The sequence below is a fragment of the Chroococcidiopsis cubana SAG 39.79 genome (assembly GCF_003991895.1).
Classification (GTDB): Bacteria; Cyanobacteriota; Cyanobacteriia; order Cyanobacteriales; family Chroococcidiopsidaceae; genus Chroococcidiopsis; species Chroococcidiopsis thermalis.
Genome location: NZ_RSCK01000049.1, coordinates 1 through 49,785, shown reverse-complemented (window position 1 = coordinate 49,785; position 49,785 = coordinate 1). Strand labels below are relative to the sequence as shown.

Here is a 49,785-nt window from a genome sequence, read left to right as displayed (position 1 = left end):
GTCTTTAGATATCCATCCTCATGGCTTGCCAGCTCTACCTCCTACTATTTTTTGAGCCGTCGAACTCACGTTGAACAAAGTTGTCTTACCGCAGTTAGGGTTGCCGACTATGCCGATTGTTGGTTTGCTCATGGTCAGATGCTCCCGGCAATCTCAACTCGCAAGGCATCAGCTTCATCTTTGCGCAGACTCAGGTGAAAGCCTCGCACTTCAATTTCAGTCGGGTCACCCAACGGTGCGTGGCGCGTGACGACGAATTCAGTTCCTGGAGTGAGTCCCATTGCTAATAATTTTCGTTTGTAAGCGCGGGCTGCGGGTTCGTAGCCAACGACTTGCAGCGTCGAGCCAACGATCGCATCTCGAAGCTTGAGCGAGGATGTACTAGATTGGCTCATCTGGAAATCTCCATCTCTTATAGGGGCGATCGCGACCTGAATGTGACGTGCCATCTCTGCATTCACTCCGATCCGCTGCTCTTGAAGTGCCACAATCGCCGAGCCGCTACCAGTGCGGCTGATAACTTCTAACTGAGTACCAGGCATCAATCCCATTCCGATCAGGTGGCTGTTTGCTTCACCACAATTCAAACCAACAATGCTGACGCGATCGCCAATATTTGTCATTGCCAGAGAAAGAGTTAACCGATCTGGCATGGAATCGACCTCATCAGCTTTTCCGCGATCGCTAGACTCGCAAAAGAAGATAAACTTCTTCCAGTTCGGTCGCTGCCAATTTCGATGCCGAGGATTAATCCGATCGTCTTCGCCATCCATCAGACAATCTCCCGATGAAAACTATTCTGATTGAAAAGTATCATTAAAAAACTGATATATTTGAGAGTTTTTATCAACAATTAAGAATTAAGTTATTGTTATTTGTTCTCAAAAGATGAGCTTTAAAAAAGGAGTAGGGAGGCAAGAGAGCTGCTCTTGAGCTGTAGGGCGTAGACGCGAAGCGGCTTCTCGAAGAATAGCCCTTCTCGGAAAATGGAGGCGCAAGGTTGCTGAGGGAGAAAAACGACTTACGACTTACGAATACCCGACTTACGACTTACCAATTACCAATTACCACCCCTCATTGACAACTGTTCGCCGATCGCGAGTTTCTACTAACTTAATTGCACGGCTGACGCTTTCAGGTAGAATCACGACTAAACTACCATCAGTTGCAGCATCCAAGGCAGTGTTAATTGCTGTAGTTTCGTCGAGGATGGTTTCGTAGTGAAAATCGGGTTTTTCCTCTTCAATGCCTTGACGAATGAGTTCGGCAGCTTCACCACGGGGGCGATCGCGGGTGTCATCATCTTCTTTAACAATAATGCGATCAAAGATTCCTGCGGCTAGTCTACCCAGGTTAAGTAAATCTTCATCGCGGCGATCGCCTGGACCCCCCACTACACCGATCCGTTCTCCCGTATGATGCCGGACAAAATCACCCATTGCTTGATAACTCGCCCCATTATGAGCGTAGTCAATTAAAGCTTGATATTTGCCCAAGTCGAATAAATTCATTCGTCCTGGAGTTTGACTGGTCGATGGTTTAAAGGCAATCAAGGCAGCGCGAATATCCTCGATTTTTACACCTTGCACGAAGGCGGCTAGACTGGCAGCTAAAGCATTGGCGATCGCAAAGTTAGCTTTTCCGCCTAATGTCAGCGGTACGTTTACTGCTTGTTCGATCTGTTCCGACCAATCTTGTTTTCTAAATGTTAAATAACCGTTTTCGTAGACTGCGGCAAGTCCCCCTTGTTGGACATGCGACTGGACGATTTCGCGATCTGGCTGCATGGAGAAATAAGCGATCTGCGCCTTAACCCGCTTTGCCATCGCCGCCACTAAAGGATCGTCAGCATTCAGGACAGCATAACCTTCAGGCATGACTGTTTCTGCAACTACGCTTTTGACATATGCCAAGTCTTCCACTGTATCGATCCCGTCAATTCCTAAATGATCGGCGGCGACATTCAAGACAACACCCACATCGCAAGTCGGAAAGCCCAAACCAGAACGCAAAATCCCGCCCCGCGCCGCTTCCAAAATTGCAACTTCTGTCATCGGGTCTTGCAGAATCAACCTCGCACTGTGGGGACCCGTATTATCCCCTGCTTCCACAAGGCGATCGTCTATATACGTCCCATCGGTAGTCGTGTAGCCAACAATGCGTTTGGTTTGGCGAAACATCTGGGCAGTTAAACGGGTGGTCGTCGTTTTGCCATTAGTTCCTGTAATTGCCACAATCGGAATGCGGCTGGGAGTACCAGGAGGAAACAGCATATTTAAAACTGCTTCCCCCACCGGACGCGATAAACCTTGGCTGGGGTGAGTGTGCATCCGAAAACCAGGCGCGGCATTCACTTCAACAACTACACCGCCAACTTCTGCTAAGGGACGGGAAATATCGGGGGTAACAATATCGATGCCAGCAATATCCAGTCCGATGATTTTAGCCACTCTTACCGCTAAATAGATGTTATCAGAGTGAATTTCATCGGTGCGATCGATCGCCATTCCACCCGTACTCAGATTAGCTGTTGCCCGTAAATAGCAGATTTCTCCTTCTCTCAGCACCGTATCCAGGCTATACCTTTGCTGGCGCAGAAGTTCAAAACTGCTACGGTCTAATTCGATCCGCGTCATCACGTTATCGTGTCCCTGTCCTCGGCGCGGATTGCGATTTACCATTTCAATTAGTTCGTTAATCGTAGAACGTCCATCCCCCAGTACATGGGCGGGGACTCGTTCGGCAACAGCAGCAACTTTCCCATCTATAACTAATACGCGGTGGTCGCGTCCCGTGTAGTAACGCTCGACAATGACAGCCCGAGATTTTGAGACTACGCTTGCCGCATCGTAAGCTGCTTCTGCATCTCTCCAGGTATTTATATCCAGCGCCACACCTCTGCCATGATTGCCATCGAGGGGCTTAATTGCCACGGGAAAGCCGCCTACAGCATCGATCGCATTTTCTAACTCGTCAAAATAGCTAATCGTCATGCCACGCGGAACGGGAACCCCTGCATCTTGAAGAATGCGTTTCGTTCCTTCCTTGTCTCCCGCTAGCTCGATACCTAAAATACTAGTGCGATCGCTTTGCGTTGCCTGAATTCGATGCTGGTAGGCTCCATAACCTAACTGAATTAAAAACCTCGCCCCCAATCGCAGCCAAGGAATACCTCTTGCCTCCGCAGCTTTGACAATTGCTTCCGTGCTTGGACCCAGCGCCGCCTCTGCCCCAAGTCTCTGCAAATCTTGCAAATCTTGCCGTAAATCGTCGGGATGATAGCGTCCTTTATCTGCGATACTTTCGCACAATCGCAGGCAGCCCTCGCCGCATAGCGCCCCGCTTCTGGCGCTTGATATTCAAAGATGACGTAATAAACTCCACGAGTTGCAGTCTTTCTAGTACGGCTGAAACTCACGGGCATCCCAGCTAAAGTTTGCAATTCTAACGCCACATGTTCGACGACTTCCTCCATCCACAAACAGCCGTCCTGCAACCGATCTAAAAACTTTTCTCCCAAATCGCACTCGCGATCGCCCAAACTCGGTAACGCCTCAGTCAGCCCCTTTACAAAGCCAGAAATTCTATTCGGTTTGCGATCGCTCAAATCTTGCAAATCGAGACGCAAGACAATCAGCTTGTGGTCTTGGATACTCCAATAGTTAGGACCTTGTAACGTCTGAATCTTGAGTATTTTCATCGCAGTTTTTTGATTGACAACTAGCGATCTGGTCATTACACTATCATTTCTGACTCCACGTTTATCTTCCCATGACTTGCAAGAGAATTGTCAATCATTACTCCTAGCAATTTGCAGTTAATATCAAAGCTACTTAGCGTTCTTCTTCGCGTCTTTGCGTCTACTCTCCGAGAAGCCATTTCGTGTCTTTGCACGACACAAATCTTCTCTATAGCTGTAACTTGGTACAGTTATAAAAATGTATTCCTCATCATTTCCCTGAGAATTAAAGTACTAATTCCCACAAAAATCAGTAACCCTTGATACTAACTTACCTTTATAAAAAGCTACAAAAACTGCGATCGCCAAACCATCCAACTAAGTACGACAACAATCTAAAAGTGATTCTAACTCTGCAACCATTCTAAACGGATTCTTAGCTTGAAAAACAGATGCGATCGCAACTTCGTATGGATTTCTACCCATCTGCCTCACTGCTTTAATTGCTTCTCGGTTAGAAAAACCGCGACCACCTACCAACCAAGCCGCTAAAACATGACCCGTGCGCCCAATACCCCCACTGCAATGCACGACGACTTTCTCGCCCTGTCGGTCGGCTTCCAGTAAAAATGGTAAAATCTTCCCTGTCAGTGTTTCAGGCTCAGCCAGGGTAAAATCTTCAATTGGTGTCCAACAGACTTGTTGAGTGCCAAACTCTTGCGCATAAGTGCCAAGTAAATCTGAGTAGGGAGCGAGTTGCTTTTGGGGAAGCAGACAGCAAACTCGTTTGACATCTTGCCCTTGCATATATTCCAGCCAACCTCGTACTTGTGCTTCTGAATAGCCAGGTCGAGCCGAGCCGAATACAATTGTTTCTTGCTTGGAAGCTGGGGCAAATTTGTACATAGCCACTAGATTAATTTTGCTGTTGCAAAGCTTGAGTGAATACTACTGTTGCATCGTACTGGTCTGGTATATTCAAACAGCGCACCAATAGATCTAAATTTAAGTCAGGTAAAAACTCGCTGCTAAATATTTGCTCGTATCCATCAGAGCGTAGACGGTAAATAAATAATTGTCTACTGCGATAAAACCAGACTTCCGGCACTCCCCAGCGACGATATTTTTCTAATTTGTCTATCCCACCACTAGTAATAACTACCTCAATGGCAATATCTGGAATTTCTTTTTTAGTAACTAGATTATACGACTCATCAGGTTCTCCCCTCACACCTAATTCGCGGCTTCCCAGAGTATAGCTGCCGCAACGGTAAAAGCGAATGCCAATATATCTCAGGTAAGCTTCCAGCAAAAGTCCAACTGTTGATTTATACTCTTCATGCTCCGGCGAAGGTGTCATTATTTCTACAGTCCCATCCAGGTAAGTCAAGCGTACTTTTGTCTCTTCTAATAATGCTGCGATCGCCTCAAATTTCTCCCAGGAAATATCGTACAGCGTCACGCAATTGTCTTGAAGCTGTTGAGTTTGAAACATCTTTTTTCCTCCAAATATCGAGCATGAATCACAAGAGGAACTTTATCGCGGTGGAACAGAAGGACTCGCAGCAGCTTGAGACACCACCTCAGACGATGGCATTCTACTATGGGAAACCCACTTATTCGCGATTGGCATTCGCCAGCCAGTACCAAAAGCGCGATCGGTAATTTTTAAGCCAGGAGGCGCTTGACGACGTTTAAATTCCGCTTTGACGACGAGTTGCACGACGCGATCGACTACAGCCGCATCATGTCCAGCAGCAACAATTTGCGCCGCTGATTGATGCTCTTGAATCAACTTTTGTAAAATATCGTCCAAAGTATCGTAGTCAGGTAGAGAATCTTGGTCTAATTGACCTGGTTTCAACTCTGCACTGGGTGGTTTGTTAATGACATTTTCGGGAATTGTGGGGAGTCGGGAGTCGGGAGTCGGGAGTCGGAAATTGGTATTTACTCCCTCACTCCTCACTCCTCGCTCCTCGCCCCTCTCATTCAGCCACCGACAAATAGAATAAACGCGGGTTTTGGGAACATCTGCGATCGCGGCTAGTCCTCCATTCATGTCGCCGTAAAGGGTACAGTAACCCACAGCCATTTCTGACTTATTACCAGTAGAAAGCAGGAGATAGCCAAATTTGTTGGCAACCGCCATGAGTAAATTGCCACGAATCCGCGATTGAATGTTTTCCTCAGCAATGCCGAAGGGCGTATCGGCAAACAACGGTTCTAGAGTTTTGTCATAGCCTTGCATTAACTCTCCAATCGGGATAGTCTGAGTTAATATGCCCAAATTCTTGCCTAATTCCAAGGCATCTTGAACTGAGTGTTCCGAACTGTAGGGAGAAGGCATGAGTACGCCAAGGACATTCTCTTTACCTAGCGCTGCGGTGGCGATCGCTGCTACCAGTGATGAATCAATTCCCCCGCTCAAACCGAGTACGACTTTAGAAAAGCCACACTTGCGCGTGTAGTCTCGCACGCCTAAAACAAGTGCCTGCCAAATTTCCTCATCTAGATTTGCAGGCGTTGGAGCAATTTTACTTGGTTGTAAATCTCCTGCTTGCTCGTCGTATTCTACAATTAATAAATCTGTCTCAAACGCCCGCGCGCGGCAAACCATTTCTCCCGCACGATTAAAGCCAACGCTACAACCATCAAAAATCAGGTCGTCATTCGCTCCAACTTGGTTGGTATACAATACCGGAATTTGGTGACGCATAGAGCCATGTTGCAACATTGCTTCTCGTACCTGCTGCTTGTTGGCGCTATAGGGAGAAGCGGATAAATTCACAACCAGATCGACTCCCTGTTGAATTAACTCTTCAATTGGATTAATCGCATAGCTGCGCCTACCCCAGAATTCTTCGTCATTCCATAAGTCTTCGCAGATGGTGACTCCAATTTTGAGTGGTGCGTGATGTGTTGGCGCACAGTTGTGCGCCTCTACAAATCCTTCCAAAACCAGAGAATTAGCCTCCAATCCAGGTTCAAAATAACGGTATTCGTCGAATACGTCGTAGGTGGGTAGGAGGCGCTTGTGAAAGATTTGTTGAATTTTGCCTTTCTGTAGTAGAGCAATACTGTTAAATAATGGCTTACCACCAAAAGCAAGCGATCGCTCGTTGGGTTGAACGCAACCTACCAACACTGCCATTTGAGACGGTAATTCTTCAGCTAGCCGTTGCAAAGTTGCTCCCATTTGAGAGACAAAACTGGGGTCTAGTAGTAAGTCCCGTGGTGGGTAGCCGCATAAAGATAATTCTGGTGTCAGCAACAACCGCACGCTCTGTTTTTCAGCTTGTTGTGCTGCTGCTAAAATTTGCTGAGCATTTCCATTTAAGTCGCCAATTGTAGGATTAAGTTGAGCGATCGCAATTTTCATAATAATCAGTTATCAGTTATCAATTATCAGTTCATTCCAACTTACGACTTACGACTTACCAGTGAGGAGTCTATATCTTGCAATTTGGCGCAGCCGCTTAATGCCATTGCTAAACTGAGTTCGTCGCGTAAAATTTCAATGACGTGCTGTACTCCTGTCTCACCTGCTACGGCTAAACCCCACAATACGGGACGACCGATCAGAACAGCTTTTGCTCCCAATGCTAGCGCCTTTAAAATGTCAGTACCACGTCTAATCCCACCATCCATTAAAACCTCGACACGATCGCCTACAGCAGCGACAATTTGAGATACAACGTCAATAGTTGCGATCGCTCCATCGAGTTGTCTGCCACCATGATTTGAGATAATAATTGCCTCAGCGCCAACTTCTACGGCACGTATTGCATCATCTGGACGTAAAATTCCTTTGACAACAAGTGGCAACGGTACGAGCGATCGCAACCATGCTAAATCTGTCCAAGTTACGCCAGGATCGAGTTGTTCGGCAAAATAGGCAAACAAACCCGACTCGCCTTGACGGTGGGGGATATCTAAGTCTTTGGCTTGTAAATTACATAAATTGGCTAATTCCATGCCTTGAGGGAGGACGAATTGATTGCACGTATCCCTCTCTCGTCTCCCTAGAAATGGCGCATCTACGGTGACGCAAAGCGCCTTTGCACCACACTTATAGGCGTACTCCACCAACGCACGAGTTAAATTGCGATCGCGATGAATATATAACTGAAACCAAGTCTGAGGATTGGCGATCGCGACTTCTGACATACTCTTAGTAGACAGCGTACTCAACACCATCCCAATACCTGAATGAGCCGTCGCCTTTGCTGTAGCAACTTCCCCTACGGGATCTGCTAGACACTGAAAAGCCATTGGTGCAATCAGGATTGGCGCACTCAAAGATTGCCCTAAAATTGTCGTACTCAAATCTCGTTGACTCACATCCACCAACATGCGTGGATGCAATCGGTAGCGATTGAAAGCAATACGATTCTCCTTCAACGTCACCTCATCCCAAGCACCGCTAGCGTAGTAATCCCAAGCCATTTGAGATAAGCGATTTTGTGCCAGCGTTTCGTATTCAAATAGATTGATTGGGGTGGATGGAATCATAATTACTTCGATTCCCAATGCTTCAATTCTTCTTCGATAAAATAGCCGACTAAATCTCGATAGATCTTTTCAATTGCATCAGGATTTAGCTCGGCTTCTTCCGCCCAAATTCGTCGCTGTTGTAACATGGCATTAAACCGATCTATAGCCTTTACACCATCAGCATCTTTTTTAAATTGAGCCGCTGCTTTCACATAAGTAAATCGCTGACCCAGCAATTCTATAACTTGGCGATCGATCGCATCAATTTCTTGTCGAATCTCATGAATATTTAAACACTCTTCCGGTACTTTCATAAATCAGCTATCAGTTATCAGTGACTAGTGGCTAGTGGCTAGTCGCTAGCCACTCACCCATTACCCATTACCCATTACCCATTTAAATAAACACCAAAGGCTTATCTTTAAAAGGCGCAAATGCTGTCGCGTCAAATCTGTATAGACTAGCTGGACGACCTGCACCTCGCGATACTTTAATTCCCGTGTCGCATAAAAAACCTAATTTTAATAACTTGGCTCGAAAATTAGAATAATCAGAAAAGTTCTCGCCTAAAACTGTGGTATAAAGCTGATATAAATCGCTTAAAGTAAACATTTCCGGCAACACTTCAAATGCGACTGGACTATATTCCAACTTATTTCGCAAACGCCGATGTCCGTATGCCAAAATCTCATTGTGATCGAAAGCTAATTGTGGCACTTCCTTAACGGGATACCAAGCAATCCCACTCACTCCATCGGCAATGAGTTCTGCATCCTCAAATCTGACTAAGGCAAAATAACTCACGGAAAGATATCGAATTCCAAAACTATTAGCTTCCTCGCGCGGATCGCGGTGAGGTCCACCAAACGTATATAACTGTTCTAAATAGAGATTTTTGGCTCTAATTTTTTCTGCCAAAATTCGATAAGCAGCATTTTCTAATGACTCTCCTTGACGCACCAATGTACCAGGTAAACCCCAGTAATTTACAAAAGGTTCCTGATGGCGCATAACTAATAGTACTAAAAGCCGATTTTGAGAAGTATCAACGGAGAAAATAACGCTATCAACTCCAACTTTAAAATCAGCTAAAGGTTGCGAACTTATCGGATCGATAACTTTTCTTTGGGTGCGTCCTGGCATTTGTACAAATGCTGTTGGTGAATGTATGCCTTGACTTGTGGGGTAACGGCTTCTGGATCGCAGCGATCGCGATACGCTGTAGAAGAGACATCTAAACCAGTCAAATCGGCGATCGCAATCTTTGCCCCTAACTCGCGTAAGCGTGCCAAATCCGATTCCTCTATCCCATATCCTGGGCGCGGTATGACTAGTAATTGTACCTGCTGTAATAAATCTTTAATTCGATACCAGCGTGGTAATTGTTCGATTAAATCCGCACCAATAACTAATGTTAGTTCTACCTGTCCCCATTGTTGCGCCTTTTCCACTGTTTCCAGCGTTCGATGGCTGCTCAACTCCTGATAAAACCCAATATTCTGCCGTTGAGGATCGATCTCGGCAATTAACAGTTGCAACATTTGAGCGCGATGTTGTAACGGTGTTTGCTGCGACTTAAACGGGTTATCTGCTGCCCAAACCGCTACGCGATCGTAACGTTCTGCCAGCCAACACAAAATTGCTTGATGTCCTGCTGTCGGTGGATCGGCACTCGTACCAAATAAAGCAATCCTCATTATCTTCCTTCGCTAGCTACAATCCTGCGCGGTTGGTGTTTTGTTGTCTCTGTCAACTCCTGTAAAGCAGCAGAAATTTGCACCTCTACTGTTGTAGGATTATCGAGTTGCCTGCACTGGGTAGGTAGGCTTTCGACTGTCGCCGCCGTTCGTTGGCGAATCTGAGCGATCGCTTCTGGTGGCTGTATGATTTTCCCTCCCTGCATCACCATTTGCAGTAAAGGTTGTTCGCCCGATCGCGGATTTTCCGTTATTAATCCCAGGCGATCGCATTGTACAGACGTTCCATGTAGAGACGTTCCATGTAACGTCTCTACATGGCGAAAAATCTGCTTGCGTCCAGGATAAGTCATTTTGCCGCTTGATTCTTTCATGACTGGAATGCCGTCAATTTCCACCAGCTTGTAGACACCATTCACAGGCGCACCCGTAACCAATCGCGTTCCCAATCCATAACCGTCAATGCAAGCACCACTTGCTTTCAGTCTGGCAATCTCCCACTCGTCTACGTCACCACTGGCGAAGATTGGTACACCAGGGAGGAGCGATCGCACCTGTTGCGATAGAGTTAGCAAATCCCCCGAATCGATTCTCACCCCAGCCAGTTGCATTTTGCCTGACTGAATTGATTCTGCTAAGGATTGAGCGGCGGCGATCGTATCGTAAGTATCAATCAATAGCGGTGCGCCCGGAAAATAGCGATGGAAAGCTGTAAATGCCTCAGCTTCGCTACCTGCTGTAGCTGCAAGTGCCATCACTAACGAATGTGCCATCGTCCCGCTGGGTTTTTGCCCCAGTCGTACCGCTGCTAGTACGTTCGATGTAGCATCTAGTCCTGCTGCTAAAGCTGCGCGGGCTGCCCACAGAGAGGCTTGAGGACTAAATGCCCGGCGCGTCCCAAATTCTAATAGCGTTGCCTCCGCACCCGCAACATCCCGCATTCGAGCAGCGCGTGTAGCTACCAAGGTTTGGTAATTAATAGTATTGAGGAGGTATGTTTCTACTAACTGCGCTTGCCACAAAGGGGCTTCGACTCGTAACAACGGTTCGTGAGGAAATATTGCCGTTCCCTCTGGTACAGCCCATACATCACCCGTAAACTCAGCCTCAGCCAGCAACGACCAAAATTGTTTGGGTGCGTGCTGAAACAGTCCCGTAGCCTGCAAAGCTGCAATCTGTTCGGGGCTAAACCTCAGTTTTTCCAGATATTCCAATGCTTGCGCCAAACCCATCGCGATTAAGTAACCAAATCCTTGGGGTAAGCGACGCACTGTCAATTCAAAACTCGCCTGAGATTGTTCCAACCCTTCACCAACATAGCAAGCTGCCATTGTTAGCTGATAAAGATCGGTCAGCAGGCTGTAATCAACCTCTGTCAGCGTCAAGGCTCGATCTTCTCGTTCTTGGAGTATGGTGTTTTCCGCAACGTTCCAGCGTGAACTCGTCATCTCATCGTTCTCTCATGGCAGCGTTGTTTTAATTATAGTAATTTCTACCAAAAATATGTCAAGTCTTTTTGGGCAGTTATTTAGTTGTTAGTCGTTAGGTAATCAGTCGTTACGTAATTGGTAATTGGTAGTTGGTAGTTGGTAGCTGGTTGATGGTTGACGGTTAACTGACAACTGACTAAATATATACCTTTCTTAATGGTGATTTCAGAAGAAATCCAACTGTAGAAAAAGTAATTGTAGAGAGTTTTATTCATATAAAACAAGAATACTGATAAGTTAGCGATCGATGGCGATCGCACGATCGCAAAAGACTTGTTACAATATCTAGCCAAGGACTAATGACAGTCATAATAAACTATTTGAGTCGGCTGTATAACGAATTACAAACATCAACAAATAAGTATTGCGATCGATTGCAATAGATTGAGTAACGCTCATAATTAGCCGATAACAAACATAAAATAAGAATTCATACAGCTATCTCATTCATCCTCACTTCTGGAGATGAACTATATGAATATTTCCAAAATGCTAGACAGCGCTGCTCAATATATTATTGAAGCCATGACACGGATTTTTGGTCCTAGCGATGATGCATATCCAGCTATCGGTACGCAGCCTTTTACAGGAGAACCCTATAAACATCGTCGTCACGCTGATTGGTAGACAGCCGATTGAAAGACAACCAATTGAAAGACAGTAGTATTGAAAGACAATAGTAGGGGCGTACTGATGTGCGTCCCTATTTGTATACTTGACCCGCACGACCGCTCCTCTTCCTGGCGCTCAATCTCCTTGTGGATATTCCTGCCATAGATCGGTTAGCTCTCGCAAGCTTTGATGGTTGCCATTACCTAAAATTAGATGATCGAGTATGGGAATACCTAATAATTGCGCTCCCGCTAATAACTGGCGAGTCAATTCAATATCTTGCGAACTCGGTTCGACATTGCCTGAAGGGTGATTGTGAGCCACAATGACTCGCGTTGCCCCTTGACGAATTACCTCGCGGAAAATTTCGCGGGGAGAAGCAAGAGTTTCTGTTGCCGTACCAATTGTTATCACCTTCGTCCCAATCAGACGATTTTTTACATCTAAAAGTAAGACGGCAAAACGCTCCTGCGGTTGCCACATTAAATCTTGACTCAACACCGCCGCCGCTACTGCGGGACTTTCTATTAGTTGACGGTCTAAAGGACGAGACTGAAACACCCGCTTACCCAACTCAACTGCTGCCAAAATGGTTGTTGCTTTAGCAGGACCAATACCATCAATTTGCATCAGTTCTTGAATGCTGACTTCTCGCAACACTGCTAAAGGTTCGCGTTGATTTTTACTCAATTCTTGTAAGATATATTGCCCTAATCCAACCGCGGAAAGTTTTCCTGCTCCTTGCCCCGTACCGAGCAAAATAGCAATTAACTCGGCTGTGGCTAAAATTTGCGCTCCATGAGTTATGAGCCTCTCACGGGGGCGTTCTGTAGTTGGTAAATCGGCAATTCTGAGGCAATAGGTCATAAAGAAAACGATCGCTCGGGCGATCGCAAAGGATAAAATTTCATATTGATAGCTTTTTGTCAACTACCAATCGCTATACTTTTTATTTATCCCCAATTAGTTAAAAAAATCACGATTGAAATCAGTAGATCTCCTGCGTGAATACTTGAATTGTCATCCACACGCGAAGCGAAACATCTGGGAGGTTCTTCACTACACTGCGTTGCGTACCCTTCGGAAAGGCTTCGCCAACAGAATGACATCCATGATTTTTTGATTCATGCAGGAGGTCTAGTTATCAGTTAACCGTCAACCAATTACCAACTACCAACTACCAACTACCAATTACCACTAAACAATCCGAGCGGCTTTGAGCATGTGATAGGAAATTAGAAGTTGAGTTAAGGCGAGTGGATAACTTTGCAGTATTTCTCCGGTTGTTCCCACTAACTTACCCAGATCGGGATTGCTATCCGTACTGCAAAATGGGATTAAGGAAGGAATTTCGCTACACAACATTCGTTCTAAGTGAATTACGTCTTCCTTGGTGGCATGACCGTCAATTTCGAGGACATCGACTGGCTTACCCATATCGCGATCGAGTTCTAGGCGAATTGGTGAGGTATAGTTAGCTCGATTAGACTGAATGATTTCGGTAAAACCTGGATGGGGAATGGTCGGACGCAGAACTAGTCTGACGTTCAAATTCTGTTGACTGTTGCTCTCTTCTGCATCTTCGCGCGGTGGATAAAAACTGACTACAATATCAGACCACTGGCGCTGGGGACGGATAAAAGCTTCAGAATCGGGTTCGCGCTTTTTTAATTCTCCCATGACTTGTTCTGGAGTATAACCGCGCTTCATGGTGTCGCGCTTAACTTTCCAAGTTGCCCGCAGCGATTCGGGTGGCGCAAGGTAAACTTTGACATCATAGCTATCTCTCGCACCCCGGGTAGAATAACCGAGCAAGCCTTCGACGATCACAAATTTATCCGGCTTAATATACTGTGGTGGCTCAAACGTACCTGTGTTGTGACTGTAGACTGGTTTGAGAATTGGCTGTCCCGTTCGCAAGAGAGACAGGTGTTGTTGCATAATATCCAGATAGTTGCAGTCGGGATGTAATGCCGTAATTCCTAGCTCTTTACGTTGGACGCGATCGTAGCGATGGTAATCATCGGTACAAATTACCGTGACATTTTCTTCACCTAGTACCTGAGCAATTCCTTTAGTTAAAGTTGTTTTGCCAGCGGCACTATCACCAACAATACCTAGCACGATTGGACGATTGCTCATGGTGACTCCTACGAAGCTAAAAAGGCTAGCCAAGGTAATTCTTGGATTGGCTTTATTCTAGGCAAGAATGCAGAGCAACTCAACAGTCATTAGGGAGTAGGGAGTAGAGAGCAGGGAGCGCACGAGCAGGGAGTAGGAAGCAATCTATATTAATTCCGAATTCCGTCCGAATTCTGAATTCTTTGAGTGGGTTGATTTGGTGGAATTCGTTCCGTAGAGATTAAGGCATCTATGACAGATTTCACTACGGGAACGGCTGTGGTGGAACCGCGAATTAGTTGACCTTTAGGTACTTTGGTCGGTTCGTCTATGACTGCTAAAATAACGTAGCGCGGAGCATCTACGGGTAAAATACTCACAAAACTAGTAATTTTGGCTGTACTATCGTAGCCACCTCTGGCACTGGCTTTTTGAGCCGTACCCGTTTTACCCGCAATTCGATAACCGGGAATCCGAACACTTTTCCCCGATCCTTGTGTAACCACAGTTTCCATCATTTCTAGTACTGTTTTCGCAACTGAAGGAGAAAACACTTGCTGCGGTGTTGGTAAGGTCGGTTGCCATTGAGGATGACCATTGGCATCGAAGCGCCCTCTAACGACATGAGGAGTGACGAGTTTACCACCATTGGCTAAAGCAGCGTGCAACTGGACGAGCTTAATCGGCGTGAGAGCAAAACCTTGACCGAATGAAGCGGTAGCTGGCTCAATTGGGTAAGTAACAAACTGCTTTTTACTTTTAATTTGACTGGGAGCAACGGCAGCTAAATCTGTAGCGAGAGATTGCCCTACACCCAATTTTTTCAACCAATCATAGTAGGTAGCTGGCGGAATGCGTTGTGCAATTTGTACCATTCCGACATTACTAGAATGTTGAAGAATGCCAGCGACAGAAAGCTCTTTGTAAGGTTCTGGATCGGCATTTTTAATGATCCTTCCGCCTATTTTTATCGTGTCTGGATCGGGAAAGATTTCATTAGGATGAATTGCTTTTAGCTCCAGCGCGATCGCCACGTTCAATGGCTTAAATGTCGATCCTGGTTCGTATAAATCTGAGATTGCCCAATTCCGAAATAACTCAAAATCAAATTTGTAAAATTCATTTGGATCGTAAGATGGTTCGTCCACCATTGCCAAAATGCTGCCGTCTCGCGCATCCATGACAATAACGCTACCCCGCTTCGCCTGCACTGCCTTTAACTGCTTACTGAGAGCTGCTTGAGCTGCACGCTGCAAGCGCAGATCTACAGTCAATTCCAAGCGTGTATCATCAACCTCGGCAAAGTTATCGGGAACGGAATAACTCATAATTTCGTTATTTCCGTTCCTGGACAACGATGGAATTGGTTTGACCAAGCTTTCTAGTTGCTGATTGTGACTCGCTTCTACCCCTGCCTTGCCTTCACGATCCGTATTCACATACCCCACTATGTCTGCTGCTAGAGTGTGTTGCGGATAGAAGCGCGAAAATTGTGGAACTAGCTCAAGACCTCTAACTTTCTTACCATCAATCGTCAAGCTATCGATCTGCTGGAACATTTCTTCTGGGACAACTGAAGTCAAGCGAATTGAATTACTAGGTTGATTGAACCGCTTGACAAGCTGAGCAGGAGAACTCTGGAGTAGGGGTGCTAGCCGGTCGGCAATTTTTTCTTTGGATACATTAAATTGACCGGGACGAGCATATAAGTGATAGACCAACCGATCCATCGCCAGTACATTTTGATTGCAATCTACAACTGGGCGACGGATGACAAACCCAGGCATACTTGTCAACTGCTGTTTGCGTGCTTGTGCAAACAATTTTGGTGCGTGTATGACTTGCAGCCGATACAATTTTATTCCCATTGCTACGCAAGTTCCCATCAGAACACTCCATACAAGTAGCAGCCGCAATAAGGGCAAGCGGTTGCTCTTTTGTTGCTGATTTGAAACTGGCTTTTCTACCGTCCGAGGTTGCTTCAGCCGTTGGCGATGCTGAGGGCGGTTTGCTTGGCTGCGATCGCGGTTTTTAGCAGTACGACGCTGACGACGGGCATCAGAAGAGGGAAAGATAGACATTTTCAGTAATGCGTGGTGAGGGAGCAGGGAGCGCACGAGTCGGGAGTCGGTAGGGGCGAGTTTGGAAACCCGCCCGTAGGGAGTCGGGATAAGAGAGCTGAGGGAGCGAATAACATAAACTCTACACCCTACACTCCACACCCCACACCCTGTTCGCTGATAACTGATAACTGTCTAATAACCGAGTGGCAAAGAAGTCAAACGAGGAGGTTGAGTTGCGGGTGAAATTGGCTTTGGCGCTCTGTTAGTCTGGCTGGCTGGCTCTAGGGCGATCGCCTCAGCAGGGCTAGGATACACGAGTCCCGTTTCTGGTTGCTGTGCTTGCGTTGCTAAATCGTTTTTTAGCACTTCATTTTTTTGCATCAATTGCCGTTCTTGTTTTTTTAAGTCTTCTAGTTGGCTGCGCGCTTCTTGCCACGAGCTTTGGGAGTACGCCGACCAGCCATAAGCTACCAGTAATGCAGTCACTAATAGAGCAGTCACAGCCGCACAGCGATTTTGTAAGTGGCGTAAACTAGTCAGCCATACAGGAGCCGAGCGCGAACTACTCAAAGATCTGACGCTCTTAGCATTAGCAGGCACTGGTTTTTGCCGCTGGCGACTGGAAACACGAGTTTTAGGAGCCTTAGCCATAATACTTAGCCATCATACTTTGGGCAGATGAACACCCCAATTCTAATGGCAACTTTCTCTAACAGATACTCTCGTCAACTTTGTTAAAGAAATTTATTCACTGAAGAAGTCGCCAGAGAACATTCTGTCTCCTGTCTTCTGTCTCCTGTCATAAAAGTACTGTATTAATTTCTCACACTCAAAGTTACGTCCAGAGAGGGAAGATATTTGACATCAGGAACGACTTAAATAAAACTTTAATTTTGAGGGTATGGCATCCATGCTTGAAGTATAAGCTTTATAAATGAAGCTCTGTGCTGCAAGTAAATAAATTCAACCAATCGTCAAAACCCTCAGTCCAAGCTGTATATCAGCCGTCAACTTAAGCCGCTATAGTTCCGGTAGTGTAAAAAAAGTCAACAAATGCGGTATCGTGATCAAGAGCGGCTCGTTCATTTTTACCGCATTTGGTGAAAGAGGAGTTATGAACAAAAAATTCATCGGTTTAGCTTTAGTTTTCAGCTTATTGGGCGGCTTTTTAGGAGCCTGTGGTGATGCTGGTGGTGGTGGCGGTACTGGTACTAGCCCCTCTCCGGCTGAATCCCCTTCTCCTGCTGCTACCCCCTAATTGCAGCGATCGAGTCAAAAGCTCGCTCTCTATTAATTTTCAAGATCTCCTGCACAGCAACAATTCTCAGCCTTATCTCCCTGTGAAAGCTGCTGTTGTGGGGGAATTTTTTTTGGTAGTTGGCTAGTGGCTAGATTCTTTATCTAGCCACTAGCCACTAGCCACTAGTCACTTAATTCTTATACTCGTACCGCGATCGCCCAGGGAAGCAAAATCTAAACTCTCTCCTGCTTCTAAGGCAGCGCGAATGGCACTTGTGTTTGGTTCGATTGAAGTGGTTGTGAACCGTTCGGGGAGTTGCTGCGGTGAGAGATCTGGTTTAAGGATTAAGGGGGCTTTACCGCCATTTTTGGATAAAGACAGTCGATAACGAGTAGTTTCAATCGTCTTGAGTTGCTGCGACTCAAAAAACCATTTCAATCGCTCTTTTAAGAGTTGCGATCGCCTTTCGTCCGCTCTAGCTAGCTCCATTAGACGTTGCGCTTCTGCTTTTCTTGCCTCAGCACGCGCTTGCATTTCCGAGATCAAAGCCGCGTATCCATCCAACTTGCGATCGCGTTCTGTTCCTAGCTGTTGTAACCATTCGTTGAGGAGTTCTTGTTGTTGGGTGTCGTCTCCAGCTTCATCTAGGATTTCATTTAATCGCTCTAAATCTTCACCAATACTAAAGAGCGATCGCGATCTAGATTGGGGCAAGTTATTTTCAGATGAATTTTTTTCGGCTGAATGAGATGGAGTCACCTTTCAAGTGTCCTAATTCAATTGGTCATGGGTAATTGGTAACGCTCGTGCAAGTCAAAAGTCAAAAGTCAAAAACTCTACACAAATGACTAATGACTGACTACCAATTACCTCTCATCATAAGCAAATAATTATCAGCTTTCTTGCAGAATCGGTTGGGCTTCTGGTTTCGGTAAGGAACGGAGGTGATTGAGAAATTGTTGTAGTTCCTGCTGGCTGAGCTGCTGACGGCTGGATTTGCCAAATTTATCTTGTAAGTATAGTCGTCCTTGGGTACTCGACCAACCGACACGCTTTAATTCTGCTGTGGTTTGTTCCAGCAATACCGAGTCTACTTTGCTAGGATTGACGACATATCGATTCATCGGCTGTCTGGAATTGAGCCTTTGTGGTGTCCTTTCTGGATCGTCATCTGATGGGAGACAAAAGCAAGAACGGACGGCGTATTTTGTGGCTCCTGTAATTGCTTTATATACAGCTTTATCGCCAGTAGGACGACTATCTTTCCACGAATAGTCTTCGGCGTAACCTGGCGCGCTGACACTTAAAGACTCACCTGTTTCTGTATCTACAATCGTTAGGCGGACGACTACTGAAGCTCGTCCCGGCTCGATGTGAGATTCGATACAATCGGCGATCGCAATTAATCCTTGTTCGCTACAGGCTTTGTGTACTGGTAGAAGAACATCGCCAGCAGTGGTGTAGCTATATTTCTGAAAGTCGTTCCAACCAGTTTTTTCTAGAGGTTGCAAATTCTTTTGTACGGCTAAAATCTTTTTATATAGCTGACTTTTGGTATGAGTCGCTGTTTCGCTGGTTGCTGTGGCGCTAGTTAATGTTTCGCTCATAACGCTATCCTTGGTGGTGTTACCTCAAGCTGGATTCAGAGGCGATCGACTCCGTTCGAGCTGTAAGTGAAAATATACCTCGCCTACTATTATAGTACATATGTACTTAAATCTGATTTCTATACCTCCTCTATTACCAACCTAGCCTGGTAATCTGGGAATAGAGCAAATTTCAAGCAGGCTATGGAAGTTTTTCAGGCTAAAATCGAGCATCGTGAACCGATAGCTATACTATTTGACCAATATCGCGTTTTTTATGGACAAGCATCGGACTTGGCAACTGCAAAGATTTTTCTGCAAGAACGATTGCAAAAACACGATTCTGTCATCTTTGTTGCAAGCGATGGACAAATTGTCGGATTTACTCAGCTTTACCCCAGTTTTTCTTCAGTATCGATGCAACGAATTTGGATTTTGAACGATCTATTCGTCGTCGCAACGCATCGTAGACAAGGAATTGCCAAATTATTGCTGACAGCAGCAAAGCAGTATGCTCAAGAAACTGGAGCAATCAGAATGACTCTCGCCACACAAATTTCTAATCTCTCAGCACAAGCTTTGTATGAATCACTCGGATATACCAGAGATGAAGAGTTTTATCACTATTCGTTGAGAGTTAGTGAGTAATGCGTGGTGCGTGACAAGAATTTCATTTAATTCTTCTGACTCCTGTACGGGCGGGTTCACCCACAATCTTCGTCGGAGTCAGAGATCTTTGGTGAACCCGCCCCTACGACTCCTTCTGATAACCGATAACCGATCGTCTTTGCAACCAAACTGCCCGCAGTCCAGCAGCTTTCGCACCATGATAATCTTCTTGTAAGCTGTCGCCTACGTGCCAAGCCAAATTTGCCGAACATTGATGTTTGTCTAAAGCAGCAGCAAAAATTTGTGGATCGGGTTTAGCCGCACCAACTTCGGTAGAAATTGTTACGGAAGTGAAAAACTTGGATAAATCCAAAGCTTGTAAAACCGAATGCAAGCGTGAATCGAAATTAGACAACACCCCTAACTCAATGCCTAATTTCTGCCAAGATTGCAATGCTTGTAGCACGTCGGGATAAAGTACCCACGGTTTTGCTGTGGAAAAATGTACGTACAGTTGGCTGAAATAGCCAGAAAAATCAGTAAAACTATCTAAACATTCAGCTTTTTGAAAAGTATTTCGCGCGATCGCTTCCCACCATTCAAATTCGCATTGAGGAAGTTCCTCTGGCTGCTTGCCAGGAAATACAGGTGGTGGTGCAGTTTTGAAACTTTGATAAAAAGCACTGTTGACACGATCTGCTGGTACGGTAACGCCAAATGGTTGTGCGATCTGAGCGTACACTTCACCAACACTGCCTTTAACTCCAAACATTGTCCCGACAGCATCGAGAAAAATAACTTTAGGTTGCTTGACATCACTCAGTTCGCTATCCATCGTGCTTCTTACGATTTGTGTCATTTTGTAAAATTTATGAAATAATCTATCAATAGAGGGAGTTACAAATTGTAAAAATAACTAGCAGCAAAATATAAATGAATCTGAGTAGCTTAGCGCAGCCATTGCTCAAAGAAAAGCAAGAAGAGTTAGATATTCAAGATTTACAAGGTTTATGGCGAATTAATTGGAAAATCGATCGCATTACACTGTACTCAGGAATTTACACGCGAGTAGACCAAGTGTTTATTATTTGGGCTGTCATTGTTGGCGTTATGTTTGCCACAGCGCAGTTTTTACCGATTAATTGGACAATCCAAGCGATTTGGTGGTCGAGCTTGACTATAGTTGGTGCGATCGCCATGATGAGTCTAACTTGGTTTTGGGCAGGAGTGGAACGTCTGCGTTGGGTCGTCTGTGGTTGGGCAATTTTGGTACTAACGGGTGTGGTTTTCACCGATTTGGGGATATTTCTCGGTTGGGGTGAGATTTTAATCCACTTATGCCCGATGTGGTTGAGTTTGAGTGCAATTGGTTATTTGTTTACGGGCATTGGTTTGCGATCGCGTGCTTTATGCTTGGCTGGATGTCTTCACTTTTTGAGCGTTGGTTTCTTATCTTACGTCGGCGGTTGGCAGTTTCTCACAACTGGTGCGGTCATGAGTTGTAGTTTACTACTGCTAGCTCAATTACAGTGGGATATGCGATCGCCAATTGAATATGCACTACTGACTTCCGCACAGCAGCAGTTTAACCGCCAGCAACACCAGCAAAGAATTCGGCATACCCCTACGGGGAAACAAACTACGGAAGTCGGAATTCGGAAATAAAATCTTAAAAAATTGTTTCAAGCTATACAGAATTTCTGGCATCGTCCATAATTAAAAGTACAAACTATTAGCGAACAAACCGCTAATGTTGTTCAACCAGAGCAGAAATTTTGCTGTTTAGTCTGCTAATTTTCGCCCGAAGGAGAACGATGTCAGGGTAGAAAATGGTTGCCCCAAACTCGCGAGTGTTTAATTGACCGTACAACTTAATTGTTGGTAGTGCTGGTATTGGTGTAGGGTTTTTATCGTTTCCCCTGCTTTGCAGTCTTTAGAGGGATGTGAAACCATCCACTTAGAACAGCCTGACAAGACTGACAACTATAGCTATCGCCAACAAGCAAATCAAAACATTACCGTTACACGCTTTAACGAGAATGTGTATCATGTGTCTCCGTCTGTAAATTCTGTATCCTTGATAATACTTTTCAATTTCCCTCAAGTTCACAACACTTGAGGTTTTTATTTTGGAGGTTTTTTATTTGGGATGTTTATTTATACCAATTCGATTTATCCTTGCACTAAATCGGTCGCTCATAGCCCCCCTTGTTAAGCGGGGTTGGGGGGATCTTCCGTGGCGCAGTCAGAGCAAAATGATATTAGGTAAAAATACTTTTAATTAGGTAAAAATACTTTTATTTCTGAATTTCTAATTCTTGTCTTCTGTATTTCGCCTGCAAGCGATCTCACTCGTTCTGCTAATCGGTAGATCTCGATACTAACCATTAGCAGTTCCAATGTACGCTTTCAAACCATCAACGGGAATCAATTTTAAGCATAGCTATTCTCAATGATTTTCCCTTTATAAGAAAAATTTATCTAACTTATCGCATAGTTTATTAGATAAATAAGTTCTTTGTAATCCATATAAGTGTAAGCTTTGATTAATTGAAAAATTAAAACATCATAAATCTGCTTGGTTTACATATTCTCAGCTACACCCGTGGCTTTTCCAGGCAGATTCAATGTATTCAGAGTTTGAGTCGTTTTACGCAGTGAGTATTTATACCGATGGCTGACACCTTCCTCCAAACCATCTGGTTAGTTCCCATTTATGCCCTGATAGGGGCAATTTCGACTATTCCTTGGTCACCGGGAATTATTCGACGCACGGGACCCCGCCCAGCAGCATATATTAACTTGGTAACGACTGCTATTGCTTTCACCCATGCTTTAATTGCCCTGAGCGCATCTTGGAACAAACCAGCTCAATACTTATATTTTTCCTGGTTGCACGTAGCCAATTTTGACTTTACGATCGCCGTAGAAGTTTCTTCACTTACGGTAGGTGCGATCGCTTTAGTTACAGGCTTAAACGTGCTGGCGATCGTCTTTGCGATCGGCTATTTAGAAATGGACTGGGGGTGGGCGCGTTTCCACGTCATGATGGCGCTGTTTGAAGCCGGGATGTGCGCCTTAGTACTATGTAACTCCCTGTTCTTCAGCTACTTTATTCTAGAAATTCTCACCCTGTGTACTTATTTGTTACTAGGCTTCTGGTTCAGTCAGCCATTGGTAGTCACCGGAGCAAGAGACGCTTTTTTGACCAAACGGGTAGGCGATTTGTTTCTATTGATGGGGGTACTTGCCCTATATCCCCTCGCTGGAACTTGGGATTTCTCAGAACTTGCACGATGGGCGCAAACAGCTAACGTCAACCCCACAGCGATCGCGTTAGTGTGCTTGGCTCTGATTGCCGGTCCAATGGGTAAATGCGCCGTATTTCCACTGCACTTATGGCTGGACGAGGCAATGGAAGGTCCCGTACCAGCAACGATTTTGCGTAATTCCGTAGTTGTAGCGACAGGTGCTTGGGTACTCGTGAAACTTCAGCCAGTCCTGGCACTTTCACCTTTCGCCCTATCTTTTGCCACATTCATCGGTGCGGTGACAGCCGTAGGTGCTTCTTTGATTGTCATCGCTCAAGTTGATGTCAAGCGCGCTTTGTCATATTCTGTCAGTGCCTACATGGGTTTGGTATTTGTGGCTGTAGGTACGGGACAAACTCAAGCCGCACTACTGTTAGTGTTCACCCATGCCGTAGCAATTTCACTGCTCGTCATGAGTACGGGTGGTGTGGTCTGGAATAGTATTACTCAGGATCTCCGCCTTTATGGAGGTTTGTGGTCGCGCCGACCGATTTCAGCTATTGCCTTTATTGTTGGTGCAGCCGGATTAGTAGCTTTTCCACCCTTGGGCGGATTTTGGGCATTGCTGCAAATCGCAGATGGATTGTGGACAACTCAGCCTTTGCTAGTCGGAGTAATTTTAGTCACGAATGCGCTGACAGCTTTCAGCGTCACTAGGGTATTTTGTCTCATGTTTGGCAATAAACCCAAGCCAATGACCGTGCGATCGCCTGAAGTTCATTGGCCTATGATGTTGCCAATGACAATCTTAATGGGTTTTGTCATGCACGCTCCGTTAGTATTGCAAAGCTTATCGTTACTGCCAGAATGGGCATACATCAACAAAGATGTAGCTTTGTTATTAATTTGGTCTACGATTTTTGGGTGCAGTATCTCAGCTGTCGTTTACCTCTCACCCTTGGTTCCAAAACCAGTCACGCTACCTTGGAAACCACTGCAAGACTTTTTCGCCTACGACCTCTATACAGCTAACTTGTATCGGGTAACGATTGTATTTGGAGTAGCCGTAGTTTCTCGCCTCATTGCTCTGATCGATCGCTACTTAGTTGATGGGATTGTAAATTTAGTTGGCTTAGTCTCGATTTTTGGAGGCGAAACCCTAAAATATAGCACTTCTGGACAATCGCAATTCTACGCCTTAACCATCTTGCTAGGCGTTTGTTTGCTAGGCACGATCGTCGGCTGGCCCCTCCTATCCCACATGGAACTCAGTTTTTCATTCTGAAAAGTGACTGGTGACTAGTGGCTAGTGGCTTGATTCTTTATCTATTCACTAGCTACTAGCCACTCACCAACTACCAACTACCAACTACCTATTTCAAAATCGTTATGCTGAGTGCTTTGATCTGGATACCTGTCGTCGGTGCTGCTTGCATTGGATTTATACCAATGAAAGGAGATCGGGCGCGATCGCTAGCTTTGGCGATCGCGACTGGTATCATTATTTGGACGCTGGTACTGCTGAGTCAATTTGACATCTCCTTAGCTGGGATGCAATTTTCCGAACTGTTGCCTTGGATTGATACCTTGGGGTTGAGCTACAGCTTAGGGGCAGATGGTTTGTCTATCCCTCTAGTCGCCTTAGCGGGGGTATTGACTTGGATTGCAATTTATAGTAGCAGCGAAAATATTACCCGTCCTCGGCTGTACTACGCTTTGTTACTGCTGATCTATGCTGGGGTGGTGGGTGGATTCCTGGCGCAAAACTTGCTGCTGTTCGTCCTATTTTACGAAGTCGAGCTAATTCCTTTCTATCTGCTGATTGCAATCTGGGGTGGAACGGCAAAGCGCGGCTACGCTGCGATGAAGTTTTTGATCTACACGGCAGTTTCAGGAATTTTGATTCTGGCTGGCTTTTTGGGTATTACTTGGCTGACAGGATCTTCTAGTTTCGATTACAACGCGATCGCCACTCAAGGATTACCCCTACAAGCGCAACTGATCCTCCTCACCATCCTGTTAGTTGGATTTGGCATCAAGATTCCTTTGGTTCCCCTACATACTTGGCTACCCGATGCTTACACGGAGGCTTCTCCACCCGTAGCAATTATGTTGGGGGGAATCCTGGCAAAGTTAGGAACTTATGGAATTATCCGATTTGGTTTAGGATTATTTCCCGAAACTTGGGCGATCGTTGCGCCTGGTTTAGCGATTATCGGGGCAATTAGCGCGGTTTACGGTGCGGTAACGGCGATCGCTCAAAAAGACATCAAGCGCATGGTTGCCTATAGTTCGATCGGACACATGGGTTATGTCATGCTGGCTGCGGCTGCTGCTACTGAGTTGAGTACGGTCGGCGCAGTAGCGCAAATGGTTGCCCACGGTCTAATTTTGGCAATTCTATTTAACTTGATTGGTGTCATTGAAACTAAAGTCGGGACTCGCGAACTTGATGTCTTGAATGGATTGATGAGTCCAATTCGCGGATTACCATACATTAGCGCCCTTCTAGTGATGGGAGGTATGGCAAGTGCGGGAATTCCGGGCATGACTGGTTTTATTGCCGAATTTTTAGTCCTGCAAGGCAGCTACGCTAGATTTCCCTTACCTACCCTCGTTTGCGTCATCTGTACGGGGTTAACAGCGGTATATTTTGTGATTTTGCTCAACCGGACTTGCTTCGGCAAGCTAGACAACAAGACAGCTTACTATCCCGTTGTCACCTGGTCGGAAAAAATTCCTGCCCTCGTTCTCACAGTCTTGATCCTATTTTTGGGCATTCAACCTACTTGGTTAGTACGTTGGAGTGAAACCACTACCACTGCTATGGTTGCTTCCGTCCGCGTCAACACTACACAGCAAATTGCGATTAAAAATTAGCTAGGCGCACGGCTATGCGCCCCTACGATTCCCTACAACTTCTGTACGGGCGGGTTCACCGGACATCTCTGTTATGAGTGAAGTATCTTGGTGAACCCGCCCCTGCAAATCCCCACTACTCACTACTCACTCCCATCATGGTACTTGCTCAAGAAAAAGCTACAGCGAAACTGCCCCCATCCAAGCATGAATTTGCCGATATCATCCATCGCTTAGAAGCAGGTGGGGCGATGCTACCAGATACACCAGAAAACCTGATGCAAATTATCGGTATTTACAAGGCTTATGCCGTACCGATGGATTTCTACTGGCGCGACTTGCTTTATATTGGCGAACGAGTCTTTCTCGATCCGCTACCTTTCTTTAAATACTTCATTCCTCAAGAGTATTTAGACCTGCACAATCATTATGCAGGCGACGATGCTGATTTGCGAATTTGGCGGGGACCAGCCACAGCGCATCCCGAATTACTTGCCTTTATGGAAAAAGGTGAAACCCGCAAGATGCCTAGATTGCTGCATCACTGGTTCCACGATCGCATCAACATGGAATTTGCCGAAGAATGTATGCGGGCAATGCTGTGGCACGGTAGAGATATGGGTTATGGCAAATTCGATGCCTATCTCGATTCAGATGAATATAAGGCAAATGCCGATCGCGCCATTAAAGCTTATTTCAAGTACAATCCAGCCATGCTGGGGCTGTATAAGTTATTTCCAGAAATGTTCTTAGAACAGTGCCGTCAGGCTTCTTATTACGCCAACCTGGGCTTATTCTGGGAGGTGATGGCTCCAGTCTTCTTCGAGATGTCTGATATTTACGATGAAGGCGGATTTAAGGGAGTCCCCGACGCGATGAATTTCTTGGTGAATGGAATTTTTGCGATCGCGGGTCGTCCAATTTACCACCACGTTTACATTCGCGGCGAACGCTACGAAATTATTCCTAAATCAAAAGGGTTTACCTGGCTTTACGAAGCGGCGTTACCTTATGTTGAAGCTGTTTTCTACCGCACCTCTCCTTTCCGTGGAACGAAATCATATAATGCCCAAGCCGGACAAATTCCTACTGAACAAAAAGATTTTCACTATGGTGTTTTATATGCAGATAAATTCCCTGTAGGTACGGCTGGTATTCCACCTACGTTGTTAGCACAAGATATGTATCATTTCTTGCCTCAATATCTTCGAGATTATTACCAGCAGCACTGTCGCGGCGAAGATGATATTTTAGTGCAATTGGGTATTACGTTCCAGCGATCGATGTACTGCGTAACTTCGGCAGTTATTCAAGCGTTGAGAACTGCATTGTTGTATCCGTTAGACGATCCAAATCCAAGACATTTGCAAGCAAATCGAGAGTTTTTTGAAAAGCAAATTAATCGCTTCTGTCGTCCAGAATTTGGTATGAGAGATGCGGCACGTTTGCGACAAATTCAGTCTGCGGATTATCGATAGAAGATCCCCCCAACCCCCCTTAAAAAGGGGGGCTTTTTTATTCTCACGATCCTGCTTACCAAGTGAAGAAGATCCCCCCAACCCCCTTCAAAAGGGGGGCTTTTTGATAACAGGCAAATTTTTAACAAAAGTAAGGGTACGATCTTCAAGATTTTTCAGTAATTACTCTGAAACAAATACGACCGTTCATATTTTATGATTGAAAAAAGCTGTTCTAAAGCCAGATCGTCTTTTCTTATCAAGCAAACTCCAAATAAATGTCTATTCCGGATTTTCAAAGTTTAATGTTACCCTTGTTGAAGATTTTAGAAGACGAGCAAGATTATTTTATCCGTGATATTATTGAAACTTTAGCATGGGAATACAATTTAACTAGTTCTGAAAAATCAAAACTATTACCAAGCGGTCAGCAACCAATTTTTGATAATCGAGTGGGTTGGGCTAAAACTTACTTAAAAAAAGCAGGACTTGTTGAATCACCTAAAAGGGGATATGTAAAGATAACCAAAAGAGGATTAGGAGTTATTAAACAAAATTTAGACTTTATTGATAGAGAGTTTTTAATGCAATATCCCGAGTTCATGAAATTTCAAAAGATTTCAAAAACATTAAAAGACGATTTCGATACTGATGAATGGGATGAAATAGAATGGAACGAACCAGAAGAATATGATTTTTCAGTCAAGTCATCTAATAAGACAGAAATATTAAAACTTGTCAATGCTAGAAATGATGCTTTGCAAACGTTAATAGTTGAAGCAGAAAACGATCTCATTATCATTAATTATTACTACAACAATCAAAAACTGGAAACTATTTGGAATCGCTCTACCGCTTTGGCGATTGCTAATGCTATTCAACAGTACTATAGCTATTAATGCACTCTAGTTCCCCCCTTTTTAAGGGGGGTTGGGGGGGATCTCCGAGGACTCAGAATGAATCGCGAAAACCTACTCAACACAGACTTCCACCTACCCTACAATCCACAACTCGTGGAAAGAGCAAAAGAATTACGCAAAAACATGACTCCAGCAGAAAAGCTCCTCTGGAATCATTATCTAAGAAAGTTCAAATATCGAGTTTTAAGACAAAGACCTATAGATAATTTCATTGTTGATTTCTACTGTGCAGAATTAAAATTAGTTATCGAAGTTGATGGAGATAGCCATTTTACAGATGATGGCAAAATTTATGATTTAGAAAGAAGTGCCAAACTAGAAGGCTATGGACTGAAGGTAATTAGATTTACCAATAACGAAGTATTGAACAATATAGAGGGAGTTTGTCATGAGATTGAGGAAGCGATCGCACTTCATTCCTAGCAAGAAGATCCCCCCAACCCCCCTTCAAAAGGAGGGCTTTTTTATTCTCACAATCCTGCTTACCAAGTGAAGAAGATCCCCCCAACCCCCCTTCAAAAGGAGGGCTTTTTTATTCTCACGATCCTGCTTACCAAGTGAAGAAGATCCCCCCAACTTACCAAGTGAAGAAGATCCCCCCAACCCCCCTTTTTAAGGGGGGCTTTTTATGTAAACATCAATTGCCTTAAAAAGGGGAGCTTTTTGTGATACCAATTCTATTTATCCTTGCACTAAATCGGTCGCTCATAGCCCCCCTTGTAAGGGGGGTTGGGGGGATCTTCCGTGGCGCAGTCAGATCAAAATGGTATGAGGATATCTGCGATCGCTTGCGAAATTGGTAAACCAGCATGTTTTTCCAACCAATAGAACTCTCCTACGGGATTAATTTCTAAAAATATATAACGCCCGTCTGGAGTCAAAATGAGATCGAATGCTCCATAGTTTAACTGAAAATATGTCATCATCTGTCGCAATCTTACAGCAAGTTCTTGAGGAAGAGTGTAAGGTTGCCAAGCATCAATCAAAGTCAATCCTTGTCGCCGCCAGTCATGACGCGCTTCAGGAGAAACTTGAGAATCAATAGCAGCTGTAAATACGTGCTGTCCGACAATTGTTGTCCTTAGTTCTAATGCTTTAGGAATGTTTTCTTGAAAGCACATCGGACAGAAACGCAGTCCCTCTAGGTTATCTAAATCCTCTGGCTTGACTGGATTAGTGAAAACAACTTGCTCTTGTCCTCGATCGTAGATTGCAAAGGTAGTGAGCATTTTTGTCACCATACCCGAACTGCACTCTCGTGCAAATTCCAACACTGCTTGGGGATTGTTTGTAATCAGAGTACGCGGAGTTTCTAAACCAAGCGATCGCGCAATTTGTAATTGTAATTGCTTGTGTTCTGCACGGCGAATATGGGACACGGAGTCAAGGTGAAAAATCTTGAGACTAGCGATCGCCCCTAGAATCGTAGCTTGCGACTCTTGAACTGAGGCTTGGCGTAGTTGCGCATCCATTGTTGTCGGAATCCTTGCACCCATGCGAATGCGCCGATACCAAACTGCGGACACATCTTGTAAATTGAGTTGATTTGCGCCATCAATCAGCACAAACCGTTCCGTTCCCAGTCCGAAATAAACCTCTAACTGCGTCTGCGTCGGAAAGCGATCGGTATCAAAGCGAAATGTCTTTCCATCTTGAGCTGCGATCGCATCCATAACTAAGGAAATACCCTCATGATCTCGACTATGAGTCACGATCAAAACTGTCATATTGTTATACTCCAATTTGCGATCGCCAACTCGTAATTCGTAGCCATTATTCTCCACATTATTGCTATAAAATTATTTTTCATCACCAAGCTAGGAGCTTGTACCCAGAGTTAATAAATTACGAATTACGAATTACGAATTACAAATTATTTCTTGTAATAATCAGAGATTGATGGGAACTTTGGAAACTCAGGCATAGATGGCATCTTAAATACATCGATTGAGGGGAATTCATAACCTTTATTCCCACCATCAACGTCAACGTCAGATGGATACGCTAGCGTTGTTGCAGCATATTCGCTACCACCACTCACAGATGCCATTTCTGCTTCTGAAAGTTCTGCTCCAAATTGTCCTTCTAGAAAGTGGGCGAAAAAAGGAATTGGTGAATTTAAATTCCGTGAGTTCATATCAGACATAGATTTTATTTACCTCCGATTGGTTAATTCAGGTTGCAGCAATAACTCAGCAAACTCTTATCAAAAGAATTTAGAATTCTAGTCGTAGAATTATGAATGACAAACCCCACAGACAAATCTACGGGGCTGAAAATAGAAAAATCTAATTTTTCACGCCTTGTATGGGTTTGAAAGCATTCAACTTATTCTGAATTGCCAATTCCAAATTCTAAATTTTTAAGTTGTATTGCTAAGCTTTAATTAGCAACCTATACTCACCACTTCATCCAGCAGTATAGAGGTTACGCATGGCTTTACAAAAATTTATTTGGGGCATACAAAAACGCAAGGGTACGATCGGGTATCAGATATCGTCAAGAGCGGGTTTCGATCGAAGATTTCTTGCCGTCAGCCGTAAATCTTTTGCTAAACCCGCCCGTACAAGAGTCAGGAGCCGATTGGTAATTGCCCCCTCAGCCCCCTGGGCTCCCTCAGCTTCCCCAGCTCTCTTCTCTAGGGTACTTCAATCGGAATCAAAGCATTCTCAGGTAAATACTGCTGGAATCTACCCTCGTCCGCCAATACTAAAACTAAGCGTAAAGGGTAATCAGGTGGCATTTGCAGATCTGCCCAAGGAACTGCGACTTCTAAACAACGCTCCAACGCTACTTGAGCGCGACTGGCGCGGGGATGCCATTGATAGTGTTCTCCCGCCTCTTGAAAGTGAACCGATTGTGTCAGTAAGTTAACTTCCAAGCGATGGTGAAACATATAGTTCATTGGCGATTGCTCTGGCAAGTCTACCAAAGGTGCGGGGCTGTTATGCATGGTGCGATCGGGATAGAACCAGAGTAAATTGAGTTCTGGTGGCAAGTCCTGACCTGGCTTTGCCCCTGTTTTGAAATCTAATCTGAGATAGAAATTTAGGTGATCTACCCCATACCAAATGCGCTGAACCGTGCTGCTTTGATGCATCGTTCCCCGCGCTCCCCCAACTTCTAAGCGTCCGGCTTTGTCCCAGTCTTGCTCGTCGCCCATGCCATCAATATTAGGATGAATGAAGCTTTGAGGGCGATGGTCGGCAGGAGCAGCATGAATTTCCACCGGACGCAACAGCACTGGAGGAACGGGTTGATTTAAGGCTTGATAAATGCCACACAAATGCTCTCGAAATAACTGGTCGAAGATAGCATCGTGATTGGAGGAATGACCTTCACCAAACCACCAAAACCAATCGGAACCCTCAGCAGCGTACAAAGCTTCCCAAACTTCGGGGTTATTCTCTTCTGTCGCCTCTGGATGCTGTGCCAATACCTCTCTCGCTGCTGCTAGCAAGTCCCAAGCTCGATTTTTTGCCGGGTCGCCAATCCAAGTGGTAAAGCTGCCATCTACCCAGGAACCGCTGTGTAATTTCTCACCTGGAATTGTTGCAGTTGGGGGAAAAGCATCGATAAATTCCGAGACGGTGACGAGTTTGATATGAGGATGGTTGCTGAGAGTTTGATATAAGTTTTCTAAGAAGGGTTTGCCATCTTGAGGATAGTATTCCCAGCAGTTTTCTCCATCTAATGCAATCGTGACGAGCCAAGGTTGTTCTAAGCTAGTCCGATCGCCTTCTTGGTGATGTTTGAGCTGATGGGCGATCGACTCTAAATGTCCCACTAAATCTGCTGCGGCGCGTTTAGGTGGCATCGACCCATATGTAAAACCAATTAAATCAGACAGTCGATGATCGCGAAAGACAATAGATAAATCTCCCGCTGCTGTCTGCAAGCGATAGGGACGGTATAACAATTCTGGTTCGATGACATTTCCCGCCCCGTCACGGTGAAAAAAGTGCTTGAGCGTCCACCCTAAAACGGCTTCATCAGAGACGATCCAATTAAATCCTTGCTTGATAATATAGGGGAGAATTTCAGGGCTGACAGACTGTTCGGAGGGCCACAAACCCCTGGGTACTTGTCCAAAGCGGTCTTCGTATAACTCCCATGCTTTTTGCAAGTGACGCGGAATATCTTCTGCCCACTGAAAGCGGTAGTTAGGCAGATTCATATTCGGTACGGCAACCCGACCGGAGTTAGTATCGGCAAGTAAAGGCAGAATTGGATGAGTATAAGGCGAGGTAGTAACTTCTAATTGCCCCGTTTTTTGCATGTGGCGATGTTGGGGGACAATCCGACTGATAATTTCCCTTTGTTTAGAATAAATCCGCTGGCGATCGCTTAAAGTAAAACCCCGACCTTGCTGCAACCATTGAGCAATTTCGGGGTCGTCCCAAAAAATTGGATCGATCCAAACTAAATTATGCCAAGCCAGTAGATCGCCGTAATCTTCCTTCTGCCAATTGTCTAAACACCAAGCTGCACCGCGTTCCTGCCGTTGATGGTACAACTCTGCATAACGGGGGTGGGGATCGATCAGGGTATGATGGTTGGCATCAAAAAAGTTAGCAATAATAAATTGTTGCTGCTCCCTTTGCAGTTGCTCTGTAGGTGTCAAGCTAACTGTCAGATATGGATCGAAAGCAGTCCCAGCAATGTAATCTTCTAGTTGCAGAATCAGAGAAGGAACGAGGTTAACCGTTTGATGTAACTTAGGATAACGCTCTAGAATTAACACCAAATCCAGATAGTCTTTTGTCCCGTGCAACCTGACCCACGGCAAGCGATACTGATTGGATGTAGAAGCAGAACTGCGATCGCGACTTTTATACAGTGGTTGGTGCTGATGCCAGACGAATGCAACGTATAAAGGATGGGGCATAGGTATCGATCGGTAGTTGGTAGTTGGTAGTTGGTAATTGGTAATTGGTAATCGGTGGTAGACGCTACACGGAGTGAAGACAGTCAACCGTCAACCGCGAACTGTCAACCATTAACCCATTACCCATTACCCATTACCCATTACCTCATCGCTAGATTACTTGTTCGACTTCAGCGATTTCGGGGATCATTTCCCGCAAACGGCGCTCGATTCCCATTCTCAGAGTCATGGTAGAACTAGGGCAAGAACCACAAGCTCCTTGTAACCGCAACCGCACGATTGGACCGTCGAGTTCGACGAGTTCTACGTTGCCACCATCTGACATCAGATAGGGGCGCATTTCATCCAAAACTGTTTCTACATTATCTGTTGTAAGTTCCATAGAATTAGACCTTTGTTTAACAAACTTGCTAAAACGATCCTAGCTCTAGTCAGTTGTCAGTTATCAGTTGTCAGAGAAGAAAGGTAACAGGGAACAGTAACTAATTACCAACTACCAACTACCAACTACCAACTAAACAGCAACAGCCTCTAGTAGTTTGATATTAGAGAAGTTAAACTCAGTTTTAATTCGTTCTTGTTGCTGATAGTCTTCTACGGTTTGCTTGGTCATGACGTAATAGTCACCAAATTTTTCGTAAAAGTCTTGAAACTTTAATACCTTGATGACTTCGTTAGTTTGGGGATTGCGGAACACCGCATCGTAGCGACTAGCTACGTACCCTCCGCCTGTATCTAAGCTATCGTGAGTATCGATGACAAAAGGCCATGCGACCCATAACGCGGCTGACTTGGCAAATCTCCGTACCGCGCACTTTATAGTTAGAACCCATAGCATCGCCTTTGACCAGGATTTCTACTGCGCCACTGTCATCGAGTTTACCGAGGCTAAACTCATTTTTGCCGTGAGACTGCTCGAATTGCGATCGCTTGCGGTGAGTAACAATATCTCGTAGCTGCGTATAAACGCTTTCTTGTACTTTTTCGTCTTCTATGCCTGTAACTTCTACGCTCAAATCGCGATTTATCCGAATTCTACCCGTGTAGACTTCATTACCTTGCGTCAATTGCACGTCTGCGCTGTAACCAGGAAAGTTTTCATCCCAGGTATAGCGGTTTTCATAAGCCGTCTTGAATAAGTCTCGCGCACTTGTTTGCTCTGTCATGGCATTGTTGTGACTTCACCTTTTACAGTGTAGTCCGAATGAGGAGTGAGGAGCGAGGGAAAGAGAGTAGTGCGTGGTGTGTGGTGTGGTGCGGTGTGGTGCGTGATAAAAGGGTGTAGGGTGTGGAGATTGTAAATTTCTTTCTCCCTAACTCCTCACTCCTCGCTCCTCACCCCTCACTCCCCATCTCCCAGTCCTAATACCATCAACGGCTCTTGATACAAAGGGACTGTAAAGGTAACTGTGGAACCGAGTCCCTCACCCATACTGTAAAAATTGACCGTTCCCCCCATAGCTTCAACTAGCTTTTGGGATATTGTTAATCCCAAACCAGTACCTCCATACTGCCGCGTGCGAGAGCCGTCTACTTGGCTAAAGGATTGAAATAGTTTATCTTGCTTATCTAAAGAAACACCAATGCCCGTATCGGCAACACGAACTTTCACCATTCCCGGTAGAACTTGATTTTGAAAAATGGTTTTTTTCCGGGTGATATCCGCACTAATGGTGACTCCGCCTTCATGGGTAAATTTGATCGCGTTCCCGACCAAATTTAGCATCACTTGCAATAGCCTTTGGTAATTACCTAAGACAATAATTTCATCTGCCGTAGGTGGTAATTGGATCTGCAAACTTAAATTTTTCTGCTCGGCTTGGGTTCTGGTAAAGTCTTCGAGATCGCTAAATAGCTCGTTGAGTCTAACTTGACCTAACTCCAAATCCATTTTGCCTGCTTCAATTTTGGCAATATCTAGAATGTCGTTAATGATATTGAGCAGGTGCAAGCCAGAGCGATAGGCTTCTTGGATAAATTCTTCCTGTTCTTCAGGATCGTCTGCCATCCCCTCCAGCACTAACTTTAAAAATCCCAGCATTCCATTGAGCGGCGTGCGGAGTTCGTGGGAAGTGTTAGCGAGAAATTCGCTTTTAAGGCGAGAGGCTTCTTCTGCTTGTTGGCGAGCTTCTTCTAGCTGCTTGTAGAGAGTAGCATGGGCGATCGCCGTACCAATTTGATCGGCTAAATCTCGGACTAACTCGATTTCTTCCGTCGTCCACTGGCGTAAGCGAGGGATCGGATGCAACATCGAATTACTGTGAGTCTGTGGTTGAAGGCTGCGTTCGCAATGCTGCAAGCAAATTAAGCCGTTAGGCTTATCGCGATCGACCGTTGCTAATAGTAAGATTGATTGTTGAAACTGGGGATTTTCTGTCTTTTCGATCGCCACAGGTGCAAGAGTCTCTAGAGCCTGACAGTAACCTGGTTCGTGCATGATATCAATTGATTGACCCAGCATCGACCGCACTGCCATTTGGCGATACTCAGCTACCACTTGTAAATGGAGATCTTCCGGTCTATACGAGCAGATAATACAATGACTGACACCCAAGGCTTGACCCAAACTTTCTACAGTTTGCTGCCAAATTGTATTTAGATCTAACGTGCGGCGGATGTTACGCGCAATTTGACTGAGAAGCTTTTTAGACGAAACTGAACCGAGCGATCCCATTGCCGTAGTCGCCAATTCCGAATAGACATCGGCTACCACTTCGTTGTCTATTTCTTCTAAGTGTCGCCCTATGACTAAAACAGAAGTAGCCGATCCCGTTGCGGGTAAAATTGGGCTAATTGCCAACTCAAATCCAAACAATTTTTGTCCGTAGCGAAATACACAGTGACAGCGTTCGGGAACAAGACTTTCCAAAATCCTTTGCACCCGTCTTAAGTAGGGAGTTGGATCTAAAGGTCCAAATGTCTGTTCTAAAGATTGTCCTACAATCCGCTCTTGCTGCAAACCTACACTATCGGCTTGTTGCCATGAGAAATAAAGATAGCAACCCGAGCTATCCTGTACGTAGGCTAATTCAGCTCCTAGAGATGATAGAGAGCCGCTGGAATTCATACCAAATGACTCGAATGAAGATGTGAAAGCTGGCTGATGGGAATCTGTATTAGCACTCATTACTAAAGATAGTTCGACACAGCGCAAGTCGAATGACTCGACAAACATTTGCTTCGAGTTTGGCACAAAACCTGATAGATTGGGAATTTTGCTTGGTGTCGCCAGCAATCTACCAAGCACTCTAGTCAAGAGAGCGTTACCAAGTTAGATGAAAACTGTTAATCGTTCCACTCACCGCGCGGTGGTACGGGTGTACGAGGGATCGTACGAGTTAGTTCATCATCTCGCTGCGTTTCACCGCGCAACCATTGACGGATCGCGACTTCAATCACTTTACTCGGATCGTTAGTTAAATGCTGAATTTGATCGACGAGTTCCGAATCTAAATGAATAGAGAGTTTTACCTTGTCGAGGTTTGCGTCTGATGTATCGATGTTGTCATTCATAAGCGCTAAACGGTAATTGATTTAGCAAACGTAACTTTTGCCATGCTTGGCTTGCAGCTCTTCCTGCGCAGCTATCTAAACTAGAACAGGACTTTTGCGGCGCTACTCAATGGCGATCGCGTCCGAATAGGTCTATTGTAAGCGCGATCGGCGACCAGTTAGCAGTGACTAGTGGCTGGTGACTAGTGACTAGATGAAGAATCCTACTACTAGCTGCAACGACACACAAGGTTAGTTCAAGATGATGCTTGTCAAATGCTTTTGGGCAGAGGGTCGAGTTTGGCTAACGTCATGTGTCAATCCAACTAGCCGCCAGCCACTAGCCACTTCCTACTCCCTCAATAAAAGATTAAAATGCGTTAAGTACGATCGCTATTTGCTTGCTGCTAAATCGTAAAAAATATGACAGATGTTTCCGCCGAACGCATTCGTAATTTTTCTATTATCGCTCACATCGATCATGGGAAATCAACACTAGCCGATCGCTTGTTGCTGACAACTGGTACGGTTGCGGAACGGGTGATGAAGCAGCAGTTTCTTGACAATATGGAGTTAGAACGAGAGCGCGGCATTACGATTAAGTTACAAGCGGCTCGGATGAACTATCAAGCAAAGGACGGAGAAGCTTACGTCCTGAATTTAATTGATACCCCAGGACACGTTGACTTTTCTTATGAAGTGTCTCGCTCTTTAGCAGCGTGTGAGGGAGCATTATTAGTTGTCGATGCTTCCCAAGGAGTAGAGGCGCAAACTCTAGCAAATGTCTACTTAGCCTTGGAGCATGACTTAGAAATCATTCCCGTATTGAATAAAATTGACTTGCCAGGGGCAGAACCAGAACGGGTGATTGAGGAGATCGAACAAATTATTGGCTTAGATTGCAGCAATGCAATTTTAGCATCGGCAAAAGAGGGAATCGGCATTGACGAGATTTTAGAGGCGATCGTCCAGCGCGTACCACCTCCACGTAATACGATTAACGATCCCTTACGGGCGTTAATTTTTGATAGCTACTACGATAGTTACCGAGGCGTAATCGTCTATTTTCGCGTCATGGATGGTACGGTGAAAAAAGGCGATCGCGTCCGTTTGATGGCATCGAAAAAAGAATACGAAATTGACGAATTAGGTGTCCTCTCTCCAAATCAAAAGCAAGTCGAAGAACTGCACGCCGGAGAAGTCGGTTATCTCGCCGCCGCCATTAAAGCTGTAGCCGATGCGCGGGTGGGCGATACAATTACCCTAGCAGCAAAACCAGCAACTCAGGCTTTACCAGGTTACACCGAAGCAAAGCCGATGGTATTTTGCGGGATGTTTCCCACTGACTCAGACGAGTTTGAAAATCTGCGCGATGCTCTGGAAAAGCTGAGGCTTAACGATGCAGCCTTGCAATACGAACCGGAAACCTCAAGCGCGATGGGGTTTGGTTTCCGCTGCGGTTTCTTGGGATTGTTACACATGGAAATCGTCCAAGAACGTTTAGAACGCGAATACGATTTAGATTTGGTAATTACAGCTCCATCGGTAGTTTACAAAGTAGTTACCAACAACGGTGAAGAAATTTATGTTGATAACCCCAGCAAGTTACCAGCACCCAACGAACGGGAAAGCATTGCTGAACCCTACGCTCAAGTAGAAATGATTACGCCAGAATCTTTTGTTGGCACGTTGATGGAGTTGTGTCAAAATCGGCGGGGAATCTTCAAAGATATGAAATATCTTACCCAGGGGCGCACGACATTAACTTATGAATTGCCTTTGGCAGAGGTAGTCACAGACTTTTTCGATCAAATGAAGTCGCGATCGCGCGGATATGCCAGCATGGAATATCATCTGATTGGCTACCGCGAAAATCCCTTAGTCCGCCTAGATCTGATGATCAACGGCGATCCGGTAGACTCTTTAGCAATGATCGTCCATCGTGACAAAGCCTATGGTGTCGGACGCGCGATGGCAGAAAAATTGAAAGAACTGATCCCCCGCCATCAATTTAAAGTCCCCATCCAAGCCGCCATTGGCAGCAAAGTTATCGCCAGCGAACACATTCCCGCACTGCGTAAAGACGTACTCGCCAAATGCTACGGTGGTGACATCAGCCGCAAGAAAAAACTCTTGCAAAAGCAAGCTAAAGGTAAAAAGCGAATGAAAGCCGTCGGTACGGTAGACGTACCCCAAGAAGCATTTATGGCTGTACTAAAATTGGATGGTTCGCAGTAGTGAGTGGCTGGTGGCTAGTGGAACCAGAATTGCTTCCTTGTCCCCCTTGTCCCCCTTGTCCTCGCGACTCTTCCAGCAGGCGATCGCCAAGAAGATCTAAATTAGTATCAGTATCTTGCCATTTTCCCAGAACCATGAATAAAATCGTCGTCGGTCTTTCTGGTGGAGTTGACAGTTCCACCGCCGCCGCCATTCTACATAACCAAGGATATGATGTCGTTGGTCTGACCCTTTGGCTGATGAAAGGCAAAGGACAATGCTGTTCGGAGGGAATGGTAGATGCTGCGTATATCTGCGAACAATTGGGTATTCCACATCACATTGTCGATATGCGGGAAGTTTTTCAAACCCACATCATCGACTACTTAGTCTCTGGATATAGCGACGGTATTACCCCACTACCCTGTTCGCAGTGCAACAAAACGGTAAAATTCAGCCCTATGTTGCAGTATGCTAGGGAAAAATTGGGTGTAGACAAAATTGCGACGGGACACTACGCTCGAATTACTCACGACCCAACATCGGGACGTTATCAATTGCGACGAGCTGTAGATCGTAATAAGGATCAGTCGTACTTTTTATACGATTTGACCCAAGATGTTTTAGCAGGTGTCATATTTCCATTAGGCGAAAAACTAAAAGCTGAAACGCGCCAAATCGCCTCCGAATACAATTTGAAAACAGCCGACAAGCCAGAAAGCCAAGACTTGTGCTTGATTGAAAATCACGGTTCTATGCGGGAGTTTTTGGATAGATACATTGCTCCCAAAAAAGGCGAAATTATCGATGCTACTGGTAAGGTACTCGGACAACACGATGGCGTGCATCATTATACGATTGGGCAGCGCAAGGGTTTGGGAATTGCCGCAGCCGAACCCCTGTACGTGATTGGCTTAGATCCGGTAACGAATCGAGTGATTGTGGGCGATCGCACCACTGCTAACCAGATAGAATGTACCGTTGGGCGGGTAAACTGGGTTTCTATCTTCGAACCCAATGCACCGATTCGCGCTCAAGTCCAAGTGCGGTATCGTTCAACTGCGGTAGATGTGACAGTGGTTCCTTTGGCAAATTCTCGCGTCAAGTTGGTATTTGACGAACCCCAATTTAGCATTACCCCCGGACAAGCTGCTGTTTGGTACGACGGTGATGTTGTCCTGGGTGGTGGAATTATTGAAAAGCCAGCACCGAATTGATTTCGTATACACGTAGGGGCGCACAGATGTGCGCCCCTACAAGTTATATATTTCACCCAATGTAGAGACGTTACATGTAACGTCTCTACAACAACGCCTCTACAAGGATTATCGTTTAGCCAGCTTTTTCGATAGCTTCCGCAGCCGAATCGATTTAGGGGTCACTTCTACTAGCTCTTCGGGTCCAATGTACTCTAGAGCGCGTTCTAGGCTCATGTCTACGGGTGCTTGCAACTGGACTAATTCATCGCCGCTAGCAGCACGGTGGTTGGTTAGCTGTTTGGTTTTGCAAACATTCAGTTCTAAGTCTTGCGGGCGGTTGTGTTCGCCCACAATCATACCTTTGTAGACTTTAGTACCAGGAGTGATAAAGAATACACCTCTGTCTTCGGCGTTCTTCATGGCGTAGAAGGTGGCTACTCCCTCTTCAAAAGAAATCAGTACGCCGTTGCGACGGGCTTCAATTTCCCCAGAAATAGCACGGTATTCGAGGAAGCTGTGGTTCATAATTCCTTCACCACGAGTCATCCGCATAAACTCACCTCGGAAGCCAACTAATCCACGGGCAGGAATGACGAAATCGAGTTGAGTGCGTCCGTTACCCCCAACTTGCATATCTTGCATTTCACCCCGACGCTGTCCCAGGCGTTCGATACAACTACCTACGGCTTCTTCCGGTACGTCTAACACGAGATATTCAAACGGTTCGCAGGGTTGTCCACTGACTTCGCGATAGATTACCTGTGGCTGAGAAACTTGGAATTCGTAACCTTCACGTCGCATGGTTTCAATTAAGATTCCCAAGTGGAGTTCGCCGCGTCCCGAAACTAAGAATTTATCGGGGGAGTCGGTTTCTTCCACGCGCAGAGCGACGTTAGTTTCCAATTCTCGCATCAAGCGATCGCGTACCTGTCTGGAAGTCACAAAATTTCCTTCTTGTCCGGCAAAGGGCGAGTCGTTGACGGAAAATGTCATTTGTAAGGTCGGCTCGTCCACTTTAATCAGTGGTAATGCCTGGGGTTCGTTAGGACAGGTAATCGTTTCGCCAATATTAGCATCGGCAAATCCGGCGATCGCAATAATGTTACCCGCAGATGCTTCTTCTTGGTCGATCCGTTTTAAACCCTCAAAGCCCATCAATTTTGTGACTTTGCCTTTAACAATTTCCCCCGTGTCGCGGATCAAAGCGGCTTGCTGTCCGACGCGGATCGTACCATTATGGATTTTACCAATAGCAATTCGTCCTACATACTCCGAGTAATCTAGAGTCGTGACCTGCAACTGCAATGGCTTTGCCGGATCGCCTACAGGTGGCGGAACGTGACGTAAAATCGCATCAAATAGGGGCTGCATGTCTACCCCTTCGGCTTCTAAATCTTCTTTGGCATAGCCGCTTAAACCAGAAGCAAATAAATAGGGAAAATCGCACTGGTCATCGTCTGCACCCAGTTCTAGAAACAGATCCAAAACTTTATCAACTGCACCGTGAGGATCTGCCTGGGGTCGGTCAATTTTATTAACCACAACAATCGGGCGCAGTCCCTTTTCTAAGGCTTTCTTCAGCACGAAGCGCGTCTGCGGCATCGGTCCTTCGTTGGCATCTACAATCAAGATACAACCGTCAACCATGCCCAAAACTCGTTCGACTTCGCCGCCAAAGTCAGCGTGACCGGGAGTATCGACAATATTGATCAGCGTCTCTTTGTAGCGCACCGCTGTATTTTTTGACAAGATGGTAATGCCTCGCTCTCGTTCCAAGGCATTTGAGTCCATCACGCAATCAGGTACGTCTTCCCCTTCGCGGAAGATGCCAGATTGTCTCAGGAGGGCATCAACGAGAGTAGTTTTGCCGTGATCGACGTGGGCGATAATGGCGACGTTGCGAATGGGGAGCGTCATAAGGGCGTTCCAGAGTTTTGTATAGGATAATTAAGCTGATACAGTGTTAGCAGCCTTTAGCAGAATTGAGTCAATAATAGCAATTCTGTAAATATGCCTTAATAATTGTAGCTTATGAGGGGAGTCGGGAGTCGGTACGATCGGATTGTCGATCGCGTTTCCTCAAATACAGTGCGTAATGCTGCTACAGAATCCGAGGGAAGGATTTGTTCGATTACCTGCAAGATTTGCTTCCATTGGTCTAACTCAGTCTGGGAAGCTGCTTGCTGCAATTTTTGCTGGTAGAATGCTTCCCAAAATTGGGGGGCTTGTTTTTTGTGCTTGGCAAACCGCTTGCGCCAGCGAAAAAAATCTTTGTTTGTTGGCGGTTCGACTCCGAGGATCGGAGGTAAATCGGCATAGCTGACAAACGTACTCACGCCTTTACCGACAACGTGGATGACGTAGCGCCAGCAGTCGATTTTGTAGATTTGCTCTGGTTGCAAGTTAAGGCAAAGAGCGATCGCTTCTTTGGTAACAAATCGCGCTAAAGGATGAATATACTTTGCTTGCGTGTTTTCTGTTGCTATCATATTAATGAATTCTCACTTTGTAGTGAAAAATCTCTACTCCTGGTAGCGATTTTCTACTTTGTGGGTTGTATTTTGACAAAGCGGTCGTCACAGTTTGCCAGACCAGGGCGATCGCTTTTAATAGATTTAAGTATTATAGAACGCTTCAGCTGACAAGTCAACGGCATGTCAACAAACGGATTAGTCAGGTTAAAAATTAGAGAATTTGCTGCTAAAGAAGGGTGGACGCTAAAAGAAGTTTCCGACAGATCGGGGGTAGCTTACGGTACAGTTAAAACTTATGCTGCTTCTCCTGGGATGGCAATGGCAGATATTAACGCACTACGTAAATTAGCGCAGACTTTCGACGTGATCATAGAAGACTTATTAGAAGTTGTAAAAGAATAGGCGACGCTGATACACAGGCTGCACAAACTAGAATTGCACAATCTTACACATATCTTGTTCTCATTCCATCTACTCACACCCTATGGAGTTAGACGAAATTCCGCACCGACTGAGGCACTCTGATAGTTACCTTTGAGACGGTCGTGGACAAGTTGTAAATATTGCCTCAACTGCTTTGGCATTGGTTCATGCACGACGTAGTTTTGGAAGCGGAAGAAAGCTTCCTCTATCTCACAATTGAGAAATTGACGAATAAAGTCAGCCTGACCTGCAATCACATCAAGTTCGGAGTCTATTGAGATCAGCACCCAGTCAGGCTCCGGCTGCCCAGCGAAGAGGGCGCAGTCGTAGAGAAATCCCATTTCTTGACGAAACTCTTCAAGACCCTCAAGCGTTACGGGTACTGTATAGGGGGGAACATACCTGTTGCATAACCCAACCGCCCACAACTCGCGATATCCACGCGCCAGCAAGGTTTGTTGTCGTCTCTCCTTCTCCATAGAATCGATTGAACTTTCGCTGATGACAGGGACAGCAACCCATTTTTCCAGCTTAAAAAGAGTTATTTCTTCAGACCATCTTGGTTTCATCTGGCAACGGACAGCCCAGCTCAAACTTTCATCAATTTTGTCAATCTGCTCAGGACTGGTAATTGGATGTAAAAGCTTAGTCTTGATAATGGACATACTTCTTATTTAAGAGTTATTTGGAGCGGTATAGATGTTTAGAAGATATATTATATTTAGGTATTTAGTGCATGAAAAATCGAAAAATACAATTAGCGTTCGTTTAAGAATAATTGCAAACAACCTAGTAAAATAAAAGACAATTTAACGATGAGTAATAACCAGCAAGAATTTTACGTTGTCATTGAACGAGATGAAGATGGATATTATGTAGGAGAAGTTCCTCAGCTTAAAGCCTGTTACAGCCAAAGCGAAACTATTGACGAGCTAATAGCAAATATTAAAGAAGTCATCGAACTTTGTTTGGAAGAGGAGGGGTATGAGAACTTACCGGAGTTTGTAGGTATCCAAAAGGTAGTAAAATAATACCAAAAGTACCTGCTGTTACAGGCAATGAAGTTATTCATGCTCTTGAGAAAGTGGGCTTTCAAGTAGTTCGACAAAAGGGTATTTATGTCAGAATGCAGCATGAAGACGGAAGAGTAGTGACGATTCCCGTTCATGCTGGTAAAAATGTCGGCAGAGGTTTACTACGTAAAATCTTACGTGATGCCAAGATGACAAGAGAAGAGTTTATAGACCTGCTTTGAAGAAAATGCTTTCCAGCCGCTTTATCGAAGCACTGACTTACGCTACAGAACTCCATGCAAAGCAAGTGCGTAAAAGTTCCGGCGTGCCTTATATTTCTCACCTGCTAGGCGTAACCAGTATTGCTTTAGAATATGGAGCAAACGAAGATGAAGCGATCGCAGCTTTACTCCACGATGCAATTGAAGACCAAGGGGGTGCGGCGACAAGAGAAGAAATTCGCCGTCGTTTTGGCGATACAGTTACCGCGATTGTAGACGGTTGCACCGACGTAGAAACAATCCCCAAACCACCTTGGAGACAGCGCAAGGAAGCTTATATCGCCACTATTCCTCAAGCATCCCCATCGATAATTTTAGTCTCAGCTGCCGACAAACTACACAACGCCAGGTCGATCTTAAAAGACTATCGCACTTTAGGCGAAACCGTATGGGAACGATTTAAAGGTGGTAAAGACGGTACGCTATGGTACTATCGCGCCGTTGTCGAAGCTTTTATCGCTAGAGAAAAGACACCTTTAATTAAAGAATTAGAACGAGTCGTTGCAGAATTAGAACAACTAGTGAAGGATGATAATAGGTAATTGGTAGTTGGTATTTGGTAGTTGCGAATCACCTATTACCTATTACCCATTACCCATTACCTCTGCTTATGGCAAACGTCCGTCTAGAAGATATTAAGCGCCGATTTAATAATGTCACTGCGATCGAAGATATTACATTTGAAGTTCCTGATGGAGAATTTTGGGTACTGGTGGGACCTTCGGGATGCGGTAAGTCCACGATTTTGAGGACGATCGCGGGATTAGAAACAGCTACATCTGGCAAACTCTATATTGGGGACACGCTGATGAATGATATCCCCGCCAGACAGCGCGATGTCGCGATGGTATTTCAAAATTACGCCCTCTACCCTCACATGACGGTAGCAGAAAATATCGCCTTCGGATTGCAAATGCGGCAAGTCGATCGCAAAATTATCAGAGAACGAGTAGAGACAGTAGCGCGATCGCTTTCTTTAGAAAATCTACTCGATCGCAAACCCAAACAACTATCGGGGGGACAGCAACAACGGGTAGCATTAGGTAGAGCGATCGCGCGTCAGCCACAAGTATTTTTATTAGATGAACCCCTATCGAATTTAGATGCTCAATTACGAGACGATACGCGGGCAGAATTAAAACAGTTACACGCACAATTAGGTGTAACAACTGTGTATGTCACTCACGATCAAGTTGAAGCGATGACATTAGCCGATAAAATTGTCGTATTAAATCGCGGCAAGATTCAACAAATCGGCGCACCACAGGAAGTTTATGCCCATCCAGCTAATCAGATGATAGCAACTTTTTTGGGCAACCCTCCAATGAATATTATGCCTGCTATTTATACAAATCAAGGTTTTCAGATAGGGGAACAACACATTTTTTGTCCGATAGAAATACAACAGAAATTGAATTTAGCACCAGGAAAACCTGTAGATTTAGGAATTCGTCCTGAGTGTATTTATGTCAATGAACTACTCAGCAGCCAAAACAATACACGCGACTCGCTACTCACGACTCACTTAAAAGTAGTAGAACCATTGGGAAGAGAGATTTTAATTAAAGGCAACGTACCAGGAACGAGCGTATTATTAAACGCACAAGTGAGTCCTAATGTCAATTTACGTGTAGGCGATCGCTTATCTCTGCAACTAGATCTAGATTGTTTATTTGTCTTTGAACCAACTACTGGCGATCGATTGTATCCATAGTAAAGCGCAAATTCCCCCTCAGATAGAGCAGCAAGTGCGATCGCACGTGTTACAATTCTTAATAATTGACAAGGAAACAGAGCAGGGGACGCTTTCAGTATTCCTCTGCCTTTTTATTTGGTTATGTACCCAACATCTGCAACTGGTGCAAACCTGCGTACAACCCACCAAGCTGTATCAACTCCTCATGAGTTCCAGACTCGACTAATTCACCCCGCTTCAAGACAAAAATTCGGTCTACATTGCGAATTGTGGAAAGACGGTGAGCAATAATAATTGCCGTTCGCCCCTCTAGCAAGCGTTCCAAGGCATCTTGAATCGAAGCTTCCGTACCCACATCCAAACTAGCCGTAGCTTCATCCAGTACGAGGATATGAGGGTTACGAATTGCCGCACGCGCAAACGCCAACAATTGCTTTTGTCCGCTAGAAAGATTCGTACCGCGCTCTCGCAACTGAGTATCGTATCCTTGGGGTAACTGCTCGATAAACTGTGCCACATTCGTATTCTCTGCGGCGGCGCGGATCTCTTCAAAAGAATAAGTATCCCCCAGTGTGATATTACTTTTCACATCTCCCGCGAAAATAAAACCTTCTTGCAGAATCACACCCATCCGACAGCGCAATTCTGCCTGCGGAATATCTCGAATATCAACTCCATCCACTAATATTCGTCCTCGTGTCGGTTCGTAGAGACGACACAGCAGCCGAATAATCGAACTTTTTCCCGCCCCCGTAGGACCAACTAAAGCAATTTTTTCTCCTGGACGAATCGTAAAATCTAAATCTTTAATCACATAATCGTCATTTTTATAAGCAAACCATACTTTTTCAAAGCGAATTTCTCCGACATGGGTAGTTGGTAATTGGTAATTGGTAATTGGTAGTTGGTAATTGGTAGTTGCTCCCTCTGCTCCTAGTCTCCTAGTCTCCTCTGCTCTCTTCTCTCTTCCCCGACTCCCGTACGGGCGGGTTTCTAAACCCGCCCCTACCGACTCCCGACTTCCATTCTCAACAGGATCGCGAATCTCAATTGGTTCGTCTAAAATATCGCTGATGCGCTCAACAGCTGTAAATCCGGCTTGAATTGCAGTAAATTTTTCCGCAAACTGGCGTAAAGGATCGAATAATCGTTGGGCAAATAGAATAAATGCAGCAAGAACGCCAAATTCTAATCTTTCTTGCAGGACAAAAATACCACCCAACCAGAGTACCCCTGCAACTGCTACTAAAGCTACCCATTCTAAAGTTGCCGAGACTGCTGAATCGTGAAAGATCGTTCTATCTACCTCACGAATATAGTTTAAATTCGTGGCGCGAAATAGTTCGGCGTTGAATTGTTCGCGGCGAAACATCTGTACGACGTTAATCCCAGAAATATTCTCTTGTAAGGTGGAATTGAGTAAAGACAGTTCTTCTCTAGCTTTATAATTGGCTTTACGATATTGCTGCTGAAAGAAAATAATTAATCCCGTGACTGGAAATAGCATCAACAACAGCATTAAAGCGAGCTGCCACTGTTGCTGAAACATGAGAGCTAAAATTACTAACATGGAGAATAGATCGCTGATAATACCTATTGCTCCAGTTGTGAAGACATCTCCTAATGCTTCCACATCGCTTGTTAAGCGAGTAATTAATTTTCCCACAGGGGTGCGATCGAAAAAGCGTACTGCTAAAGATGTAACGTGTGCAAAGAGATCGTTGCGAATATCTGCTGTCATTTGTTGTCCGACTTTTTGCACTAAGTAGCCTTGCACCCCTGAAAAGATGAGACGAACTATCACTGTTAACAGCAACAAACCTTCCAGAATTTGTAAACCCTGCCCCAGAGGTAGATTTTTGAGAAAATCGTAGGTATTTGGTTCTTTACGAATGAGGGAGATTGCTTGACCGATCAAAATTGGTTGAACGGCATTGGCGATCGCTACTGGAACTAGCAAAACCGTGGAAATCAACAATAACCTACCGTGACGGCGACCGTAAGGAATTAATCTTAGGAACAATCGCCAATCATTCTGGCGGCGGCGATTTCTGACGGGTTGGGATACGGGCGCTGATGTCGTCATGCTGCAACCTTTAATGGACGATCGGTCATCTAAAATACATTTTCTTAATTTAGCGCTAGTACTGACTCAAGATCGCTCTCATTCTGGCTAGATTTTTGCAGGCGATCGCTCAGTTTTTCTATTTCTGATGAGGAGGTTACCCGAATCTGCCTAATATGGAGCGATTCAATGCCTACTATCCGTCTGCTACTAGTCTTAATCAAAAAAATATGAAAACTACATATTACATTCACCGTTTTTCAGTATTATTATCAGTAATCCCTGTATCAATCTTTATCTGAAACTATTGCGATCGCTACAATCTTCTGGCAATTTTTTATGCCAGATATATTATTTTGCATATTCATATGATTCAAATACTTAATCCTGCATAAGTTTCGTACTTAAATTTTGTATTTCAATCTTTTTAGCTTGCTTTCAAAAGGAGAAAATTTCTAATTTAACTTATTTGATTTTATAGCAATCCAATTTAATTCATGAACGTGGAGCAGGCTTCTAGCCTGCGGCTGGCTAGAAGCACAAATCATTTAGAACTGCTATAGCAGTTTCTCGTATAGAGACGTTACATATAACGTTTCTATACGAGCAATCGATTTCACGATTAACTATTAAGAATTAAGAGTTAAGAATTAAAAGCAAATGAAAGTAACAACTATAGAAACCGCGTACCCACTTTCACCAATGCAGCAGGGAATGCTGTTTCATAGCCTCCACGCTCAACAATCTGGAGTTGATATCGAGCAGGTAATTTGTTCGATCCGCGATCGCCTCAATATTTCTGCTTTTATTCAAGCATGGCAACGAGTTGTGGAACGCCACCCAGTTTTAAGAACGAGCTTTGATTGGAAAAGCGATCGTCAACCATTACAATGCGTCCACCTACAACCCGCTATTGAGATAGAACGAGAAGATTGGCGTAGCTTGTCAGCGATGGAACAAGAACAACAGTTGCAAGTATATCTTCAGCGCGATCGCGCCCTTGGCTTTCAGATGGATCGCTTGCCATTAATGCGTTTAGCTCTGGTGCAGCTCGGCGATCGTGACTACCGCTTGATTTGGACTTTTCATCATGCCATATTAGACGGTCGGTCTTTGCATATAGTTCTCAAAGAAGTTTTTACTTTTTACGATGCTTTCTGCCTGGGAGAGGACTTAGAAATACCACAACCTCGTCCTTATCAAGATTACATCCAATGGTTACAGCAAGATTGGTCAAAAACCGCCAACTTTTGGCAACAACGACTCAAAGGCTTTACTGCACCAACTCCATTAATAGCTAACTCAACATTAGCTAAAACCTTAAATACAGACTTAGAGATCGTCGATCGCAGTTTTGGCAATCGCGAACTGCGACTGTCAGAGCAAACGACAGCGATATTAAAATCTTTGGCACAACAACACCAGCTCACGCTTAACACTTTGGTACAGGGAGCTTGGGCTATACTACTGAGTCGCTACAGTCGCGAAACCGATATTGTCTTTGGAGCCACGAGAGCTTGCCGTCACTCCTCTGTAGCCGGAGCTGAGTCTATGGTAGGACTGCTGATTAATACCCTACCAGTGCGGGTCAATGTCTCGCCAGAGCAACAGCTTTTACCGTGGTTGCAGGAATTGCGATCGCAGTGGGTGACTTTGCGGGACTACGAACATACTCCTTTAGTCAATATTCAAGGTTGGAGCGACGTTCCCAGTGGTACGCCTCTGTTTAACAGCCTTTTAGTATTTGAAAACTATGAATTGAATTCGGCTTTACGCGCTCAAGGTAGTCGATGGCAAAATCTAGAATTCCGATTAGAAGAACAAACGAATTATCCACTCACCTTAGTTAGCTGCGCCGCATCAGAGCTTTTACTCAAACTTACTAACCAGAGCATAGAATAGTGAACAGTTTTAGGTTGCGGCGTAAGCAACATGTTTCTCACGAAAAAAGTTTTGCAC

Annotated in this window: 47 protein-coding genes and 2 pseudogenes; 18 read left to right on the top strand and 31 right to left on the bottom strand. The window is 45.0% G+C overall.

Annotated features, from left to right (window positions below; translation table 11 throughout):
- Positions 1–18: 18 nt before the first annotated feature.
- The 12 genes and pseudogenes from DSM107010_RS23760 to DSM107010_RS23705 all read right to left on the bottom strand — a co-directional run bounded on the left by DSM107010_RS23760 (position 19) and on the right by DSM107010_RS23705 (position 11,653).
- The gene (locus tag DSM107010_RS23760) at positions 19–132 is read right to left on the bottom strand and encodes a FeoB small GTPase domain-containing protein (protein ID WP_106170404.1); all 114 of its coding nucleotides are present in this window, start codon (positions 130–132) and stop codon (positions 19–21) included.
- Positions 133–134: 2 nt separating this feature from the next.
- Entirely contained in the window at positions 135–773 is a 639-nt protein-coding gene (locus tag DSM107010_RS42405; protein WP_106170406.1) for a FeoA family protein, read from the bottom strand.
- Between the two features lie 291 nt (positions 774–1,064).
- Positions 1,065–3,700 (bottom strand): annotated as a pseudogene (gene cphA / locus DSM107010_RS23750) (cyanophycin synthetase).
- A 357-nt stretch (positions 3,701–4,057) separates the two neighbouring features.
- On the bottom strand, positions 4,058–4,585 hold the full coding sequence (locus tag DSM107010_RS23745; protein ID WP_015152148.1) for a protein-tyrosine phosphatase family protein: 528 nt from the start codon (positions 4,583–4,585) through the stop codon (positions 4,058–4,060).
- A 10-nt stretch (positions 4,586–4,595) separates the two neighbouring features.
- A complete protein-coding gene (locus DSM107010_RS23740) occupies positions 4,596–5,174 on the bottom strand; it encodes a Uma2 family endonuclease (RefSeq protein ID WP_015152149.1) in 579 nt (192 codons plus the stop codon).
- A gap of 42 nt (positions 5,175–5,216) precedes the next feature.
- Positions 5,217–7,058 (bottom strand): NAD+ synthase, encoded by a 1,842-nt coding sequence (locus DSM107010_RS23735; protein ID WP_106168713.1) that lies wholly within the window; start codon positions 7,056–7,058, stop codon positions 5,217–5,219.
- Between the two features lie 41 nt (positions 7,059–7,099).
- Positions 7,100–8,191, bottom strand: a complete 1,092-nt coding sequence (locus DSM107010_RS23730) for an alpha-hydroxy acid oxidase (protein WP_106168714.1) — start codon at positions 8,189–8,191, stop codon at positions 7,100–7,102.
- A gap of 2 nt (positions 8,192–8,193) precedes the next feature.
- A complete protein-coding gene (locus tag DSM107010_RS23725; protein ID WP_015152152.1) occupies positions 8,194–8,487 on the bottom strand; it encodes an isochorismate lyase in 294 nt (97 codons plus the stop codon).
- Positions 8,488–8,569: 82 nt separating this feature from the next.
- Complete coding sequence (locus DSM107010_RS23720) at positions 8,570–9,316, bottom strand: NUDIX hydrolase (RefSeq protein WP_015152153.1); 747 nt, start codon at positions 9,314–9,316, stop codon at positions 8,570–8,572.
- Positions 9,277–9,870: a nicotinate-nucleotide adenylyltransferase gene (locus DSM107010_RS23715; protein WP_106168715.1), complete on the bottom strand. Its 594-nt coding sequence runs from the start codon at positions 9,868–9,870 to the stop codon at positions 9,277–9,279. Before DSM107010_RS23715 ends, DSM107010_RS23720 begins: the two co-directional genes overlap by 40 nt.
- Positions 9,870–11,318 carry a nicotinate phosphoribosyltransferase gene (locus DSM107010_RS23710; protein WP_015152155.1) on the bottom strand — a complete coding sequence of 483 codons (1,449 nt, stop codon included), beginning with the start codon at positions 11,316–11,318 and terminating at the stop codon, positions 9,870–9,872. Before DSM107010_RS23710 ends, DSM107010_RS23715 begins: the two co-directional genes overlap by 1 nt.
- Before the next feature lie 80 nt (positions 11,319–11,398).
- Positions 11,399–11,653 carry a hypothetical protein gene (locus DSM107010_RS23705; RefSeq protein ID WP_127024081.1) on the bottom strand — a complete coding sequence of 85 codons (255 nt, stop codon included), beginning with the start codon at positions 11,651–11,653 and terminating at the stop codon, positions 11,399–11,401.
- Positions 11,654–11,834: 181 nt separating this feature from the next.
- Between DSM107010_RS23705 and DSM107010_RS39975 the strand changes: the two genes are divergently transcribed.
- A complete protein-coding gene (locus tag DSM107010_RS39975) occupies positions 11,835–11,987 on the top strand; it encodes a hypothetical protein (RefSeq protein WP_015152156.1) in 153 nt (50 codons plus the stop codon).
- A gap of 120 nt (positions 11,988–12,107) precedes the next feature.
- Here DSM107010_RS39975 and radC read toward each other — a convergent pair whose 3' ends face one another.
- From radC to DSM107010_RS23685, 4 genes are all read right to left on the bottom strand, one after another.
- Positions 12,108–12,839 (bottom strand): RadC family protein, encoded by a 732-nt coding sequence (radC, locus tag DSM107010_RS23700; protein ID WP_106168716.1) that lies wholly within the window; start codon positions 12,837–12,839, stop codon positions 12,108–12,110.
- A 330-nt stretch (positions 12,840–13,169) separates the two neighbouring features.
- Positions 13,170–14,114 (bottom strand): phosphoribulokinase, encoded by a 945-nt coding sequence (locus tag DSM107010_RS23695; protein ID WP_106167284.1) that lies wholly within the window; start codon positions 14,112–14,114, stop codon positions 13,170–13,172.
- A gap of 149 nt (positions 14,115–14,263) precedes the next feature.
- Entirely contained in the window at positions 14,264–16,174 is a 1,911-nt protein-coding gene (locus tag DSM107010_RS23690; protein ID WP_241994322.1) for a peptidoglycan D,D-transpeptidase FtsI family protein, read from the bottom strand.
- Positions 16,175–16,348: 174 nt separating this feature from the next.
- Positions 16,349–16,807, bottom strand: coding sequence for a hypothetical protein (locus DSM107010_RS23685; protein ID WP_015152160.1), 459 nt, complete (start codon positions 16,805–16,807; stop codon positions 16,349–16,351).
- 463 nt (positions 16,808–17,270) lie between these two features.
- Here DSM107010_RS23685 and DSM107010_RS39970 point away from each other — a divergent pair, with 463 nt between their 5' ends.
- A complete protein-coding gene (locus DSM107010_RS39970) occupies positions 17,271–17,414 on the top strand; it encodes a hypothetical protein (protein ID WP_015152161.1) in 144 nt (47 codons plus the stop codon).
- Positions 17,415–17,582: 168 nt separating this feature from the next.
- Here DSM107010_RS39970 and DSM107010_RS23680 read toward each other — a convergent pair whose 3' ends face one another.
- Complete coding sequence (locus tag DSM107010_RS23680; protein ID WP_015152162.1) at positions 17,583–18,155, bottom strand: siphovirus Gp157 family protein; 573 nt, start codon at positions 18,153–18,155, stop codon at positions 17,583–17,585.
- Between the two features lie 134 nt (positions 18,156–18,289).
- A complete protein-coding gene (locus DSM107010_RS23675) occupies positions 18,290–19,003 on the bottom strand; it encodes an ERF family protein (protein WP_015152163.1) in 714 nt (237 codons plus the stop codon).
- A 183-nt stretch (positions 19,004–19,186) separates the two neighbouring features.
- Here DSM107010_RS23675 and DSM107010_RS23670 point away from each other — a divergent pair, with 183 nt between their 5' ends.
- Positions 19,187–19,630 (top strand): GNAT family N-acetyltransferase, encoded by a 444-nt coding sequence (locus tag DSM107010_RS23670; protein ID WP_106167282.1) that lies wholly within the window; start codon positions 19,187–19,189, stop codon positions 19,628–19,630.
- A 103-nt stretch (positions 19,631–19,733) separates the two neighbouring features.
- Here the strand turns inward: DSM107010_RS23670 and DSM107010_RS23665 are convergent, their stop codons facing one another.
- Positions 19,734–20,450, bottom strand: coding sequence for an HAD-IA family hydrolase (locus DSM107010_RS23665; RefSeq protein ID WP_241994321.1), 717 nt, complete (start codon positions 20,448–20,450; stop codon positions 19,734–19,736).
- A gap of 74 nt (positions 20,451–20,524) precedes the next feature.
- On the opposite strand from DSM107010_RS23665, the gene DSM107010_RS23660 reads away from it, so the two are divergent.
- The 6 genes from DSM107010_RS23660 to DSM107010_RS23635 all read left to right on the top strand — a co-directional run bounded on the left by DSM107010_RS23660 (position 20,525) and on the right by DSM107010_RS23635 (position 28,501).
- Positions 20,525–21,256, top strand: a complete 732-nt coding sequence (locus DSM107010_RS23660; protein WP_015152166.1) for a hypothetical protein — start codon at positions 20,525–20,527, stop codon at positions 21,254–21,256.
- A 1,008-nt stretch (positions 21,257–22,264) separates the two neighbouring features.
- Positions 22,265–24,127 (top strand): NAD(P)H-quinone oxidoreductase subunit F, encoded by a 1,863-nt coding sequence (locus tag DSM107010_RS23655; protein WP_015152167.1) that lies wholly within the window; start codon positions 22,265–22,267, stop codon positions 24,125–24,127.
- A gap of 104 nt (positions 24,128–24,231) precedes the next feature.
- The gene (locus DSM107010_RS23650) at positions 24,232–25,722 is read left to right on the top strand and encodes an NADH-quinone oxidoreductase subunit M (protein ID WP_015152168.1); all 1,491 of its coding nucleotides are present in this window, start codon (positions 24,232–24,234) and stop codon (positions 25,720–25,722) included.
- Between the two features lie 137 nt (positions 25,723–25,859).
- Positions 25,860–27,179, top strand: a complete 1,320-nt coding sequence (locus DSM107010_RS23645) for a CO2 hydration protein (protein ID WP_106167280.1) — start codon at positions 25,860–25,862, stop codon at positions 27,177–27,179.
- A 257-nt stretch (positions 27,180–27,436) separates the two neighbouring features.
- Complete coding sequence (locus DSM107010_RS23640; protein ID WP_106167279.1) at positions 27,437–28,057, top strand: winged helix-turn-helix domain-containing protein; 621 nt, start codon at positions 27,437–27,439, stop codon at positions 28,055–28,057.
- 57 nt (positions 28,058–28,114) lie between these two features.
- Positions 28,115–28,501 (top strand): endonuclease domain-containing protein, encoded by a 387-nt coding sequence (locus DSM107010_RS23635; RefSeq protein WP_106167278.1) that lies wholly within the window; start codon positions 28,115–28,117, stop codon positions 28,499–28,501.
- Between the two features lie 335 nt (positions 28,502–28,836).
- Here DSM107010_RS23635 and DSM107010_RS23630 read toward each other — a convergent pair whose 3' ends face one another.
- The 7 genes and pseudogenes from DSM107010_RS23630 to DSM107010_RS23600 form a co-directional block, all read right to left on the bottom strand.
- Positions 28,837–29,805: an MvdD family ATP-grasp ribosomal peptide maturase gene (locus DSM107010_RS23630; RefSeq protein WP_106168962.1), complete on the bottom strand. Its 969-nt coding sequence runs from the start codon at positions 29,803–29,805 to the stop codon at positions 28,837–28,839.
- Between the two features lie 146 nt (positions 29,806–29,951).
- Positions 29,952–30,224 (bottom strand): microviridin/marinostatin family tricyclic proteinase inhibitor, encoded by a 273-nt coding sequence (locus DSM107010_RS23625; RefSeq protein WP_106168960.1) that lies wholly within the window; start codon positions 30,222–30,224, stop codon positions 29,952–29,954.
- A 492-nt stretch (positions 30,225–30,716) separates the two neighbouring features.
- The gene (locus DSM107010_RS23620) at positions 30,717–32,966 is read right to left on the bottom strand and encodes a glycoside hydrolase family 57 protein (RefSeq protein WP_106168961.1); all 2,250 of its coding nucleotides are present in this window, start codon (positions 32,964–32,966) and stop codon (positions 30,717–30,719) included.
- Between the two features lie 151 nt (positions 32,967–33,117).
- A complete protein-coding gene (locus DSM107010_RS23615; RefSeq protein ID WP_015152173.1) occupies positions 33,118–33,348 on the bottom strand; it encodes a NifU family protein in 231 nt (76 codons plus the stop codon).
- 132 nt (positions 33,349–33,480) lie between these two features.
- Positions 33,481–34,132: pseudogene (locus tag DSM107010_RS23610) on the bottom strand (DUF3386 domain-containing protein).
- Between the two features lie 176 nt (positions 34,133–34,308).
- Complete coding sequence (locus tag DSM107010_RS23605; protein WP_041462671.1) at positions 34,309–36,093, bottom strand: GAF domain-containing hybrid sensor histidine kinase/response regulator; 1,785 nt, start codon at positions 36,091–36,093, stop codon at positions 34,309–34,311.
- A gap of 158 nt (positions 36,094–36,251) precedes the next feature.
- On the bottom strand, positions 36,252–36,479 hold the full coding sequence (locus tag DSM107010_RS23600) for a ribbon-helix-helix domain-containing protein (RefSeq protein WP_015152176.1): 228 nt from the start codon (positions 36,477–36,479) through the stop codon (positions 36,252–36,254).
- 241 nt (positions 36,480–36,720) lie between these two features.
- Between DSM107010_RS23600 and DSM107010_RS38700 the strand changes: the two genes are divergently transcribed.
- Both DSM107010_RS38700 and lepA read left to right on the top strand, forming a co-directional pair.
- Positions 36,721–36,876 (top strand): hypothetical protein, encoded by a 156-nt coding sequence (locus tag DSM107010_RS38700; protein ID WP_158631853.1) that lies wholly within the window; start codon positions 36,721–36,723, stop codon positions 36,874–36,876.
- Positions 36,877–36,881: 5 nt separating this feature from the next.
- A complete protein-coding gene (gene lepA, locus DSM107010_RS23595) occupies positions 36,882–38,696 on the top strand; it encodes a translation elongation factor 4 (RefSeq protein WP_015152177.1) in 1,815 nt (604 codons plus the stop codon).
- Here lepA and DSM107010_RS38695 read toward each other — a convergent pair.
- Positions 38,662–38,832, bottom strand: coding sequence for a hypothetical protein (locus DSM107010_RS38695; protein ID WP_158631852.1), 171 nt, complete (start codon positions 38,830–38,832; stop codon positions 38,662–38,664). The two genes, lepA and DSM107010_RS38695, sit on opposite strands and share 35 nt — an antisense overlap.
- Here DSM107010_RS38695 and mnmA point away from each other — a divergent pair.
- Positions 38,831–39,892 (top strand): tRNA 2-thiouridine(34) synthase MnmA, encoded by a 1,062-nt coding sequence (gene mnmA, locus DSM107010_RS23590; RefSeq protein WP_106167595.1) that lies wholly within the window; start codon positions 38,831–38,833, stop codon positions 39,890–39,892. The two genes, DSM107010_RS38695 and mnmA, sit on opposite strands and share 2 nt — an antisense overlap.
- A gap of 108 nt (positions 39,893–40,000) precedes the next feature.
- Here the strand turns inward: mnmA and typA are convergent, their stop codons facing one another.
- Both typA and DSM107010_RS23580 read right to left on the bottom strand, forming a co-directional pair.
- Complete coding sequence (gene typA, locus DSM107010_RS23585; protein ID WP_106167596.1) at positions 40,001–41,791, bottom strand: translational GTPase TypA; 1,791 nt, start codon at positions 41,789–41,791, stop codon at positions 40,001–40,003.
- 98 nt (positions 41,792–41,889) lie between these two features.
- Entirely contained in the window at positions 41,890–42,363 is a 474-nt protein-coding gene (locus tag DSM107010_RS23580) for a hypothetical protein (RefSeq protein WP_106167597.1), read from the bottom strand.
- Between the two features lie 165 nt (positions 42,364–42,528).
- Here DSM107010_RS23580 and DSM107010_RS23575 point away from each other — a divergent pair, with 165 nt between their 5' ends.
- Positions 42,529–42,750, top strand: coding sequence for a helix-turn-helix domain-containing protein (locus tag DSM107010_RS23575; RefSeq protein WP_015152181.1), 222 nt, complete (start codon positions 42,529–42,531; stop codon positions 42,748–42,750).
- 80 nt (positions 42,751–42,830) lie between these two features.
- On the opposite strand, the gene DSM107010_RS23570 is transcribed toward DSM107010_RS23575, so the two are convergent.
- On the bottom strand, positions 42,831–43,436 hold the full coding sequence (locus DSM107010_RS23570) for a hypothetical protein (RefSeq protein ID WP_106167598.1): 606 nt from the start codon (positions 43,434–43,436) through the stop codon (positions 42,831–42,833).
- Positions 43,437–43,586: 150 nt separating this feature from the next.
- Here DSM107010_RS23570 and DSM107010_RS23565 point away from each other — a divergent pair, with 150 nt between their 5' ends.
- From DSM107010_RS23565 to DSM107010_RS23550, 4 genes are all read left to right on the top strand, one after another.
- Positions 43,587–43,802, top strand: coding sequence for a type II toxin-antitoxin system HicB family antitoxin (locus DSM107010_RS23565; protein ID WP_106167599.1), 216 nt, complete (start codon positions 43,587–43,589; stop codon positions 43,800–43,802).
- Positions 43,802–44,026: a type II toxin-antitoxin system HicA family toxin gene (locus DSM107010_RS23560; protein WP_106167600.1), complete on the top strand. Its 225-nt coding sequence runs from the start codon at positions 43,802–43,804 to the stop codon at positions 44,024–44,026. Before DSM107010_RS23565 ends, DSM107010_RS23560 begins: the two co-directional genes overlap by 1 nt.
- Before the next feature lie 5 nt (positions 44,027–44,031).
- Positions 44,032–44,607: an HD domain-containing protein gene (locus DSM107010_RS23555; protein ID WP_106167601.1), complete on the top strand. Its 576-nt coding sequence runs from the start codon at positions 44,032–44,034 to the stop codon at positions 44,605–44,607.
- Positions 44,608–44,675: 68 nt separating this feature from the next.
- Positions 44,676–45,779, top strand: coding sequence for an ABC transporter ATP-binding protein (locus DSM107010_RS23550; protein WP_106167602.1), 1,104 nt, complete (start codon positions 44,676–44,678; stop codon positions 45,777–45,779).
- Between the two features lie 121 nt (positions 45,780–45,900).
- Here DSM107010_RS23550 and DSM107010_RS23545 read toward each other — a convergent pair whose 3' ends face one another.
- On the bottom strand, positions 45,901–47,847 hold the full coding sequence (locus DSM107010_RS23545) for an ABC transporter ATP-binding protein (protein WP_106167603.1): 1,947 nt from the start codon (positions 47,845–47,847) through the stop codon (positions 45,901–45,903).
- Positions 47,848–48,486: 639 nt separating this feature from the next.
- Between DSM107010_RS23545 and DSM107010_RS23540 the strand changes: the two genes are divergently transcribed.
- Positions 48,487–49,728 carry a condensation domain-containing protein gene (locus DSM107010_RS23540; RefSeq protein WP_241994317.1) on the top strand — a complete coding sequence of 414 codons (1,242 nt, stop codon included), beginning with the start codon at positions 48,487–48,489 and terminating at the stop codon, positions 49,726–49,728.
- Positions 49,729–49,785: the final 57 nt, after the last annotated feature.

What these genes read in the sequence shown, in the direction of transcription:
- DSM107010_RS23615 (WP_015152173.1), bottom strand. Translation starts at nt 33,348, where the DNA reads ATGGAACTTACAACAGATAATGTAGAAACAGTTTTGGATGAAATGCGC.
- DSM107010_RS23740 (WP_015152149.1), bottom strand. Translation starts at nt 5,174, where the DNA reads ATGTTTCAAACTCAACAGCTTCAAGACAATTGCGTGACGCTGTACGAT.
- DSM107010_RS23545 (WP_106167603.1), bottom strand. Translation starts at nt 47,847, where the DNA reads ATGACGACATCAGCGCCCGTATCCCAACCCGTCAGAAATCGCCGCCGC.
- DSM107010_RS23730 (WP_106168714.1), bottom strand. Translation starts at nt 8,191, where the DNA reads ATGATTCCATCCACCCCAATCAATCTATTTGAATACGAAACGCTGGCA.
- DSM107010_RS23670 (WP_106167282.1), top strand. Translation starts at nt 19,187, where the DNA reads ATGGAAGTTTTTCAGGCTAAAATCGAGCATCGTGAACCGATAGCTATA.
- DSM107010_RS23570 (WP_106167598.1), bottom strand. Translation starts at nt 43,436, where the DNA reads ATGTCCATTATCAAGACTAAGCTTTTACATCCAATTACCAGTCCTGAG.
- DSM107010_RS39975 (WP_015152156.1), top strand. Translation starts at nt 11,835, where the DNA reads ATGAATATTTCCAAAATGCTAGACAGCGCTGCTCAATATATTATTGAA.
- DSM107010_RS23620 (WP_106168961.1), bottom strand. Translation starts at nt 32,966, where the DNA reads ATGCCCCATCCTTTATACGTTGCATTCGTCTGGCATCAGCACCAACCA.
- DSM107010_RS23600 (WP_015152176.1), bottom strand. Translation starts at nt 36,479, where the DNA reads ATGAATGACAACATCGATACATCAGACGCAAACCTCGACAAGGTAAAA.
- DSM107010_RS23625 (WP_106168960.1), bottom strand. Translation starts at nt 30,224, where the DNA reads ATGTCTGATATGAACTCACGGAATTTAAATTCACCAATTCCTTTTTTC.
- DSM107010_RS38695 (WP_158631852.1), bottom strand. Translation starts at nt 38,832, where the DNA reads ATGGTTCTGGGAAAATGGCAAGATACTGATACTAATTTAGATCTTCTT.
- DSM107010_RS23695 (WP_106167284.1), bottom strand. Translation starts at nt 14,114, where the DNA reads ATGAGCAATCGTCCAATCGTGCTAGGTATTGTTGGTGATAGTGCCGCT.
- DSM107010_RS23725 (WP_015152152.1), bottom strand. Translation starts at nt 8,487, where the DNA reads ATGAAAGTACCGGAAGAGTGTTTAAATATTCATGAGATTCGACAAGAA.
- DSM107010_RS23645 (WP_106167280.1), top strand. Translation starts at nt 25,860, where the DNA reads ATGGTACTTGCTCAAGAAAAAGCTACAGCGAAACTGCCCCCATCCAAG.
- mnmA (WP_106167595.1), top strand. Translation starts at nt 38,831, where the DNA reads ATGAATAAAATCGTCGTCGGTCTTTCTGGTGGAGTTGACAGTTCCACC.
- DSM107010_RS23540 (WP_241994317.1), top strand. Translation starts at nt 48,487, where the DNA reads ATGAAAGTAACAACTATAGAAACCGCGTACCCACTTTCACCAATGCAG.
- lepA (WP_015152177.1), top strand. Translation starts at nt 36,882, where the DNA reads ATGACAGATGTTTCCGCCGAACGCATTCGTAATTTTTCTATTATCGCT.
- DSM107010_RS23555 (WP_106167601.1), top strand. Translation starts at nt 44,032, where the DNA reads ATGCTTTCCAGCCGCTTTATCGAAGCACTGACTTACGCTACAGAACTC.
- DSM107010_RS23665 (WP_241994321.1), bottom strand. Translation starts at nt 20,450, where the DNA reads ATGACACAAATCGTAAGAAGCACGATGGATAGCGAACTGAGTGATGTC.
- radC (WP_106168716.1), bottom strand. Translation starts at nt 12,839, where the DNA reads ATGACCTATTGCCTCAGAATTGCCGATTTACCAACTACAGAACGCCCC.
- DSM107010_RS23660 (WP_015152166.1), top strand. Translation starts at nt 20,525, where the DNA reads ATGAATCTGAGTAGCTTAGCGCAGCCATTGCTCAAAGAAAAGCAAGAA.
- DSM107010_RS23565 (WP_106167599.1), top strand. Translation starts at nt 43,587, where the DNA reads ATGAGTAATAACCAGCAAGAATTTTACGTTGTCATTGAACGAGATGAA.
- DSM107010_RS23715 (WP_106168715.1), bottom strand. Translation starts at nt 9,870, where the DNA reads ATGAGGATTGCTTTATTTGGTACGAGTGCCGATCCACCGACAGCAGGA.
- DSM107010_RS23675 (WP_015152163.1), bottom strand. Translation starts at nt 19,003, where the DNA reads ATGAGCGAAACATTAACTAGCGCCACAGCAACCAGCGAAACAGCGACT.
- DSM107010_RS23735 (WP_106168713.1), bottom strand. Translation starts at nt 7,058, where the DNA reads ATGAAAATTGCGATCGCTCAACTTAATCCTACAATTGGCGACTTAAAT.
- DSM107010_RS38700 (WP_158631853.1), top strand. Translation starts at nt 36,721, where the DNA reads ATGATGCTTGTCAAATGCTTTTGGGCAGAGGGTCGAGTTTGGCTAACG.
- DSM107010_RS23605 (WP_041462671.1), bottom strand. Translation starts at nt 36,093, where the DNA reads ATGAGTGCTAATACAGATTCCCATCAGCCAGCTTTCACATCTTCATTC.
- typA (WP_106167596.1), bottom strand. Translation starts at nt 41,791, where the DNA reads ATGACGCTCCCCATTCGCAACGTCGCCATTATCGCCCACGTCGATCAC.
- DSM107010_RS23630 (WP_106168962.1), bottom strand. Translation starts at nt 29,805, where the DNA reads ATGACAGTTTTGATCGTGACTCATAGTCGAGATCATGAGGGTATTTCC.
- DSM107010_RS42405 (WP_106170406.1), bottom strand. Translation starts at nt 773, where the DNA reads ATGGATGGCGAAGACGATCGGATTAATCCTCGGCATCGAAATTGGCAG.
- DSM107010_RS23720 (WP_015152153.1), bottom strand. Translation starts at nt 9,316, where the DNA reads ATGCCAGGACGCACCCAAAGAAAAGTTATCGATCCGATAAGTTCGCAA.
- DSM107010_RS23685 (WP_015152160.1), bottom strand. Translation starts at nt 16,807, where the DNA reads ATGGCTAAGGCTCCTAAAACTCGTGTTTCCAGTCGCCAGCGGCAAAAA.
- DSM107010_RS23575 (WP_015152181.1), top strand. Translation starts at nt 42,529, where the DNA reads ATGTCAACAAACGGATTAGTCAGGTTAAAAATTAGAGAATTTGCTGCT.
- DSM107010_RS39970 (WP_015152161.1), top strand. Translation starts at nt 17,271, where the DNA reads ATGAACAAAAAATTCATCGGTTTAGCTTTAGTTTTCAGCTTATTGGGC.
- DSM107010_RS23745 (WP_015152148.1), bottom strand. Translation starts at nt 4,585, where the DNA reads ATGTACAAATTTGCCCCAGCTTCCAAGCAAGAAACAATTGTATTCGGC.
- DSM107010_RS23580 (WP_106167597.1), bottom strand. Translation starts at nt 42,363, where the DNA reads ATGATAGCAACAGAAAACACGCAAGCAAAGTATATTCATCCTTTAGCG.
- DSM107010_RS23650 (WP_015152168.1), top strand. Translation starts at nt 24,232, where the DNA reads ATGCTGAGTGCTTTGATCTGGATACCTGTCGTCGGTGCTGCTTGCATT.
- DSM107010_RS23710 (WP_015152155.1), bottom strand. Translation starts at nt 11,318, where the DNA reads ATGACGAGTTCACGCTGGAACGTTGCGGAAAACACCATACTCCAAGAA.
- DSM107010_RS23550 (WP_106167602.1), top strand. Translation starts at nt 44,676, where the DNA reads ATGGCAAACGTCCGTCTAGAAGATATTAAGCGCCGATTTAATAATGTC.
- DSM107010_RS23655 (WP_015152167.1), top strand. Translation starts at nt 22,265, where the DNA reads ATGGCTGACACCTTCCTCCAAACCATCTGGTTAGTTCCCATTTATGCC.
- DSM107010_RS23635 (WP_106167278.1), top strand. Translation starts at nt 28,115, where the DNA reads ATGAATCGCGAAAACCTACTCAACACAGACTTCCACCTACCCTACAAT.
- DSM107010_RS23640 (WP_106167279.1), top strand. Translation starts at nt 27,437, where the DNA reads ATGTCTATTCCGGATTTTCAAAGTTTAATGTTACCCTTGTTGAAGATT.
- DSM107010_RS23690 (WP_241994322.1), bottom strand. Translation starts at nt 16,174, where the DNA reads ATGTCTATCTTTCCCTCTTCTGATGCCCGTCGTCAGCGTCGTACTGCT.
- DSM107010_RS23760 (WP_106170404.1), bottom strand. Translation starts at nt 132, where the DNA reads ATGAGCAAACCAACAATCGGCATAGTCGGCAACCCTAACTGCGGTAAG.